The organism is Candidimonas nitroreducens, from assembly GCF_002209565.1.
In the GTDB taxonomy this organism is placed as follows: Bacteria; Pseudomonadota; Gammaproteobacteria; order Burkholderiales; family Burkholderiaceae_B; genus Candidimonas; species Candidimonas nitroreducens.
The window spans coordinates 1-56,120 of record NZ_NJIH01000016.1; the positions used below are offsets into that span (position 1 = coordinate 1).

Annotated in this window: 54 protein-coding genes (1 of these 54 running past the window's edge); 20 read left to right on the plus strand and 34 right to left on the minus strand. The window is 63.2% G+C overall.

Features of this window, described 5'->3' with window-relative positions:
- Positions 1-234: 234 nt before the first annotated feature.
- From groL to CEY11_RS22715, 4 genes are all read right to left on the minus strand, one after another.
- Positions 235-1,875, minus strand: coding sequence for a chaperonin GroEL (groL, locus tag CEY11_RS22695; RefSeq protein WP_088605715.1), 1,641 nt, complete (start codon positions 1,873-1,875; stop codon positions 235-237).
- 29 nt (positions 1,876-1,904) lie between these two features.
- Positions 1,905-2,192, minus strand: a complete 288-nt coding sequence (locus tag CEY11_RS22700) for a co-chaperone GroES (RefSeq protein ID WP_088605716.1) — start codon at positions 2,190-2,192, stop codon at positions 1,905-1,907.
- Between the two features lie 575 nt (positions 2,193-2,767).
- Positions 2,768-4,009: an MFS transporter gene (locus CEY11_RS22710; protein WP_088605718.1), complete on the minus strand. Its 1,242-nt coding sequence runs from the start codon at positions 4,007-4,009 to the stop codon at positions 2,768-2,770.
- Positions 4,010-4,258: 249 nt separating this feature from the next.
- A complete protein-coding gene (locus CEY11_RS22715) occupies positions 4,259-4,729 on the minus strand; it encodes a RidA family protein (protein WP_088605719.1) in 471 nt (156 codons plus the stop codon).
- 167 nt (positions 4,730-4,896) lie between these two features.
- On the opposite strand from CEY11_RS22715, the gene CEY11_RS22720 reads away from it, so the two are divergent.
- On the plus strand, positions 4,897-5,214 hold the full coding sequence (locus tag CEY11_RS22720) for a YciI family protein (protein WP_088605720.1): 318 nt from the start codon (positions 4,897-4,899) through the stop codon (positions 5,212-5,214).
- A gap of 88 nt (positions 5,215-5,302) precedes the next feature.
- Here the strand turns inward: CEY11_RS22720 and CEY11_RS22725 are convergent, their stop codons facing one another.
- On the minus strand, positions 5,303-6,265 hold the full coding sequence (locus tag CEY11_RS22725; RefSeq protein WP_088605721.1) for a LysR substrate-binding domain-containing protein: 963 nt from the start codon (positions 6,263-6,265) through the stop codon (positions 5,303-5,305).
- A gap of 133 nt (positions 6,266-6,398) precedes the next feature.
- Here CEY11_RS22725 and CEY11_RS22730 point away from each other — a divergent pair, with 133 nt between their 5' ends.
- Positions 6,399-7,469 carry a mandelate racemase/muconate lactonizing enzyme family protein gene (locus tag CEY11_RS22730; RefSeq protein ID WP_088605722.1) on the plus strand — a complete coding sequence of 357 codons (1,071 nt, stop codon included), beginning with the start codon at positions 6,399-6,401 and terminating at the stop codon, positions 7,467-7,469.
- 56 nt (positions 7,470-7,525) lie between these two features.
- Entirely contained in the window at positions 7,526-8,527 is a 1,002-nt protein-coding gene (locus CEY11_RS22735; RefSeq protein ID WP_088605723.1) for a Bug family tripartite tricarboxylate transporter substrate binding protein, read from the plus strand.
- A gap of 75 nt (positions 8,528-8,602) precedes the next feature.
- On the opposite strand, the gene CEY11_RS22740 is transcribed toward CEY11_RS22735, so the two are convergent.
- Together CEY11_RS22740 and CEY11_RS22745 are read right to left on the minus strand one after the other, a co-directional pair.
- Complete coding sequence (locus CEY11_RS22740; RefSeq protein ID WP_088605724.1) at positions 8,603-9,373, minus strand: sulfite exporter TauE/SafE family protein; 771 nt, start codon at positions 9,371-9,373, stop codon at positions 8,603-8,605.
- 3 nt (positions 9,374-9,376) lie between these two features.
- Positions 9,377-10,093 (minus strand): MBL fold metallo-hydrolase, encoded by a 717-nt coding sequence (locus CEY11_RS22745; RefSeq protein WP_088605725.1) that lies wholly within the window; start codon positions 10,091-10,093, stop codon positions 9,377-9,379.
- 125 nt (positions 10,094-10,218) lie between these two features.
- On the opposite strand from CEY11_RS22745, the gene CEY11_RS22750 reads away from it, so the two are divergent.
- The 3 genes from CEY11_RS22750 (at position 10,219) to CEY11_RS22760 (ending at position 12,864) form a co-directional block, all read left to right on the plus strand.
- Positions 10,219-11,469, plus strand: coding sequence for an NAD(P)/FAD-dependent oxidoreductase (locus CEY11_RS22750; RefSeq protein WP_088605726.1), 1,251 nt, complete (start codon positions 10,219-10,221; stop codon positions 11,467-11,469).
- Positions 11,470-11,586: 117 nt separating this feature from the next.
- The gene (locus tag CEY11_RS22755) at positions 11,587-12,228 is read left to right on the plus strand and encodes a DUF1641 domain-containing protein (RefSeq protein ID WP_143323035.1); all 642 of its coding nucleotides are present in this window, start codon (positions 11,587-11,589) and stop codon (positions 12,226-12,228) included.
- A gap of 171 nt (positions 12,229-12,399) precedes the next feature.
- Positions 12,400-12,864, plus strand: a complete 465-nt coding sequence (locus tag CEY11_RS22760; RefSeq protein ID WP_088605803.1) for a GNAT family N-acetyltransferase — start codon at positions 12,400-12,402, stop codon at positions 12,862-12,864.
- 83 nt (positions 12,865-12,947) lie between these two features.
- Here CEY11_RS22760 and CEY11_RS22765 read toward each other — a convergent pair whose 3' ends face one another.
- Entirely contained in the window at positions 12,948-13,859 is a 912-nt protein-coding gene (locus tag CEY11_RS22765; RefSeq protein ID WP_088605728.1) for a LysR family transcriptional regulator, read from the minus strand.
- Positions 13,860-13,943: 84 nt separating this feature from the next.
- Between CEY11_RS22765 and CEY11_RS22770 the strand changes: the two genes are divergently transcribed.
- On the plus strand, positions 13,944-15,080 hold the full coding sequence (locus tag CEY11_RS22770) for a mandelate racemase/muconate lactonizing enzyme family protein (RefSeq protein WP_088605729.1): 1,137 nt from the start codon (positions 13,944-13,946) through the stop codon (positions 15,078-15,080).
- Complete coding sequence (locus CEY11_RS22775) at positions 15,053-16,165, plus strand: Bug family tripartite tricarboxylate transporter substrate binding protein (RefSeq protein WP_233155033.1); 1,113 nt, start codon at positions 15,053-15,055, stop codon at positions 16,163-16,165. Before CEY11_RS22770 ends, CEY11_RS22775 begins: the two co-directional genes overlap by 28 nt.
- A 7-nt stretch (positions 16,166-16,172) precedes the next feature.
- Here the strand turns inward: CEY11_RS22775 and CEY11_RS22780 are convergent, their stop codons facing one another.
- The 7 genes from CEY11_RS22780 to acnA all read right to left on the minus strand — a co-directional run bounded on the left by CEY11_RS22780 (position 16,173) and on the right by acnA (position 27,135).
- Positions 16,173-19,322: a multidrug efflux RND transporter permease subunit gene (locus CEY11_RS22780; RefSeq protein ID WP_088605731.1), complete on the minus strand. Its 3,150-nt coding sequence runs from the start codon at positions 19,320-19,322 to the stop codon at positions 16,173-16,175.
- A 12-nt stretch (positions 19,323-19,334) separates the two neighbouring features.
- The gene (locus tag CEY11_RS22785) at positions 19,335-20,525 is read right to left on the minus strand and encodes an efflux RND transporter periplasmic adaptor subunit (protein WP_088605732.1); all 1,191 of its coding nucleotides are present in this window, start codon (positions 20,523-20,525) and stop codon (positions 19,335-19,337) included.
- Positions 20,526-20,616: 91 nt separating this feature from the next.
- Positions 20,617-21,132 (minus strand): MarR family winged helix-turn-helix transcriptional regulator, encoded by a 516-nt coding sequence (locus CEY11_RS22790; protein ID WP_088605733.1) that lies wholly within the window; start codon positions 21,130-21,132, stop codon positions 20,617-20,619.
- A gap of 93 nt (positions 21,133-21,225) precedes the next feature.
- Entirely contained in the window at positions 21,226-22,155 is a 930-nt protein-coding gene (locus tag CEY11_RS22795; RefSeq protein WP_088605734.1) for a GntR family transcriptional regulator, read from the minus strand.
- Between the two features lie 60 nt (positions 22,156-22,215).
- Positions 22,216-23,289: a lactonase family protein gene (locus CEY11_RS22800; RefSeq protein WP_088605735.1), complete on the minus strand. Its 1,074-nt coding sequence runs from the start codon at positions 23,287-23,289 to the stop codon at positions 22,216-22,218.
- A gap of 13 nt (positions 23,290-23,302) precedes the next feature.
- Positions 23,303-24,487 carry a 2-methylaconitate cis-trans isomerase PrpF gene (gene prpF, locus CEY11_RS22805; protein ID WP_088605736.1) on the minus strand — a complete coding sequence of 395 codons (1,185 nt, stop codon included), beginning with the start codon at positions 24,485-24,487 and terminating at the stop codon, positions 23,303-23,305.
- 23 nt (positions 24,488-24,510) lie between these two features.
- Complete coding sequence (acnA, locus tag CEY11_RS22810; RefSeq protein WP_088605737.1) at positions 24,511-27,135, minus strand: aconitate hydratase AcnA; 2,625 nt, start codon at positions 27,133-27,135, stop codon at positions 24,511-24,513.
- A 123-nt stretch (positions 27,136-27,258) separates the two neighbouring features.
- Between acnA and CEY11_RS22815 the strand changes: the two genes are divergently transcribed.
- Complete coding sequence (locus CEY11_RS22815; RefSeq protein WP_088605738.1) at positions 27,259-28,257, plus strand: Bug family tripartite tricarboxylate transporter substrate binding protein; 999 nt, start codon at positions 27,259-27,261, stop codon at positions 28,255-28,257.
- 98 nt (positions 28,258-28,355) lie between these two features.
- Here the strand turns inward: CEY11_RS22815 and CEY11_RS22820 are convergent, their stop codons facing one another.
- From CEY11_RS22820 to CEY11_RS22860, 9 genes are all read right to left on the minus strand, one after another.
- On the minus strand, positions 28,356-29,402 hold the full coding sequence (locus CEY11_RS22820) for an NADH:flavin oxidoreductase (RefSeq protein ID WP_088605739.1): 1,047 nt from the start codon (positions 29,400-29,402) through the stop codon (positions 28,356-28,358).
- 4 nt (positions 29,403-29,406) lie between these two features.
- Complete coding sequence (locus CEY11_RS22825; RefSeq protein WP_088605740.1) at positions 29,407-30,240, minus strand: IclR family transcriptional regulator domain-containing protein; 834 nt, start codon at positions 30,238-30,240, stop codon at positions 29,407-29,409.
- Between the two features lie 55 nt (positions 30,241-30,295).
- On the minus strand, positions 30,296-32,458 hold the full coding sequence (locus CEY11_RS22830) for an acetate--CoA ligase family protein (RefSeq protein ID WP_088605741.1): 2,163 nt from the start codon (positions 32,456-32,458) through the stop codon (positions 30,296-30,298).
- Positions 32,459-32,473: 15 nt separating this feature from the next.
- Complete coding sequence (locus CEY11_RS22835; protein WP_233155035.1) at positions 32,474-33,436, minus strand: Bug family tripartite tricarboxylate transporter substrate binding protein; 963 nt, start codon at positions 33,434-33,436, stop codon at positions 32,474-32,476.
- A gap of 106 nt (positions 33,437-33,542) precedes the next feature.
- Positions 33,543-33,944 (minus strand): RidA family protein, encoded by a 402-nt coding sequence (locus CEY11_RS22840; protein ID WP_088605743.1) that lies wholly within the window; start codon positions 33,942-33,944, stop codon positions 33,543-33,545.
- Positions 33,928-34,425 carry a MaoC family dehydratase gene (locus tag CEY11_RS22845; protein ID WP_088605744.1) on the minus strand — a complete coding sequence of 166 codons (498 nt, stop codon included), beginning with the start codon at positions 34,423-34,425 and terminating at the stop codon, positions 33,928-33,930. The genes CEY11_RS22840 and CEY11_RS22845 overlap by 17 nt, the downstream gene beginning before the upstream one ends.
- Before the next feature lie 19 nt (positions 34,426-34,444).
- Positions 34,445-34,780, minus strand: coding sequence for a MaoC family dehydratase (locus tag CEY11_RS22850; protein WP_088605745.1), 336 nt, complete (start codon positions 34,778-34,780; stop codon positions 34,445-34,447).
- 3 nt (positions 34,781-34,783) lie between these two features.
- Positions 34,784-35,233, minus strand: coding sequence for a hypothetical protein (locus CEY11_RS22855; RefSeq protein ID WP_088605804.1), 450 nt, complete (start codon positions 35,231-35,233; stop codon positions 34,784-34,786).
- Positions 35,234-35,513: 280 nt separating this feature from the next.
- A complete protein-coding gene (locus CEY11_RS22860; RefSeq protein WP_088605746.1) occupies positions 35,514-36,431 on the minus strand; it encodes an alpha/beta hydrolase family protein in 918 nt (305 codons plus the stop codon).
- Positions 36,432-36,777: 346 nt separating this feature from the next.
- Here CEY11_RS22860 and CEY11_RS22865 point away from each other — a divergent pair, with 346 nt between their 5' ends.
- On the plus strand, positions 36,778-37,329 hold the full coding sequence (locus CEY11_RS22865) for a GNAT family N-acetyltransferase (protein WP_088605747.1): 552 nt from the start codon (positions 36,778-36,780) through the stop codon (positions 37,327-37,329).
- Positions 37,330-37,462: 133 nt separating this feature from the next.
- Here CEY11_RS22865 and CEY11_RS22870 read toward each other — a convergent pair whose 3' ends face one another.
- The 3 genes from CEY11_RS22870 to CEY11_RS22880 form a co-directional block, all read right to left on the minus strand.
- Positions 37,463-38,368, minus strand: a complete 906-nt coding sequence (locus CEY11_RS22870; protein ID WP_088605748.1) for a bifunctional helix-turn-helix transcriptional regulator/GNAT family N-acetyltransferase — start codon at positions 38,366-38,368, stop codon at positions 37,463-37,465.
- Positions 38,369-38,469: 101 nt separating this feature from the next.
- Positions 38,470-39,447: a tripartite tricarboxylate transporter substrate-binding protein gene (locus tag CEY11_RS22875; protein WP_088605749.1), complete on the minus strand. Its 978-nt coding sequence runs from the start codon at positions 39,445-39,447 to the stop codon at positions 38,470-38,472.
- A 79-nt stretch (positions 39,448-39,526) separates the two neighbouring features.
- Positions 39,527-41,080 carry a sulfatase-like hydrolase/transferase gene (locus tag CEY11_RS22880; protein ID WP_233155036.1) on the minus strand — a complete coding sequence of 518 codons (1,554 nt, stop codon included), beginning with the start codon at positions 41,078-41,080 and terminating at the stop codon, positions 39,527-39,529.
- 279 nt (positions 41,081-41,359) lie between these two features.
- Between CEY11_RS22880 and CEY11_RS22885 the strand changes: the two genes are divergently transcribed.
- On the plus strand, positions 41,360-41,866 hold the full coding sequence (locus CEY11_RS22885; RefSeq protein ID WP_158215423.1) for a MarR family winged helix-turn-helix transcriptional regulator: 507 nt from the start codon (positions 41,360-41,362) through the stop codon (positions 41,864-41,866).
- A gap of 103 nt (positions 41,867-41,969) precedes the next feature.
- Positions 41,970-43,154 carry an NAD(P)/FAD-dependent oxidoreductase gene (locus tag CEY11_RS22890; RefSeq protein WP_088605752.1) on the plus strand — a complete coding sequence of 395 codons (1,185 nt, stop codon included), beginning with the start codon at positions 41,970-41,972 and terminating at the stop codon, positions 43,152-43,154.
- 92 nt (positions 43,155-43,246) lie between these two features.
- Here the strand turns inward: CEY11_RS22890 and CEY11_RS22895 are convergent, their stop codons facing one another.
- The gene (locus CEY11_RS22895; protein WP_088605753.1) at positions 43,247-43,882 is read right to left on the minus strand and encodes a carbonic anhydrase; all 636 of its coding nucleotides are present in this window, start codon (positions 43,880-43,882) and stop codon (positions 43,247-43,249) included.
- Positions 43,883-44,194: 312 nt separating this feature from the next.
- On the opposite strand from CEY11_RS22895, the gene CEY11_RS22900 reads away from it, so the two are divergent.
- Entirely contained in the window at positions 44,195-45,280 is a 1,086-nt protein-coding gene (locus CEY11_RS22900; protein WP_088605805.1) for a hypothetical protein, read from the plus strand.
- 45 nt (positions 45,281-45,325) lie between these two features.
- Here CEY11_RS22900 and phnE (CEY11_RS22905) read toward each other — a convergent pair whose 3' ends face one another.
- Genes phnE (CEY11_RS22905) through phnD form a run of 4 tightly spaced genes read right to left on the minus strand, consistent with a single transcriptional unit; the run spans position 45,326 to position 48,802 of the window.
- The gene (gene phnE, locus CEY11_RS22905) at positions 45,326-46,147 is read right to left on the minus strand and encodes a phosphonate ABC transporter, permease protein PhnE (RefSeq protein WP_088605754.1); all 822 of its coding nucleotides are present in this window, start codon (positions 46,145-46,147) and stop codon (positions 45,326-45,328) included.
- Positions 46,148-46,170: 23 nt separating this feature from the next.
- Positions 46,171-46,974, minus strand: a complete 804-nt coding sequence (phnE, locus tag CEY11_RS22910; protein ID WP_088605755.1) for a phosphonate ABC transporter, permease protein PhnE — start codon at positions 46,972-46,974, stop codon at positions 46,171-46,173.
- Positions 46,971-47,765, minus strand: a complete 795-nt coding sequence (phnC, locus tag CEY11_RS22915) for a phosphonate ABC transporter ATP-binding protein (RefSeq protein ID WP_088605756.1) — start codon at positions 47,763-47,765, stop codon at positions 46,971-46,973. The genes phnE (CEY11_RS22910) and phnC overlap by 4 nt, the downstream gene beginning before the upstream one ends.
- 23 nt (positions 47,766-47,788) lie before the next feature.
- A complete protein-coding gene (gene phnD / locus CEY11_RS22920; protein WP_088605757.1) occupies positions 47,789-48,802 on the minus strand; it encodes a phosphate/phosphite/phosphonate ABC transporter substrate-binding protein in 1,014 nt (337 codons plus the stop codon).
- 541 nt (positions 48,803-49,343) lie between these two features.
- On the opposite strand from phnD, the gene CEY11_RS22925 reads away from it, so the two are divergent.
- The 4 genes from CEY11_RS22925 (at position 49,344) to CEY11_RS22940 (ending at position 52,458) form a co-directional block, all read left to right on the plus strand.
- Positions 49,344-51,041: an AMP-binding protein gene (locus tag CEY11_RS22925; RefSeq protein WP_088605758.1), complete on the plus strand. Its 1,698-nt coding sequence runs from the start codon at positions 49,344-49,346 to the stop codon at positions 51,039-51,041.
- The gene (locus CEY11_RS22930) at positions 51,038-51,250 is read left to right on the plus strand and encodes a hypothetical protein (RefSeq protein ID WP_088605759.1); all 213 of its coding nucleotides are present in this window, start codon (positions 51,038-51,040) and stop codon (positions 51,248-51,250) included. The genes CEY11_RS22925 and CEY11_RS22930 overlap by 4 nt, the downstream gene beginning before the upstream one ends.
- A gap of 132 nt (positions 51,251-51,382) precedes the next feature.
- On the plus strand, positions 51,383-51,754 hold the full coding sequence (locus CEY11_RS22935) for a hypothetical protein (protein ID WP_198958973.1): 372 nt from the start codon (positions 51,383-51,385) through the stop codon (positions 51,752-51,754).
- Between the two features lie 89 nt (positions 51,755-51,843).
- Entirely contained in the window at positions 51,844-52,458 is a 615-nt protein-coding gene (locus CEY11_RS22940) for a Spy/CpxP family protein refolding chaperone (protein WP_088605760.1), read from the plus strand.
- A gap of 108 nt (positions 52,459-52,566) precedes the next feature.
- On the opposite strand, the gene CEY11_RS22945 is transcribed toward CEY11_RS22940, so the two are convergent.
- A complete protein-coding gene (locus CEY11_RS22945; RefSeq protein ID WP_088605761.1) occupies positions 52,567-53,058 on the minus strand; it encodes a GFA family protein in 492 nt (163 codons plus the stop codon).
- A 222-nt stretch (positions 53,059-53,280) separates the two neighbouring features.
- On the opposite strand from CEY11_RS22945, the gene CEY11_RS22950 reads away from it, so the two are divergent.
- Together CEY11_RS22950 and CEY11_RS22955 are read left to right on the plus strand one after the other, a co-directional pair.
- Positions 53,281-53,646, plus strand: coding sequence for a hypothetical protein (locus CEY11_RS22950; protein ID WP_088605762.1), 366 nt, complete (start codon positions 53,281-53,283; stop codon positions 53,644-53,646).
- Between the two features lie 118 nt (positions 53,647-53,764).
- Entirely contained in the window at positions 53,765-54,469 is a 705-nt protein-coding gene (locus CEY11_RS22955) for a glutathione binding-like protein (protein WP_088605763.1), read from the plus strand.
- A 49-nt stretch (positions 54,470-54,518) separates the two neighbouring features.
- Here CEY11_RS22955 and CEY11_RS22960 read toward each other — a convergent pair whose 3' ends face one another.
- Positions 54,519-55,415, minus strand: a complete 897-nt coding sequence (locus CEY11_RS22960; RefSeq protein WP_088605764.1) for a LysR family transcriptional regulator — start codon at positions 55,413-55,415, stop codon at positions 54,519-54,521.
- A gap of 119 nt (positions 55,416-55,534) precedes the next feature.
- On the opposite strand from CEY11_RS22960, the gene CEY11_RS22965 reads away from it, so the two are divergent.
- Positions 55,535-56,120, plus strand: the 5' portion of a protein-coding gene (locus tag CEY11_RS22965; RefSeq protein WP_088605765.1) for a TauD/TfdA family dioxygenase. 539 nt of this gene lie beyond the right edge of the window; 586 of the gene's 1,125 nt are visible here — the first part of the coding sequence; its start codon is at positions 55,535-55,537; its stop codon lies off the right edge, out of view.

Consider the following 56,120-nt stretch of genomic DNA (forward strand, 5'->3'; position numbering starts at 1 on the left):
GGCACAGTCCGCAGGGACTGTGCCATGTCCGGGCTCGCCCACCTCGCGGCCTGCATGCCGCTCGGATTCGCCAGGCATGGCACAGTCCGCAGGGACTGTGCCATGTCCGGGCTCATCCCCCAAGGGGGCGCTTTTTGCCTTGGGGCGGCCCGGCGGCAAAAAAAATCCCGGCACGAAGCCGGGATTTTCCTGGATGGGCAGTGCACCGGCCCGAGGGCCGGCGCGGCGGGCTGCTTAGAAGCCGCCCATGCCACCCATGCCGCCCATGTCCGGCATGGCCGGAGCAGCGGGCTTGTCTTCGACGATTTCAGCCACGGCGGCTTCGGTCGTCAGCAGCAGGCTGGCTACGGAAGCAGCGTTCTGCAGCGCGGTGCGGGTCACCTTGGTGGGATCCAGCACGCCTTGCTCGACCAGGTCGCCGTACTCGCCGGTGGCCGCGTTGAAGCCGTAGTTGCCCTTGCCGTTGGCCACGGCATTGACCACCACGCTGGGCTCATCGCCGGCATTGGCCACGATGGTGCGCAGGGGAGCTTCGACCGCACGCAGAACCAGCTTGATGCCAGCGTCCTGGTCGGCGTTGTCGCCCTTGACCTTGGCAACCGCGGCCTTGGCGCGGATCAGCGCAACGCCGCCGCCGGGGACAATACCTTCTTCCACGGCAGCGCGGGTGGCGTGCAGCGCATCTTCCACACGAGCCTTCTTTTCCTTCATTTCGACTTCGGTCGCGGCACCGACGCGGATCACCGCAACGCCGCCGGCCAGCTTGGCCACGCGTTCTTGCAGCTTTTCACGGTCGTAGTCGGAAGTGGCTTCCTCGATCTGCACACGCACTTGCTTGACGCGGGCTTCGATCGACTTGCTGTCGCCAGCGCCGTCGATGATCGTGGTGTTTTCCTTGGCGATTTCAACGCGCTTGGCCTGGCCCAGATCTTCCAGCGTAGCCTTTTCCAGCGACATGCCGGTTTCTTCCGAGATGACATTGCCGCCGGTCAGGATGGCGATGTCTTCCAGCATGGCCTTGCGGCGGTCGCCGAAGCCAGGAGCCTTGACGGCGGTGGTCTTCAGGATGCCGCGGATGTTGTTCACCACCAGGGTCGCCAGGGCTTCGCCCTCGACGTCTTCGGCGATGATCAGCAGCGGACGGCTGGACTTGGCAACTTGCTCGAGCACGGGCAGCAGGTCGCGGATGTTGCTGATCTTCTTGTCGTAGATCAGGACATACGGATCTTCCAGGGCCGAGACTTGCTTGTCGGGGTTGTTGATGAAGTAGGGCGACAGGTAGCCGCGGTCGAACTGCATGCCTTCCACGACGTCCAGTTCATTGTCCAGCGACTTGCCGTCTTCGACGGTGATGACGCCTTCCTTGCCGACTTTGTCCATCGCGTTGGCGATGATTTCGCCGATCGAGCTGTCGCTGTTGGCCGAGATCGAGCCGACCTGGGCGATTTCCTTGCTGGTGGTGCAGGGCTTGGACAGCTTCTTCAGCTCTTCCACGGCGGCGGCAACAGCCTTGTCGATACCGCGCTTCAGATCCATGGGGTTGATGCCGGCGGCCACGTACTTCAGGCCTTCTTCAACCACGGCCTGGGCCAGCACGGTGGCGGTCGTGGTGCCGTCGCCGGCGTTGTCCGAGGTCTTGGAAGCCACTTCCTTGACCAGCTGGGCGCCGATGTTCTCGAACTTGTCCTTCAGTTCGATTTCCTTGGCGACCGAGACACCGTCCTTGGTGACGGTGGGGGCGCCGAACGAACGCTCCAGAACCACATTGCGGCCTTTGGGGCCCAGAGTGGTCTTGACGGCGTTAGCCAGAATGTTCACGCCGCGCACGATGCGCACGCGCGCGTCGTCGCCGAAAAATACTTGCTTAGCAGCCATTTGTCAGATTCCTTGCTTGATTCGTGTAATTACTGGATCACGGCGAGAATTTCTTCTTCGCGGATGACGAGCAGTTCTTCACCGTCCACCTTCACGGCCTGGCCGGCGTACTTGCCGAACAGAACCTTGTCGCCAGCTTTCACATCGACCGGCAGCACTTTGCCGTCTTCAGTCTTCTTGCCGGGGCCGACAGAAATGACTTCACCCTGGTCGGGCTTTTCGGCGGCGCTGTCGGGGATCACGATGCCCGACGCGGTGGTGCGCTCGTTGTCCAAACGCTTGACGATCACGCGATCGTGCAAAGGACGCAGTGCCATGGAGGAACTCCTGTTGTATAGATAGTTGGAAACCAGATTGGAACGAGGGGTACGTGACTGTTAGCACTCATCCCCTTCGAGTGCTAATTATAAGGATGGAGGCGATTTCTTCAAGTGGGGCGGAAGGATTTGTTACATTTTGGGTGGGGCTCGAAGCCTCTTTGAAGGAAAGCCCCCAATTCCTGCATTCAGGCCGGAATGTGCGAGAACACAGCTATGAGCGCCAAAGTCCTGAAACGTACTTCTGCCCGTGCTGATGCCAGGCCAGCACGGTCGTCCGCTATGTCGTGGAAACGACTAGTGGCGCCGATGCGCAGAAGTCAGTAAAAGTAAAAGGCAAGCGGGTGCAAGGCAAGGCGATTGGTGCGAAGCGTATTGGGGAACCGCTACCCGCGTCGTCTCGCGGTACGTTCACTGTCTTGAAGACAGCCATATGCCTTGCGCAGAAGCGTATCCAGTAGAACCCAATCCCCAATATATGTTCGATGCGGTGTATGAGGGATTGGAGTTGTTTGCCGCGATCCGTACCGACGAAGGCATGCAGTTCGTCGACAATAAAGAACGCCAAGCGATGCTCAGCTGTCGGCAGAAGCCACCGCCTTGCGATTTTTGCCCGCGTCGCGCGGCAGGAAAACGAGCACCAGCAGCGAGCATGCGCCCAGGCAGTAGAAGGCGTAATCGTAGCGGCCGCTGACCGCGATGAAGGCTGCGAAAGCCGTGGGCGCCAGTATGTTGGTCACGTTGACCAATATGCTGGCGCCCGCGGCCGTGTCCGAGATCAATTTTGGCGGCGACCGCCGTGCGACTTCGGCTATCTGCACGCCGTTCCAGCTTGCCGCCGAACTGCCCGCCACAAACGCCAGAACAATGACGGCCCACAGCGGCCAATGGGGATTGGTCAAACCCAGAAGCGCCGTCGTCGCGGCCGAGAGAATCGCTGCGATGGACAGGGCCGCGGTGGCCGACCGCAAATGGTCGGACAGCCACCCCAATACGATGCGGCCTATCACTCCGCCGGCTTGCATTACCGCGAACACCATGCCGGCCAGACCGAGGGAATAGCCCAGTTCGTCGACCAGATAGATCACCGTGAAGGTGAACCAGCAGCTTTGGGATATGCCGAACAGGCTGCCTACGATGGATATGCGCAGCAGGCCAGGCTGGAGCATCAGCGATGCCAGCGGCTCGCTGAGCGTGCGCAGCGACTGCCATGTCGGCAAGAGATGGGTGCGCCCCTTGCTCGCCGGCCTCTCGTCGAGGTTGGCGCTGAGCCGCCAGGTAAGCAGGGTGGGCAGCAGCACGAGGAGTGCGCAAGCCAGAAGGGCGGCACGCCACCCGGCCGCGGCCACCGCCAGAGGCACGAAGAGCCCCGCTATCACGCCGCCCAGAGGCACTCCCGCCTGCTTGATGGAGAACATCAGGTTGCGCATGCCGGGCGGGGAGAAGCGCTGCAGGATTTCGCTGCCGGCCGGGTTTGCGGCGCCGTTGCACAAGCCCATCGTGAAGCACACCGCCAAGGCGATGCCGACGCTCGGATAAAGAAAGAACACCATGCAGATCGTGCCCAGCACCAAAGTCAGCTGCAAGGTGCGCATCCCGCCTATCCGTTTGAGCGTCGAGGAACCCACGACCAGCATGGCCAGGCCACCCAATGAGCTGCTCGCGGCCAGGTAGCCGATGGAGCTGCCGCTCCAGCCGAACTCTGCGGACATCGCTGGCGCGATGATGGGGATGAGCCGGTTCAAAAATGATGAAATGGTCTGTAGGGTAAAGATTGCCGTTACTGGCATAAGCCACACAGGTAGCGTGCGTATCATCGAGTTTCTTGGGTGGTTTTTTTGTTGAGGATGGGCGGCGGCAGCGCGAGCCCGGCCACGCCAGCCAGCAGGGCCGAGTCACTTCCTCTTTTATGATAGCCCGCAACAGGGTGTCAACGCCGGCTTGGGCCTGAAAGAGCGGGTTTCCGCAAGTGTTTGATTTTATTGTTGTGTGCCGCGGATGCGCCCGAGCCCTTGGGCCCGCCTGGCTCGGGAGCCGCCGGCCGGATGGTGTTACGGCTGCGCGTTTTATCTGACCTCGAACATGGCCTCGATCTCCACCACCACGCCGTGCGGCATGCTGGCTACGCCCACCGCCGTGCGGGTGTGGGCGCCGGCTGCTCCAAACACTTCCACCATCAGGTCGGATGCCCCGTTGACGACCTCCGCCACACGGGTGAAATCGGGGGTGGCGGCGACGAAGCCGCGCAGGTTCACTACGGACACGATGTCGTCCAGCCCCCCCGGCAGTGCGGCGCGGGCCTGGGCCAGCACGTTCAGGGCGCTGGCGCGGGCGGCGGCCTGCGCTTCGGCCAGATCCATGGTGTCGCCCACTCGGCCCACGTGGCGCAGCTCGCCGCCCGAGCTGGGCAATTGGCCGGATACGAATAACAGATTGCCCAGCTTGCGCGCCATGCTTATGCGCGCGGCCCGGGGTGCCGGGGCCGGCGGCAGGGTGATGCCCAGCGCCGACAAGCGGGTCTCGATGGAATCGGACATAGCGAACTCCCAATGGGGATGGAAAATTGCATTCTCGCGTGCAAGCCATCGGCGCGGGGTGATTTTTTGGGCCGTGGGCATAACTGTTTGGTTGGAATTACGAGCCAAACGGGAATAGGGGCGTGGCGGGGTGGAACGTATCATGGCTGTTTTGGAAAGGAGCCGTCATGCTATACATCATTTATCAGGAAGATCGCGACGAGGGAGCGGCGGAGATCCGCAAGCAGATCAAGCCGGCGCACCTGGCCTACCTCGCGAGCTTCGAGTCCAAGCTGGTGCTGGGCGGAGCCTTGTTGGCCGAGGATGGCGTCAAGCGCACCGGCAGCGTGCTGATTCTAAACATGGGCAGCCTCGCCGAGGCCGAGGCGTTTTCTCGCGACGAGCCGTTTCGCAAGGCGGGCCTGTTTAAAAGCGTAAAAATCTCGCACATGCGGCGCGGCCAATGGAATCCCGCGGCGGCGCCGGCCACGGCCGAGGGCAACTGATCGGTTCACCGCGCGGCGATGCTGGGTAGTCTGGGCCACGCAGGCCCGGTGTAGCGATACCGTAGCCGCAGCGGTGTGCGGGGCGGCTTTATCGGATGATCGGCTGGTGGTATAGCTCGCCGGCCGCCTGCTTGAGGCTTTCCACCATGCGCAGCCCGGCCGCCGACAGCTTGTTGCGCGCATGGGTGATGACTCCCACTGGTAAGGCGGGGTAGCCGATGTCCACGGGCAGTTTGATCAGCGTGCCCTGCTCGACGTCGGCCTGTACGATCTGCCAAGGCAGCGCGGCGACCATATCGCGCTGTAGGAGCAGGGCGCGTATCAACGGGAACGACAAGGTTTCGACGACGCGGTGGGGCAGATCCAGCCCTTCGCGCGAGAAGAACAGATGGATGGGAGTGCGGGCGACGCTGCTTGCATGGGGCATGATCCATTCCTGCGCGGCCAGATCCGCGGGACTGGGGGCGGGTTTGCTTACCAGTGGATTCTGCCGTCCGGCCACCAGCACGATAGGCTCGAAATACAGTGGAATCTGGCGGATCTGTTCGTTGCCGTCCTGCTCGGACATGCGGCCGACGACAATGTCGATTTCCCCTGCCTGCAAGCCGCTCAGCAGCCGCTCTTTGTTGCCGTCGACCACCGAAACCCGCGTGGCGTCGCCGCTGGCGATGAACAGCGACAGGGCCTTGGGCAACAGGGCCGGCAGCGCCACCATGTAGCTGCCCATCGCGAGCCTGCCGAGACAGCCGTGGCGCAGTGCGGTCAGCTCCTCGGCGGCACGCTTCAGGTCGGCATGCAGCGACCGCGCGTAGCGCAGCACGTGGCTGCCGAACATCGTGGGCACGACGCCCTTGACGGTGCGCTCGAGCAGCCGTTCCCCCAGCAAGGTTTCCAGTTCATGGATGGTCTTGGAGACGGCCGGCTGCGACATGTGCAAGGTCTCCGCTGCGCGGGACAACGCGCCGCATTCGGTCACGGTCTTGAACATGAGCAGATGGCGCAGCTTGACCTGCGTAGTCAGCACACGCTCTATTGATCGGTCGGCTTCCATGGGACGTGCTCCGGCAGTAGAAGATGCGCCACCAGTCTATAACCATTTGGTTTGGCCTGTCGCCCGAATGCGAATGGTTGCGCTGCGGGCGCGACTATAGAATGGTCGCGTCCTAATCCAGCCGGAGCTTCTCTTGAAGATTACTGCCTTCGCAATCGAGCACGTGAGCCTGCCCGACGAGGATCCCAATTGGAAGTTCGCGGGCCAGGCCTATCCGACCAACGATGCCTGCCTTCTGACTTTGACGGCCGAAGACGGCACGCAGGGCTGGGGTTATGCCGCGGCCTTTCCCCATTTGGCGGCGACTGCGTTGGGCGTGGAAGGGGCGCTGCAGCGCATCTGCCCCGCGCTGGTGGGGCAGGACGCCATGGGGATTGAGGCCAATCTGAAGCGTGTGCATGCCGCATTGGTAGGCAATAACCCGGCCAAGTCCGCCATCGATTGCGCCTTGCACGACCTGAAGGCGCGCCTGCTGGGCGTGCCGCTGTACGAGCTGTTGGGCGGCAAGGTCACCGACAGAATCGCGATCTGCCGCATGCTGGGGCTGAAGACCCCGCCCGAGATGGCCGAGCGTGCGCAGCGTCTGGTGGATCAGGGCTATCGCCACTTGAAGCTCAAGGTGGGAGGCAGCGTGCATGAAGACATCGAGCGCCTGCGTGCGGTGCGGCGGCAAGTGGGAGACGGCGTGCGGCTGGTGGCCGATCCCAATCAGTCGTATCACGCCAAGGATGCCATTGTCTTTGCGCAGCGGGCGGTCGAGTTTGATGTGGACATCATCGAGCAGCCGGTAAAAGCCGATGATCTGGGCGGGCTGCAGGATGTCACGCGTGCTTCCAGCATTGCCATAGAGGCCGACGAGAGCGCCTACGATGCCGGGTCGACCTATCGCTTGGCGGCCTCTCGTTCGATCAACGCCGTGAGCCTGAAAGTGCCCAAGATGGGCGGGCTGCGTGCGGTGCAGACGGCGGCCCGGGTGTGCGAGGTGGCGCATCTGGGATGCCGGATGGGCGCCAACGTCGGAAGCCAGCTGCTGGCCGCTCATGCCCTGCATTTGGCCGTGGCGCTGCCCAATATTACTTATGCCTGCGAACTGGCCGAATTCCAGAAGCTGCTGAACGATCCGTTCGAAGGGCTGACGGTCAAGGACGGCTATCTTTATGTCCCGGACGGGCCGGGCGTGGGCGTCGTGCGCCGCGCGGCCTGAGCGTAGCCGGCATTTCTAGCCGGCATTCACTGTGTAGCTGCTTCCAAGGAGCGTTTATGAAGCCCCGCATTTTCTACCGCTTTGCCGCCCTGCGCCTGCTGCCGTTTGCCTTCTGTGCGGCCCTGGGCGCGAGTGTGGCCACGGGTGCCGCCGCCCAGTCACAACCCTCGCAAATCCGGATGATCGTGCCGTTTTCGCCAGGCGGGCCGGCCGATCTCATCGCAAGAAAGCTGGCCCAGCGTCTGGGCCCGCAATTGCACGCGACGGTGTTCGTCGACAACCGGCCCGGCGCGAATGGCGAGATTGGCCTGGATGCCGTGGCCAGGGCCAAGCCCGACGGCGCGACGCTGTTGTTTGCCACCTCGGGAATGCTGACCATCAGTCCGGTGCTCTACAAGCATTTGCGTTACGACCCATTGAAAGACCTGACCCCGATCGGACGCGTGGTGGCCAACGGTACCGCGCTGTTGGTGGGCAAGCAGCTGCCGGCCAATAATATGCGCGAGTTCGTCGCCTATGCGGATCGATCCAAGAGCCCCGTGGCCATCGGTTCGGCCGGCGTTGGCAACATCACGCATTTGTATATGGAATTGATGAAGGAAGCGACGCACGGGAATTTCGTGCACGTGCCGTACAAGGGGGTCGCGCCGGCGCTCAGTGATGTGATGGGCGGCCAGATCGCCGGCGTGTTTGTCGACCTGCCTGCGGCGCTGCCCATGCTCAAAGGCGGCAAGGTCAAGGCGTTGGGGCTGGTCGGAACGAAACGCAATCCTTTGGCGCCCAATATTCCGACCATCGCCGAGCAAGGCTACAAGGGCGTCGACGGGGTGAGCTGGTTCGGCGTGCTGGGCCCGGCCCACATGCCGGCTAAAACCGTGCAGGCCGTCCACGCGGCCATGTCCCGCGCGTTGTCCGATCCCGATATGGCGCGCAGTCTGAACCAGATCGGCTCGCAGCCCGCTTTGGACAGCCCGGCCCAGATGGCGGAATTGATTCGGGCGGATCAGTCGCGCTGGGCGAAAGTGATCACCAAGAATCACATACACGTGGACGAATAGCCGGCTTCAGCCTGAAGCAATGGGGGTTTCAGGCACGATCCCCCCGGCGGCGCTGGCAAAGCGGGCGGCACCGTATTACAGATGCACGGTCTTGGCCAGCATGTATATCCCGATGGTGATCAGCAGGGTGGAAAAAATCCAGTTGAGCACGCCATGCTTCACCGCCAGGCGCTGCGCCAGCATGGCGCCTATCCAGCCGCCGGCGATGCCGCCCAGCAGGAACTCGCCGGCAAGCGCCCAGTTGATGAGGCCCGAACGCGCATAGTTCAGCGCGGTGGCCAGGCCGAAGCTGCCGACGCCCAGCAGCGAAGTGCCGATGGCGTCGATGATTTCCATGCGCGCCGCCAGCATCAGCCCCGGTACGACCATGAAGCCGCCGCCGACTCCGAAAAAACCGGCCACGGCGCCGGCGCCGTAGCCGACGCCGCCCAGGCGTCCATCGAGATATTTGATGGCCTGGCCGCCGGGCCGGTGTGAGGATGCCTTGCGCCCGCGCAGCATCAGCAGCGCCACCACGATCACCAGTACCGCGAACAGCGCCTGCAGCGCCTGGCCGTTGACCACCTTGCCGATTTCGGAACCCACGAACGCCCCGATGATGCCGGCTATCGTGAAAATGATGCCCGCGCGCCAGCGCACGTGGCCTTCTCTGGCGTGGGGTATCAGGTTGATGTAGGCATTGAGCGAAACCGCCAGCGCGCTGGTGCCGATTGCCATGTGCATGTCGTGCAGGCCCACGACGTACAGCAGCAGCGGTATTGCCAGTGTAGAGCCGCCGCCGCCCGTCAGCGCAAGCGAAAACCCCACCAGGCTGCCGCAGAAAACCGTCAGTAATTGGGTAATCATCGCTCAGCCTCGTTTGCCCTGCGGCGCATCGAGCCCGCAACCCAGATTGGCCGGGATGGCCACGTCCATCATCTTCGGGTTCGGCAGCTTGAGATTGTTCATGATCTCGATGTATTGCTCGCGCGTCTTGCCGGCCAGGCGCGGGTTGTAGCGGCGCTCCTCGCCGATGCTGGAGGATGTCCAGCCCTTGTAGTCGTGCGCCGGATACAGGGCAGTCTCGTCGGGCAGGGCAAACAGTGTCTGGGTGATGGAGTCCCAGGACTTGCCGGGATCGCCGTTCTGGAAGTCGGTGCGGCCGGTGCCGCGGATCATCAGCACGTCGCCGCTGAATACGGCCCGGGGGGCTTCCGGCGCAAGCACGAAGCTGAACGATTCGTTGGTGTGCCCGGGCGTGTACAGCGCCCGCAGCCTGATGCCGTCCGTATCGAGGATCTCGCCGTCGCTGACGCGGTACGAGACGCAATCCGCCTGGGTGTACTCGCCCATGATGGATATGCAGCGGGTCTGGTCGCGCAAATCGCCCAGCGCAGTAATATGGTCTGCATGTGTATGCGTGTCGATGGCCTTCACGAGGCGCAGCCCCAGTTGCCCGATGGCGGTCAGGTACTGTTCGACCTGTTCCTTTACCGGGTCGATGAGCACGGCCTCGCGGCCCGGCGCGCTGGCGAGCAGGTAGGTATAAGTGCTTGAAACACCGTCGAAAAATTGGCGAAACAGCATGGCATGCCTCAGAAGGTCGTTCTCTACATATATTTTTTGGCTATAAGCTTATAATAAAATTTGCTATAGAAAGTAGCAAGTGATAAATTCTTTGTGGACAATACATTCAGGATACGGAGGCGAATATGGCGGCGAATGCAGGTCAACGAAAGCACCAGATCGTGATCGTGGGCGGCGGTGCGGGCGGGCTATCGGTGGCAAGCGCCGCGCTGAACCAGCGGCCCGGGCTCGACATTGCCGTCATCGAACCCAGTGAATCGCACTATTACCAGCCGGCCTGGACGCTGGTCGGCGGGGGTGCCTACGACATCGATGCAACGCAAAGGGCCGAGGCCGATTGCATGCCCCGCCAGGCCCACTGGATAAAACAGCGTGTCGCCACCTTCGAGCCTGATCACAACCAGGTGACCCTGGAAGACGGCAGCACCGTCGGCTATGACTATCTGGTGACAGCGGCCGGCATACAGCTCGATTGGGGCAAAATCGAAGGCCTGGAAGCAACGCTGGGCAAGAACGGCGTCACCAGCAACTACAGCTTCGAGCTGGCGCCCTATACCTGGGAGTGCATCCGCAATTTCCGGGGCGGGAAGGCTTTGTTCACTTATCCGGCCACCCCCATCAAGTGCGCGGGCGCGCCGCAGAAAATCCTCTATCTGGCGGCCGATCATTTCCGCCGCAATGGCATCAAGGCCGACGTGCATTTCTGCACCGCCGGCAACGCCATGTTCGGCGTGCCGTTTTATTCCGAGGCGCTGGATCAGGTAATGGCCTATTACGGCGCGGCGCCGGACTACAAGCACAATCTGGTCGCGGTCGACGGCCCGCATAAAAAGGCCATTTTCGAGGTGGGGGACGACAAGAAGCGGGTCGCGGTCGACTTCGACATGATCCATGTCGTGCCGCCCCAGTCGCCGCCCGATTTCATCAAGACCAGCCCGCTGGCCAACGAGGCAGGGTGGGTCGCGGTAAACGCCGGCACGCTGCGTCACGACAAGTACGCCAATGTCTTCGGCCTGGGCGATTGCACTTCGACGCCCAACAGCAAAACGGCGGCCGCGGTGCGCGCCCAGTCGCGGGTGCTGGTTCCCAACTTGCTCGCCGTCATCGACGGCGAAGAGCCGGCACAGGTTTACGACGGCTATGCATCCTGCCCGCTCACGACTTCGAAAGGCAAGATGATGCTGGCCGAGTTCGTCTATGGCGGCAAAATCACCCCCAGCTTTCCGGCGGATCCGCGCGTGCCGCGGCGCACTTACTGGTGGATGAAGACGACCCTGCTGCCCAAGATGTACTGGGACATGGTGCAGGGCCGTCCCGGCCCCGACTGGCATGCCGAGCGCGAATTCCCCAAAGCGCTGCCGGCGATCCAGCCCTGATGCGCCAGACCTGCCGCGCCATGCCTGCCCGTGCATGGCTGCGGCTGCCTGCACTCGCCGCACTTGCATATTTGCGCGCGCGGCGCACCCAATCGCAACCGGCAGCGGAGACTTATCATGGCCACACCTTCCGTCAACCCCGCAACCCCCAGCGCCCACGATGAGTTGAATACCCTGCTGCAGACCTTGCACGAGCAGGGCTTGCTGCGCCTGGCCAATGACTTGGCCGCGTCGCACTCGCAGTGGATGCCCGCGCTCGGCGATATCGTCAGCGAGTCCGCCGAAATCCAAGGCTTGCGTCGCGCCGTGCCGGCGCTTGTAGAAACCGCGGCCCTGCTGCAGGCCCTGCATCAGCAGGGGCTGCTGCGCCTGGCCCGCGACGCCGTGACCACACAGGCCCAGTGGGCACCCATGCTGAGCGAAATCGCCGGCGACTACCTGAACGACGAAGAACTCAAGAAAGCGCTGCACAACCTGTTGCTTGTCTTGACTACCCTGTGGTCGCGCATCGAGCCCGAGCAGCTCCGCAGCCTGGCGCTGGCGCTGGGCGACGGCCTGCAATATCTGGTCGGGCATCCGCCCGGGAACGGTGCCGCCGCGGCTCCGGGGCTGGTCGGCCTCTATCGCATGAGCAAGGACGAATCCTTGTGGCGCGGGTTGATGCCCGTCATCGAAGCGCTGAAAGTGTTCACGACAAAACTGGCAGCGGAAGCCGGCCGCCCCGCGGCGGCCTCCGGTAAAGAGCCGCAGCAATCCTGAGCCCTGCCGGCAGGCCGCTGCCGCGCGCCTGCATCCTAGAAGAGGGAGGGTTTGGGGGCATGTGACCTCGAAGGCGGACGCGCCGCGCAATCGGCTTTCATGAGGGTGCTTGCCGATGGGTCGGATATGGCATACGGGGCCGGGATTCAGCCTGTTACGTTAAGAGGGTCTGTGGAAATTCGTAGATTCGAGCCTGGTGACGAGGTTGCGCTGTTTCGCGTGTTCTTCACGGCCATCCATGAGCTTGCCGCGCGCGATTATTCGCGCGAGCAGGTCGATGCCTGGGCGCCGGCCGACTTCGATATGGGCTTGTGGGCCAGTCGAATGCAGGCAATCCAGCCCTTCGTTGCGGTGCTTGGCAATGAGGTCATAGGCTATGCGGACGTTCAAGCTAATGGCTACATCGACCATTTCTTTGTGTCCGGCTCTCATCCGCGACAAGGCGTCGGGACACGACTGATGACTCGTATTCACGAAGAAGCCGGATCCCTGGGTTTGACGGAACTCACGTCGAACGTAAGCAAGACTGCCGAGCCTTTTTTCACGCTTCATGGATTCCAGGTCGTTGAGCGAGGCTTTCCAGTCCGCCGCGGCATAACGCTTCAGAATGCGCTGATGCGCAAGAGGTTTGGCTGAGAGGACAGCCCTTCTGGTCAGATGGGCGGCGCAAATGCCATGCTGAGTTTGCAGCCGGTATGTGTTCTGCTTTGGCCTCTTGCTTAAAGTAGCGTGTTGGGCAAATTGGCGGCTGCTTGCGTCAATGCGTCTTTCACGAATCTGGCGCCTCCACTCATTCCTCTAGCCAAGGGCCACACTAAGCTTAGCGATAAGGTCTGCTCCGTCCATAGCGGGATCGGCACGAGGCCAAGCCGCCGTGCGTATTCGCCGGTCGCGGCCTCGAGCACGGCTGGGCCGCAACCGGCATGGGTCAGTGCACACGCGACCGAAAACTGCATCACTTCAATCGCCGGCTTCCAGATGTTGCCCGCTGCTTCTACTGCCTGGGAGGTTAATGCGCCCACCGGAAGATGGCGGCTATGTCCGATATATGGGGTGGCGACGAGGTCGTCGACGCTGACTGAAGCCCGCCGGGCCCACGCATGATCCGGTCTTACGACGCAGACCAAGCCAAGCTCTGCAATCTTTTCAAAGCCCAAATGCTCGTGTGCGCCTGAGCCCAGCACGACTCCGAGGTCGATGCGCTGCTGGATGGCCATTTCTATGACATCTGCCGCTGTGCCCACACGGACGACGACTGCGAGATCCGGATCCGCCAATTGCAGTTCTCGCAGCGCGGATGGCAGGAGGCTCGCCCCCGTGGCTGATACCGTGCCGAGGATAAGCCGTTGTCCGTGCCGATGCCCTACGCTTTGTGCCAATTTATCGACCGCATCCAGCGCCGCTAGTGCATGCGTGACCTCTGGCAAGAGGGCTCGTCCTGCCACAGTCAGCTCCAGGCGTCGCCACCGACGCGAAAACAGCGGTGTGTTTAAGCGAGCCTCCAGTTCTTTGAGCATGGCACTTGCCCCAGGTTGCGACAACCCCGTAGAAGCGGCCGCCTGGGTAACGGATCCGGTGCGACAGATCGCGGCAAAGAGTTCCATTTCCCGTGGCCGCATAATGTTTTTCATATGATATAGCGCCAAATATTTATTTGACCGTATGATACGCGCCGGCCACACTATGCGTCACCTGCTCGTACTTACGGTGTCATCTTGAAAGTCACGCAAATCCACGGCTACCACCTCGCGTACTCGCCTCGGATCCCTCTCGGCAATGCCCGCACTTTTATCAGGAAGCGAGAGTTCCTTGCGCTTGAAATTCGAACCGATGCCGGTTTCGTGGGGTGGGGCGAAGTGTTCTCCTCGCCTTGGGCTGCGGCGGCAATAATTCGCCGGGATTTTGCGGGATTGATCCAGGGACGGTCTCCCCTGGATCACGGCGCCATCCATGCCGACCTGATTGCGCGCTTGGGTTATGACAAGCGAGGCCCGTCGATGATGGCGATCTCGGCTCTTGATCTGGCTCTGCACGATCTTGCCGCCCGTGCGCTCGGCGTGAGCATCGCCCAGCTTTTGGGCGGCGTAGTACGCCACGAAGTGCCTTGTTACGCCAGCGGGCCATTTATCCGTGAAGGTGCTGAGCCCTACGGGGCTTATCTGCAGGAAATCGAAACTTTGCTCGCGCGCGGCTTCAAAGCGATCAAGCCTCGGGCCGGTGTAACGCCGCGGGCCGACGCCGAGATGGCGCTCGCAGTCCGCGAATTAATAGGCAGCGATGCGGATTTCATGATTGACATCAACCAGGGCTACACCCCCTCGGCCGCTCGTCTTGCTGCCAAGCTCATGGAGCCGGCGCGACCGTTGTGGATTGAAGAGCCCGTGCCTCCTGAAAGCCTGGCGGGCTATCAGGCAACCGCTGGCGCAACCGCTTGCTCGATCTCAGGAGGCGAAGCCATAGGAAGTCTCGCTGGATTCGATGCTCTTCTTCGTACTGGCGCTGTGGCCATATTGCAGCCCGACCTCGGCGTTTGTGGAGGCTACACCGGGTATCGCAAGGTAGCAGCCTTGGCCGAAGCGCGTGACGTTCCGGTCATGCCTCACATGTTCGGCACTGCAATCAATTTCTACGCTTCTCTGCAAATGGCGGCAGCGCAACCCGTTCGAAAGAGCGGGGCTTGGGCTGATTACCCTTTTGTGGAGTACGACGTCACCGGAAACCCCTTGATCGATCTCTGCGGCGTGCCTGTGGGGGCGAATGGAATGGCGGCGCTGCCCGACGGCCCGGGCTTGGGCGTTGAACTGCTGCCTAAGCAGCTCGAGCCATGGGTCGTGGAGAACTGGGAAGTATAGAGAGCTTCGAAATACCGGAGCAGGCCGCATGCCCCTCGCAATCTGGGAAAAATCACCGCTACGGAGACACCATGCAGACATTTGACACCAACGCTTTGCCGAATCCGAAACGACGCAGATTTGCCGCCGGCGTGGCTCTGTTCGCCGTTTCGGCCGGCCACCTTTCCGTTTCCCGTGCCGATGCGCCATGGCCGGACAGGCCCATCAAGCTCGTGGTTCCGTTTCCGCCCGGGGGCACGACGGATATCACCGCGCGTGTACTTGCCCGCGCGCTGGCGGAACAATTAAAGCAGTCCGTCATCGTCGAAAATCGGGCCGGAGCAAGCGGCAATATCGGATCGGCTTTCGTCGCACATGCCCGGCCCGACGGCTACACGCTTGTCATGTCCGGGGTCGGCACGCATGCCGCCAACGTTGCGCTGTACCATCCCATGCCCTATGACCCGGTGCAAGACTTCACACACATAACAAGCGTTACATCGAGTCCGAACGCGATTGCCGTCAACCCGAGTTTCCCTGCCAAGACTCTGGCACAGCTGGTCGATCTCATCAAGCGAAACCCGAATAAATACAACTACGCCAGTCCCGGCACCGGTTCGTCGGGCAACCTGGCTGTCGAACTGCTCAAGCAGCAGGCCGGCCTGCAGATACAACACATTCCCTATAAGGGAGCCGCCCAGGCGGCTATAGATGTCATCGGCGGCCAGATCCCTGTGCTTGTGATGGTTGCCGACACGCTCAAGCCTCAAGTGCAAGCAGGAAAACTGCGGATACTGGCCACGACGGGGGCAAAGCGCAGCTTATTGTTCCCCGACATTCCCACCGTTGCCGAGTCCGGCTATCCGGGCTTCGAAGCCGTCTCGTGGACAGGCCTGTCGGCACCAGCCGGGCTTCCGGCAGCCATCCGCGATCGGCTGTTCGAAGCAACAAAGGCAGTATTGCTGCGCCCCGACGTGATCGAACCGTTGGAGCGAACGGGCAACTCGATCGACATCAGGTCGCCGCAGGAGTTTACGGCATTCATCGAGTCGGAAATCAAGAAGTGGGAAAAAGTTGCTGCGCAAGCCCACCTACGGGTTAGTTAAGAGTGCATCACGTTTGTGTGGGTGGTTTTTCCGCTGCCGCCTTGGCCTTGTCCAGCTTGTCGCCCGCTATTCGCCGCACGATCACGTAGAACACCGGAATCAGCAACAGCCCGAAAATTGTGGCGAACAGCATGCCGCCGATTACGCCGGTGCCGATGGCATGGCGCGCGTTGGCGCCTGCGCCGGTGGAGATGAAGAGCGGAAACACGCCAAGAATGAAGGCGAACGAGGTCATCAGAATGGGGCGGAAGCGCAGCCGCGCCGCGGTCAGAACCGCCTCGCGCAGGGTCTTGCCTTCCGCCTGGGCCGCGACGGCGTACTCGATGATCAGGATGGCGTTCTTGGCCGCCAGGCCGATGACGGTCACCAGGCCGATCTTGAAGTACACGTCGTTGGCAAGGCCGCGCCCCATGGTGAACAGGACGGTGCCCAGCAGCGTCAGCGGCACGATCAGCAGCACCGCGACGGGCACCGACCAGCTTTCATACAGGGCGGCCAGCGCCAGGAACACCACCAGTATGGACAAGGCCATCAGCATGGGAGCGCCGCTGCTGGAGGCCACTTCCTGGAACGACTCGCCGGCCCAGTCGAAGCCGAAGCCATGCGGCAGATCGCGTGCCACGATTTTCTGCATGGAGTCCATGGCCTGGCCCGAGGTGTAGCCGGGGGCCGCATCGCCCACGACCTCGATGGCCGGATTGCCGTTGAAGCGCGTCAGCGACGGCGAGACCAGATCCCACTGGCTCTTGAGGACGCTGGAAATCGGGATCATGGCCGGCGTGCCGTCCGCATTTTTCTGCGTGCTGCTGGGCGTGTAGAAGTCGCTGAAGGCCGCGCGGCTCATGCGGTAGGGCGCGGCTGCCTGCAGCATCACGGACTTGACGCGCCCCTCGGCGAACATCTGGCCGATCTGGGTGGGGGCCAGCATCAGGCTGGCCGCATTGGCCACGTCGGTTGCCGAAAGCCCCATCGAGGCCGCCTGCACGCGGTCGATCTTGAAATCCAGCTGCGGCGCGGGCGGCAGCTGATTGGCCCGCACATTGACCAATACCTTGTCTTGCTTGGCCTTGTCCTGTGTCGTGGCGAGCGCCTGGTCGAGCGCGGTGCGGCCCAGGCCACCTACGTCTTCCAGGAACATGTCGAAGCCGCCGAACTGCCCCAGGCCGTGCACCGTGGGCAGGTTGACGACCACAATGGACGCGTCGCGGATCTTCTGGTGCAGCAGGGCATTGAGCTTGGGGATCAACTGATGCGCCGAGAGCTCGCGATTGTCCCAGTCGGTCAGCTGTATGAACGCCATGCCGTTGTTTTCGCCGGAACCCACCGGGCTGAAGCCGACGATCTGCATCACGTGCTCGATCTCGGGCTCCTTGTGCAGCGTGTTCCACACCTGATCCATTACTGCTTCGCTGCGCTGCTTGGTGGCGCCCGGGGGCAACTGCACCATGGCCAGCAGGTAGCCCTGGTCTTCCTGCGGCAGGAAGCTGCCCGGCAGCTTCACATACAGGAAACCGGACATCACCACCACTAGCGCGAACACCATCATCCAGCGCGGCGCGTGGCGTACGGCATGGCTTATGTGCCCGATGTAGGTGTTGTGCGTCCAGCCGAAGAAATCGTTGAATTTGCGGAACAGGATATTCTTTTTGCGCTCGTGTTCCGGCTTGAGGTACTTTGCGCAAAGCGCCGGTGTGAAGGTCAGGGCCAGGAAGGCCGAGAAGAACATCGACACCGCGATGGTCAGGGCGAACTGGCGGTAGATGATGCCGGTGGAGCCCGACTGCAGCGCCGAAGGCACGAACACCGCCAGCAGCACGGCGGTGATGGCAACCACGGCGCCGGAGATCTCTTTCATGCCCTGGCGCGCGGCTTCCTTGGGCGACAGGCCCTGCTCGGTCATGATGCGTTCGATGTTTTCCAGCACCACGATGGCATCGTCCACCACGATGCCTATGGCCATCACCATGCCGAACAGGCTGAGCTGGTTGATGGTGAACCCGAGCGCGTCCATGCCGATGAACGCCCCCAGCAGGGCCACCGGAATGACGATGGCCGGGATGATGGTGGCGCGGAAGTTCTGCAGGAACACCAGCATCACCAGGAACACCAGTATCAGCGCCTCGACCAGCGTGGTCAGCACGTCGTGGATCGAAATATTGATGAAGGTCGTGGTGTCGTAGGGAACCGACCAGGTCACCCCTTCGGGAAAGCCCACACTCAGCTTGGCCATCTCGGCGCGCACCGCCTTGGCGACGGCCAGGCCGTTGGCTCCGGGCAGGGTCTGGATCGCGAAGGCGCCCACCGGCTTGCCGTCGTACAGGGTGTCGAAGCCGTAGCTTTGCGGCCCGAAGTCGGCGGTCGCGATATCCCCGAGCTTGACCACGGTGCCATCGCTGTTGGCGCGCAGGATGATGCCGAGAAACTGTTCCGGCGTTGCAAAAAGGCCTTCGCCGGCCACGTTGGCGGTGAAGCCCCAGCCCTTTACCGCCGGATCCGCGCCCAGCGAGCCGGCCGCCACCTGGATGTTTTGCGCGTCCAGCGCATTGATCACGTCGGTGGCCGAGATGCCGTAGCCATGCATTTTCGTCGGATTGAGCCAGATCCGCATGGCGTATTCGGCGCCGAATTGGCGCGTGGTGCCCACGCCGGATATGCGCGAAATCGGGTTCAACACCTGCGAGGCGACGATGTCGTTCAGGCGATCCCGGCCTATGGCGGGGTTGCTCGATCTCAGTGCGATGGCCATCAGCGTGTCGGGGTTGGCCTTGGCGACCACGATCCCCTGGGTAAGCACGGCTGGGGGCAAGAGGCGTTCGGCCCGCGCGACCTGGTTCTGCGTCTGCACCGCGGCAACGTCGGGGTCGGTGCCGGGCTTGAAAGTCAGGGTGATCGCCACCCGGCCATTGGAGGCCGTGGACGAGCTGAAGTACAGCAGATTGTCGATACCGGTAAGCTGCTGCTCGATCACCTCGGTCACCGAGCCTTCGGCCGTGCTGGCGCTGGCTCCGGGGTATTTGGCGACGATCGAGACTTGCGGCGGCGCGATGTTCGGGTACGACTGTACGCCGAGGTTGTCGATGGCAAGCACCCCGCCCAGCGTGATCAGGATCGCGATCACCCACGCAAAAATGGGCCGGTCGATAAAGAAATTCGACATGGCGAAATCCTGTTACTTGGCGTCGGAGGCCGTGGCGGATGAGGCGGATGCGCCCGTGGTCTCGGCGGTCGATTCCGGCGGCTGCCAGGGTTCTGTCTTGGCCGGCGCGCCTATCTGTACCGCCTGCAAGCCCGAAACGATTACCTGCTCGCCCGCCTTCAGGCCCGACGTCACCACCCAGTCGACTCCTTGCGTACCATCGGTGCCCACGTTGCGGTGCGTAACCTTGCCGTCCTTGCCGACTATCAGCACGTAATTGCCCGTAATGTCGCGCTGCACGGCGGCTTGGGGAACCAGGAACGCATTGTGGCGTGTGCCCAGTGCCATTTTCAGGTTGACGTAAGTGCCCGGCAGCAGCCTGAACTTCGGATTCGGCAACAGTGCGCGCAGACTGATGGAGCCCGTGGCCGGGTCGACCGTGGGTGCGGAAAAGTCTACCGTGCCAGGCTCGGGGTAGGGGGTACCGTCCGGCAGTGTGACTTCGACCGTGGTCTTGTTGGGTTGGGCGAGCTGGATATCGCCGCGTGCGGCGGCCGTCTGCAACTCGTTGAGGTCGTTCACGCCGATGGTGAAGTTGACGTACAGCGGATCCAGCTGGCTGACCGTCGTCAGCAGGGTTGCCGAGCCCTGGCCCACCAGCGCGCCTTCGGTGACCTGCTGCTGGCCGGCGCGGCCGTCTATGGGCGAGGTGACGTAGGCATAGCCCAGATTGATGCTTGCCGTTTGCACGGCGGCCTCGTCGGCCTTCACCGTCGCTTCGTTTTGCGCCACCAGGAATTTCTGGTCGGTATAGACCTGTTCGGCGATCGACTTTTGCCGGTACAGCTTCTGGTAGCGGACGAAGTCCGCCCGCGCCTGGCCCAGAATCGCCTGGTCTTTCGCCAGCTGCGCCTTGGCGCTGGCCAGCGCCGCCTTCAGCGGAGCCGGATCGATCTCGAACAGCAGCTGGCCCTTCTTGACCTCGCTGCCCTCGACGTAGGCGCGCTTGAGCAGCACGCCCGCGACCCGAGCATTCACGTCGGCGCTGCGGTACGCGGACAGGCGGCCCACCAGATTCTTGAAGAGCGGGGCATTTTCCGGCTGCGCGGCTACCACGCCGACCAGCGGCGGCGCCGACGGCGGAGCCTGATTCTCGCCTTTACCGCAGGCCGTCAACAGCAGCGCCAGGCACCAGGGCGCAGTGCGCAGAACAAAGTTTTTCATGGGGGGCGATGACATCGTTTGTGCCCGGCCGCCTGGAACCCGTGCCAGAGTGACTGGCGGCATTCGGCGGCCGGAGGTGTTGTGTCTGTTATCAGGAACCAATCACGGTATCCATCGATTCGGCAAGTCGCTGCAACAGGCGTCGCAGCTCGCGCTTGTCTGTGGCGCTGAAGCAGGAAAACGCCTTGCGCAGCGGCGGAAAGAATGTGGGCAAAAGCTTGAGAACGAATTGACGGCCATCATGCGTGATTCTTAATTCGACCCGGCGCCGGTCTTCAGTACTATGAGTGCGCAGCGCCAGGCGGCGTTTGACCAGCAGGTTGGCGATGCGGGTGATGTTGGCCGGAGTCTGCGCCAGGTAGGCCGACAGCTCGTTCGGAAAAACGGGGCCGTCGGCATTGACGAACAGATACATCAAAGCACGAAAGTCGCTTTGATGCATGCCGTACGGGCCCAGCGTCTCGTCCGACAAGTCGGTAAGCCCGCCCGCGACCAGATTCAGCCAACCGGCCAGCGCCGCGTCGTGCAACGGGAAATCCGCTACGCTGCGAGAGGCGAGGCTCAGGCTGGCCTCCATCTTCTGCAAGTGTAGCGCCAGGTTGCCCATTACTTAGCTGGTATATAGTTAATTAATAAAATTTTAGTATATTAAGTACTTTGGATGCCGGTCAAGCCTGGGCCGCACATCCAATACTTCCGGTCAGCCCGGCAACGACGCGCTGTCCGCAAATATATCTTCAGAAAATACCTTGGAGCGTCTGGCCTGTTCCAGATGCTTGCGCATCAAGCCGGCGGCTTCGATCAGGTCTTGCCGCTCGATGGCATCGAGTATTTGCAGGTGCTCGCCGGCTTGGCCGCGCCGCGCCGAACGCTGTACCGCGGCCTGGCGGTATTCGACCAGGCGGCGCAGCTGGTTGAGCCGGCGCACCGACTGCGCGATGAATCGGTTGCCCGACCAGGCGGCCAATCCCTCATGGAAGCGGCTGTTGGCTTCGAACAGCTCGATGGCCGACATGCTGCGGAACCCGCCGTCTGCAATGAACTGCTGCTCGCGCTTGAGCTCGGCCAGCGCGTCTCGCTCGGCATGAAACCACGGGCTGAGTATGCCCATGGGCTCGATGGACTGGCGAAACAGGTAGCTTTCTTCGTAGCCCTTGGACGAATCGATCAGGGGCAGGAATGACCATCCACTGCCCACGCGCTGTTCGATCCAGCCTTCTTCGGAAATACGCGCCAGCGTTTTGCGCAGCGTGCTGCGCACCACGCCGAAGCGGCGCATCAGTTCGGCTTCGGTAACGTCTTCGGGCAGATCGCCGGCTTGCCGGGCTTCTGCGATGTGCAGATAAAGCGGATCGTCGGGCTCCTCGAAAAGCTCGGGCACCGCCTTTGCCAATTCACTGGCATTGCGGGCCAGTACATAGCGGTGGTTGGCCTCCTGGCGCACCACGCCCCGGCTGGCGAGGTAGCGCAAGGCAACCTGCACCGGGGTTCTGGATGTGCCGACTTCTTTCGCCAGCGTCACTTCGGGCATGGCCGAGCCGGCCGGCCGATTCTCCCGCCTTACGAGCGAGAGAATTTCACGTGCGACACGCGCCTGGACTGCGGTAAGGGGGAAGGTGTTCTTGGCCATGATCCGACAGATTTTATGGCACCCTCGCCGTGTCTGCTTTTCCTGCGCCGGGCCTTGCCGTCAGCAAGCCGCGAAGACCATGCAGACCGGGCTGCCGCAGGCCGCCGCCACGCCGCGCCCGCTCAGCAGGCCGGTCGTTTTATCCACGGCAAAAAGGGCAATACTGTCGCTGTCTTCGTTCAGGGCATAGAGCCACGCGCCATCGGGCGACAGCGTGAAATGGCGCGGCTTGGCACCCTGGCTGGAAATGCTTTGTGCATATGCCAGGAACCCCGTGTCCCGGTCGATGCGAAAGACCGTGATGCTGTCGTGGCCGCGGTTGGAGGCGTAGAGCGTATGCCCGTCGGCGGATACGGTTATTCCGGCCGCGCGGTTGTTGCCGGTATATGTGTCGGGCAGGGAAGACAGTACCTGCAGGGGCGTCATGGCTCCTGATTCCGGGTTGATGCGATGCGTGACAATGGTCGAGTCCAGTTCGTTGATTACATAAGCATAGGGCGCGGTTGGATGCAAGGCCACGTGGCGCGGCCCCGAGGCTTCGCGGGCCTGGGCCCATGTCAGGGATGACCGATCCAGGCCGCTGTGTGTGGCTTGCAAAGAGAAAACACGATCCAGGCCCTTGTCGGGCACGATCAAAAAACGGCCGTCAGGCGTAAAGGACGTCGCGTGCGGTTTTGCGTGCGGCTGCTCGGTGCGATGCGGGCCCGGGTCGCCCGGCAGGCCGATCTGTTCCGACGCCGGGTCGAGCGTGCCGTCGCCGCGCAGCGGAAACACGATGATGGTTCCGCCGTTATTGCCGAGGTGGTCGGCGACCGCCAGAAAGCGTTCCTGCGGGCTCAGGGCCAGATGTACCAGGTTGCGTCCGGCACACTCCCGATACTGCAGCTGGCGTAAGGCCCCGCTGCCTGCCTCGATCGACAGCACGCTCACGGCATTGCCGTCGCCATGCACGGTGTAGAGGCGATCGCCGCGGCGGTTGACGGCAAGATAGGACGGGTTGGTCAGGCTGCTCTTTACATGAGCCAGCTTCAGGGCGCCCGTTGCGGCATCGTAGGCGTAGGCGCTAATGCCCGCACCCCGGGCGTTTCGTTCGCGCGTGGTGCGCGAGCCGACGTAGGCATAGGCGTATGTCATGGGATGGCGCGGCCTATTCGATCGGTACGAAGACCTGGCCGTCCATCAGCCGCCGTGCGCTGCGGCTCATGATGGCCTTGGTGACCTTCCATCCGCCATCTCTTTCGATTGCCTCGGCGCCCACGGACAGCCTGCCGGACGGATGGCCGAAGACGAGACGGGGGTGGGATCCGCCGCCGAGCGTGCGGCTGACCACTGTGTCGGGGATGGCGGCGGCCACGGCGATGGCCACCGCGCCTGTGCCTGTCATGGCGTGATGCAGCTTGCCCATGGACATGATGCGGGCCAGCATGTTTATATCGCCGGCCTGCACAGCCTTGCCGCTGGCCGCCGTGTAGGGCGATGGCGGCGCCACGAATGCCAGCTTCGGAGTATGCGGGCGAGTCGCCGTAGCCTCTTCGGCCGTGGCTGCCAGGCCCATTGCTACGGTGCCGTGGGCGCGGATGGCTTCCAGGCGCCGCAGCAGCGCCGTGTCGCCGTTGATGTCGTCCTGCAATTCGGCGCCCGACAGGCCCAGCGCCTGCGCCCGCACGAAAATTGCCGGGTTGCCGGCATTGATGAGCGTCGCCTCGAAGCTGCCCACGCCCGGCACATTCAGCATGTCGACGCGGTTGCCGGTGGGGAACATGGCCCCTGCCGCACCGTCGTCTTTGCCGGCGCCGGGATCCAGGAATTCCAGTTTGATTTCCGCGGCAGGGAAAGCCACGCCGTCGAGCTCGAATTCGCCCAGCTCGTCGACCTGGCCGTCGCGCATGGGTACGTAGGCGATGATGCGCTGCTTGATGTTGGCCTGCCATATGCGGATCACGGCGATGCCATCGCGCGGCGCGTCGACTAGCCCGCGATGGATGGCGTATGGGCCGACCGCCGAGCTCAGGTTGCCGCAGTTGCCGCTCCAGTCGACCACGGGGTCTTCTATGGCAACGGCGCCGAACAAATAATCGACGTCGCAATCGGGCCGCGTGCTCTTGCCGACAAGAACGACCTTGCTGGTGCTGGACGTTGCGGCCCCCATGCCGTCGATCTGCTTGCCATAGGGATCCGGGCTGCCCATGACACGCGACATGAAACGGTCGCGCGCCGCTATGTCGGTGCGCGCAGCGGCGGGCAGGTCGTCGGGGGTGAAGAACACGCCTTTGCTGGTGCCGCCGCGCATGTACATGGCGCGCACCGCGACTTGTTGGTTTGTTTGGGTCATGATTGCGATCCGGTTTGGTGAATTTATTGTCTGGCGGCAGAGGCGCTGCCGGCGCGCAGGAACTCATTGCGCATCCGGGGCAGCAGTCCTCCGGCGCAAAAGACCTGGCGTTCTTCTTCCGTGTCGATACGGCACGCCACCGCGGCTACGACCGCACTGCCGTCCTGGCGGCGGATGCGCAGCTGCAGGCGCGAACCCGGTTCCGGTGCGCCGTTCCAGTCGACGATGTCGAACAGCTCGCTGCCGTCGATGCCCAAGGTGGCGCGTGTAACGCCGGGCTCGAACTCCAGGGGCAGGACACCCATGCCGACCAGGTTGCTGCGGTGGATGCGCTCGAAGTTTTCACAGACCACCGCCTGCACCCCCAGCAGCCGTACCCCCTTGGCCGCCCAGTCGCGCGACGAGCCGGAGCCATAGTTGCGCCCGGCCACGATGATAAGCGGCTGGGCCCGCTGCAGATAGACCTCGGCCGCCTCATACAGGCGCATGACCTTGCCGTCGGGTTCCAGGCGGGCCAGAGAACCCTCGGCGCCGGCCATTTCGTTCTTCAGCCTGTGGTTGGCGAAGGTGGCGCGCACGGCCACGACATGATCGCCGCGCCGCGTGCCGTAAGAATTGAATTCGGCTGGGGGCACGCCGCGCGAAACCAGGAATTCCCCTGCCGCGCTGTCGGGCAGAATCGCGCCCGACGGCGATATGTGATCGGTGGTGACGTTGTCGCCCAACACTGCCAGGGCGCGCAGTCCCTGGAAATGCCCCGGCTGGGTATAGCGGGCCTCCCAGTACGGAGGGCGACGGATGTAGGTGCTCTCTGCCTGCCAGCCGTAGCGTATTTCGTCGGCGCGTGCGTGCATGCCGGCTTGGCCAAGGCGCTGGAACATCGGGTCATATACGCTGGTGAATTGCTCGGCCTTGACCGAGTCCGCCAATGCCTGGTCGATCTCTGCGTCGGTGGGCCACAGGTCGGCGAGCATGACTGCGCGCCCCGCGCTGTCGTGTGCCAGTGGAGCGTGCATCACATCCATGCGGATCGAACCGGCAATGGCATAGGCCACTACCAGCGCGGGCGAGGCCAGGTAGGCTTCCTTGACGCGCGGGTGTACGCGTCCGTCGAAATTGCGGTTGCCGGACAGCACGGCGGCCGTGTGCACCTTTTGCTCTAGTACCTCGCGCTCGATCTCGGGCGCCAGTGGGCCGGACATGCCGTTGCAGGAAGTGCAGCCGAACCCGATGATGCCGAAACCCAGTTGCGCCAGGGGTTCGAGCAGGCCGCCCTCGCGCAGGTACTTCTCTACCGCCTGCGATCCGGGGGCCAGAGAGGTCTTGACCCAGGGTTTGCGCGTCAAGCCACGCGCCACCGCTTTACGCGCCAGCAGGCCCGCGGCGATCAGGCTGCGTGGATTCGACGTGTTGGTGCAGCTGGTGATGGCGGCGATGACGATGGCGCCATCGGGCAGCGGGCCGTTGTCGGGCACATGGAAGCCTGCGCGGGCAACGCCCGATTCCGTCAGCCCCGCCAGCGGCACTCGCCGGTGCGGGTTGCTGGGGCCGGCCAGCGATAGCTGTACTTCCGACAGATCGAAGGCCAGCACGCGGTCGAATTGCGCGGCGGCGAAGTCGTCCACCCAAAGGCCTTGCGCATGGGCATAGGTGCGGATCAGTGCCCGCTGTTTTGCCGACCGCCCGGTCAGGGCGAGGTAATCGAGCGTGCGTTCATCGATGGCGAACATGGCCGCGGTGGCGCCGAACTCGGGCGCCATGTTGGCGATGGTGGCCCGGTCGGCCAGCGCCAGGGCGGCGACGCCCGGGCCGTGGAATTCCAGTATTGCGCCCACCACCTTTTGTGCGCGCAGGAACTCGGTAAGCGACAACACGACGTCGGTGGCGAGCACGCCCGGGCCGACTCGCCCTTCCAGGTAAACCTGGACTATCTGCGGCAGGCGCATCCAGCTCGGCCGGCCCAGCATGACCGACTCCGCTTCCAGCCCGCCCACCCCCCAGCCAAGCACGCCCAGCGCATCGATCATGGTGGTGTGGCTGTCGGTGCCGACCAGCGTATCGGGAAAGGCGACGCCGTCGTCGAGCTGAACGACGGGCGACATGCGCTCGATGTTGATTTGATGAAGGATGCCGCTGCCGGGCATGAGCACGTCGAGATTGCTGAAGGCATTTTTGCACCAGGCCAGGAATGCGAAGCGTTCGGCGTTTTTCTTCTGTTCCATCGCCATATTGCGCGCCATGGCATCGCGCTGGAATCCGGGCACTTCCACGTTCAGGGAATGATCGACCACCAGCTGCGTCGGAACTACCGGGTTGACCACGCCCGGATCGCCGCCGGCCTCGGCCACGGCGTCCCGCATGCCGGCCAGGTCGACCAGGGCCGGGGTGCCCAGCAGATCCTGCAGCACGACGCGGGCCGGATAGAACGGGAAGTCCGCCTCGTGGGAGCGACTCGCCAGCGCTTGCAGCATGGCCTCGAAGCCGGCAAGGCCCTGGCTCTTGCGCAGTAGGTTTTCGGCAAACACCCGCGCGCTGTAGGGCATGCGCGCGAAGGCGCCGGGCGCCAGGGCCTCGATGGCACTGCTTACATTGAAGTAGTGCAAATCGGTGCCTTCCAGAGCCTGGGGGGGGATGGTGAAAGAGCTCATAAAAAAACTCCTGTGAAATATTGACCTGGCTTTAAATGAATTATATGATTCATTAAAACAATTATCAAGAAAGTAGATTCTAGGTTTATTTCTTCATATATGAATTAAGGAGCAATTAAAATCATGACGATTTATTTGTCGCGCAGAGAAGTGCTGAAAATGGCTGGCGGCGCTGCGGCGACGCTGGCGCTGGGTTCCACCGCCGCGCGCGCGCAGCCCGCCTCCGGCTATCCCAGCAAGCCCATCACCTGGGTGGTGCCGCAGCCCGTCGGTGGCGACGCGGATGCGGTTTGCCGTTTATTGCAGCCGCGCATGGGGCAGGAATTCGGGCAGTCGCTGATCATCGACAACAAGGGCGGGGCGGCCGGCAACATCGGCGTGTCCTATGGCGCCAAGGCCAAGCCCGATGGCTACACGATTACCTTCGTGAACCAGGGCATCCTGGCCTTCAACCCCTATATCTACCGAAATATCGGCTTCAATCCGGCCAGCCTGGCGCCTGTTACCTGGATGACTTCCACCGACCTGGTCATCTGCGTCAACCCGAATCATCTGAAGGTCGACAGCATGGCGGCCTTCCTGGATCTGGCCCGCAAGTCGCCCGGCAAATACACCTTCGGCTCGGCGGGCGTAGGCAGCGCCAATCACATCGCGGGTCAATTGCTGGAATCCATGGCCAAGGTCTCGCTGGCCCATATTCCTTATCGTGGCGGCGGCCCGGCCCTGGTCGACGCGCTGGGCGGGCAGATCGACAGCGTGGTGGCATTCCCGCTCGGAGCCCTGCCCCTGATCAAGAGCGGCAAGCTCAAGGCCCTGGCGGTTACCGGCGTCAAGCGCAGCGCGGCGCTACCCGATGTCCCTACCGTGGCGGAAAGCGTGCCGGGCTACGACTTTTCATCGTGGTTCGGCCTGGTCGTGCCCAAAGGCACGCCGGCCGGGATCATCGACCGCATCAACCGAACCACGATCGACGCGCTGCAAGTGCCCGCCACGGTGCAGCGCTTGCGCGAGGGCATGACCGAGCCCGTGGGCAAGGGGCCGCAAGAGTTCGCCGCATTCATCGCGCAGGAACAGTCGCGCTGGAGCCGCCTGATCAAGAAGTACAACATCCAGGTCAGTTGACGCGGCCATGGGCGAGGTATCGGTGTAGCATCTGGCCGGAAACCGGCTGCGCCGCACTGAGACCGAAAATATGGCCAGCAGCACAATACCGGTTCCGGTCACGGCGTCCAGAGCAAGGGCCGCCGTTCCATCCCGGGGAAATACGCGTGCAACTCCTGCTTGCCTAGCGAGCGGTCTATCCAGTCGGGATTGGCCAGGAAGGGGCGGGCGAGCGCCGCTACGGTACATCCGGTGTCGGCCAGTGCGCGCTCACAGTCGGCCAGCGTAGCCAGGCCGCCGCCGGCAATGAGGGGGCCGGGCGCGCTTCGCTTGGCGGTTTGGGCCAAGGTCTCTCCCCAGGCTTCGGGTCGCAATGTCCTGCGCGTACTGATATGGAGAATGTCGGCTCCGGCCTGGCGCAGTGTTTTGAAGATCGTCTCGAGTTCGGGCGCGCCGGCTTGTGGACGGTAGGCATAGTCATCCATGGAGTACATGGAATAATTGAAGCTGATGGGGATGCGGCCGCAGGACGCGCGGGCTGCGGCCAGAACTCGGCCGGCAAGCCGGAGCCGGTTTGTCAGCGATCCGCCCCAGCAGTCTGTCCGGCCGTTCTGGTCATTCAAGAATTCATGGATGAGGTATCCGCGGGCTCCGTGCAGTTCGATACCGTCGAAGCCGGCCGCGGCGGCTCGGGCCGCCGCGGCAGAGAATCCGGCGATGATATGTTCTATATCTTGGTGGGTGGCTGCGCGTGGGCTGGGGTTGGGGCTGCCGGTTTGCCAGGTCGTGCCTGCCGCGGCTCTGCCAGTGGCCCCGATGACCGACGAGTTCAAGCCCGGTTCCGCGAGGCGTCCTGCGTGCTGCAGCTGCGCGAAGATTTTGGATCCCTCGGCATGTACCGCATCTGTCACGCGCCGCCAGGCGTCGATATGGTGATCCGTTGCAAGGCCCGGTTGATTGAAGTAGGCGCGGCTCGCGATCTCGTCGATATAAAGCGCTTCGGTGATGACCAGCCCGGCTTTGTGCCGGGCGTAGCGGGCATAGTACGAGGCGGTTTCCTCGGCGGGGCACCCGTCTTGTGTTCCCTGCATCCGGGACATCGGGGCCACGGCGATGCGGTTGTGCAAAGGGATGCCGGCCAGCTGTATGGATTCAAGTGTGCGCATCGGATTATTTCCCCGTTGGCGCAAGCGTGTCTTGTGCCAGCTTGCGCACCACTTTGGGTGCTTTTTCAACGGAAAGCGCGCTGCTTAATTGCGCGGCCGCGCGCTTCAATCTGGCCAGATAGCGCACATGCCAGCTGGCATTGTCTGTCACGGTAGTGTTCATCCTGCTCAAGTTCAGGGCGGCTATCAGGCGGCCCTGTTGGAAGATTGGAACGGACAGGCCGCAGGTGTGCTCTTCGACCTCGCCCGAAGTGCGTGCGTATCCTTGGCGGCGAACGTCTCCGATGATCTTGCGCAGCGCCGCCGGGTCGGTATTGGTCAGATGCGTCAGGGGTTGGAGGTCGGCTTGCGACAGGTAGTTGTCGAGTTGCTCGGTCGTGAAGCCGGATAGCAGGACTCTTCCCGCCGAGTGGCAATACAGCGGAATCCTCGACCCTATCGAAACGTCCTGGACTAGCGTCCGATGCACGGGTATTCGAACCACGTAGACTAGTTGATCGCCGTCGAGCGCGGCGATGCTGCAGGTTTCGCCCAGGTCTGCCACCAGGCCCTCCATGACGGGTTCGGCAAAACTCCAAAGCGGCATAGAGGACAGATATGCGTAGCCCAAGGCGAGAACGCGTGGGGTCAGCGCGAAGTGGCGGTTGCCGAAGCGCGCCGCAAAACCCAGGTCGACCAAAGTCAGCAGCACGCGTCGCGCCGTGGCTCGCGTCAACCCCGTGCGGGCCGCGGCCTCGGATAAAGTAAGCGCCCGGGCCTCGTTGTTGAAGGCTTGAATGACGGCCAGGCCCTTGGCGAGGCCGTTGATGAAATAATCGTCGTGCTTGCTATCGTCCATCCTGAATGCTCGAAGGCCGATGCCTAGTGGAGTGGGCCGCCGGCTGTGGAAATATTCATGAGGCTGCTTCGTCAGCCTCGAAGTCCAGCCCGGTGTTGAGTTCGATCAGGGCGTCGGCGGCGACAAGCCCACCATGAGGCATTGCGATAAGGGGATTGATGTCGACGGAAATTATGCGGCCATTTTGTTCCTGCACCCACTTCCCGACGGAGACCGCGAGCCTTGCCAGTGTTTCGACGGGCAGCGGCGGCTCACCACGGGTTTCCTTGTACAGGGGGGCGAGACGAAGTTCATCGAGCCGGTGTCTTACATGAGCCAGGTCAAATGGTTGTACCAGGGTTACTGCGTCGGGCATGGCTTCAACAAACTTTCCGCCGTCGCCTATCAGCAGCACACTGCCGAACTTTTCGTCCCACCGGGCTCCGATCATGAGCTCCCGCCGGCCGCGGAGCATGGACGCTACGATGATGCCGTCCAGGCTCTTTCCCAGCTTGGCTGTGGCGGAGTGCATCTCTTCGGCTGCCGAGCAGGCTGCGTCGACGTCGCTGATGCCCAGCCTGACCAGCCCATATTCCGATTTGTGGGGAATTTGCGCCGAACATGCCTTGATGACGACTGGAAGGTCGAGTGTGCGCACAGCCTGGCGCACGTCTTCCCGGTTTTTGCATAGCCTCCAAGGGGCGGTTGGAATCCCGATCGCTTCCAACTGCTCGAGGCTGTCTGCTTCCGACAGCAGCCTCCCGGTATTTTTGACGGGGCTGCTTACGGTGCTGAATATACCAGTCGTGGCATCCAGCCTGTCGGCTTCCCGCTGCAATGCGCATACGGCGGCAAGCTGCCCCAAAGCGGCCATGGCGTCTTCGTCGTGCTCGTAGGAAACAATGCCGTGTTTTTCGAAAGTGCGGCGTGTGTGTTCAAGAGGGCAGGCGAGTACTACGGGCTTTCCCGAAGTATGCTGGAAGACGGCGGTGTCCTTGGCAAATTGTTCGGTGTCATAACCCTGTCCGGACATTGGCAGGCTGATGAAGAGCGCGTCGCAGCATGTGCCGCCCAGGTGAGGCAGGACGTCGCCGAAAAATTGGTTGTTGGTCAGGAGCGCCGCTGTCAGGTCTATAGGGTTCTGGCCGCTGGCGAACGTAGGGAGCAGGCGTTCGATGGATTCCTTGACCGAGGCGGGGAAGGCCGGCACCTGCAGGCCGTGGCGTTCGGCGGAGTCCGCTCCCATGACACAGGCTGCGCCCGAATTGCTCAGGATCGCAATGCGGGGGCCCTTGGTTCTTTGGGGTTTCAGCAGCAAGCGCGCCCCTTGGACTAGACTGCGCATGTCGGCAACGCGAAGTATGCCGTTTTGCCTGAACCAGGCATCCAGCGCTTTGTCTTCGGTGGCGACTGCGCCGGTATGCGACAAGGCTGCGGCGCGCCCGCGATCTGAAACGCCGGCTTTCAAGGCGAGGACGGGAATCGCGCGCGCGCGCGCAGCGCGTGCCGCGGCGGCCAGAGTCGACGGATCGACCAGATTCTCCAGATACAGCAGTATCAGGCGCACCTCGGGATCTGCTGCCGCGGCGCACGCAAAATCCGCCACTGTGAGGTCGGCCTCGTTTCCCGTGGCGAATGAATAGCGTATGCCGACGCCTTCTGCGCGCAGCAACGCATACGGAACCATGCTCATGGCCCCACTTTGGCTGGCGATCGCGACTGGGCCGTCTTGCGGGGAAATTTCTCCGAGCACGGTCGCAAAAGTGGCCAGCGCCTTGCTGTCGAAGCTGGCCAACCCCTGGCTGTTCGGGCCGACGAGCCGCATGCCGGACGAGCGCGCCGTTTCTGCCATCTTGCGTTGAACGGCCAGGCCCGCCGCACCGGTTTCGCCGAAACCCGACGATATGACTATGCATACCTTGACACCTTGCCGGGCGCAGGTCATGACAGCTTCCAGGGCCGCGGCGCCTGGAACGCACACGATTGCCATCTCGGGGACTTCCGGAAGCGCGCCTATCTCGGGCCACGATTCAAGCCCTTGGACGAGAGACCGGGCGCTGTTCACCGGATACAGCTTGCCGGCGTAGCCGTGCTGCAGCATGTATTTGATGGGGCGGCCGCCTATCTTGTCCGGGTTGTCGGAAGCTCCGACTACCGCGATGGAGCGCGGCGACAGGGCTGCACTGATCCAATCGTCCTGGTCTTGCGTGTTTGCGATCGGAAGCGTCGCGGCATGCATATATCGGTTTCCTGGTTAATTGGCGGTTGCGCCCGAGATCTGCACAACCTTTTTCCACTTGGGCGACTCGCTGGCGATGAATGCGCTGAAGTCGGCGGCAGAATTGGGCGTGTACGTGACGCCCTGAGCCTCGAGCATTTGCTTGGTCTTGGCGTCTTTCATTACCTCGACCATGGTTTCATTGAGTTTGCGTATCACATCGGGCGGGGTGCCTGCGGGAGCGGCGACTCCAAACCACGCGGTAGCCGCGAATCCGGGAAGCCCAGCCTCGGCAACCGTGGGGACGTCGGGCAGCAGGGTGGAGCGTTGTTTGGTGGATACGGCCAATGCCCGGAGCTTTCCGGACTTGACCTGCGGCAATGCCGTGGGAAGATTGTCGAACATGATCTGCACCTGGCCGCCGAGCATGCCTGCCAGCGCGGCGCTGCTGCCGCGGTAGGGCACGTGCTGGGCCTGGATGCCGGCTTCCTGCTTGAAGAGTTCGGACATCAGGTGCCCGCTCGTCCCCGTCCCCATGGAAGCGAAGTTCAATTTGTTGGGGTGCGCTTTTGCGTAGCTGATCAGCTCTTGCTCTGTTTTTACCGGCATGCCAGGGGTAACCAATAAAACATTCGGCACTTCTCCGGCAAGCATGACAGGAGCGAACGCGGTGGCGGGATCGTAGGGCAGATTGTGGTAGAGCCATTTATTGATGGCGTATACCCCGGAAGATGCAAGCAGCAGTGTGTAGCCGTCAGGGGCGGAATTTGCAACGTAGGCCGCTCCAAGATTGCCGCCCGCGCCAGGCCGGTTGATGACGATCACGGATTTCCCCAGGCGCGGTGTCATTCCGGCGGCGAGCGCGCGAGCCAATATGTCGTTCGTGCCACCGGCACCATAGGGAACAATGATGGTTATCGGCCTGCTCGGGTATGAATCGGCCAAGGCAGGCCTCATGCTGAATATCGCAATGGCCGCGGCTAAAAGTGCTTTCCACATGTCTCTCTCCTTTGAAAAAATAGAAATGCATATTGCGCAGCGCTGCATACGGCCTTCTTGCAAAAGGGCGCCTGGCAGCGGCTTCGCGTCTACGGTTTCGGGCCGCTTACCTGGGCTTCCCTATGTAGGCGACCGCTCGTATTTCGATCAGCGCGGCGGGCCGAACCAGTTCCGCAACCTTGACCCCGGTTGCGGCGGGGTAGGGCCCATCGCCGAACACTTCGCGTCGGACGTCCGCTGTCTTCTCGTAGTTATCGAAGGTCGTGACGTAGTCCACGGTCTCGACGATGCTGCCCATGTCGGTTCCGGCGGCCTCGAGCACCTTTGAGATCTTCGAGTAAATGAATCGCGCCTGTGCGGCGATATCGCCTTCGCCGACTATTTTCCGGTTGTCGTCCACGGCGGTCATGCCTGACAGAAAGATGTAGTCACCGGCACGGATGGCGGGGGAAAACGTCGGATTGCCCCGGGTGCCCGAAAGCTTTATGGCTTCAATGTTCTGGTGCATGGCTTTGGTCGATGTGATCTTTTAGTAGGAATTGAAGGCGGAACGTTGATTTCGGTTGATTCCCAGGATCGGAATCGGCTTGAATTGCGTGGAGTTCGACGTCGAAGCTGACTAGAGACACGCCGGCGGTGCGAGGCTCGACGGCCGCCACGGTGTATGTCAGCTTGAGCCGGTCGCCTGCTATGACGGGACGCAGGAATCTGGCCTGGGCGCTGGTCATTGCCACCATGCTGTCATGCAGCTGCTCGGATAGATCGGTGGCGCCGAGCGCGCTGAGCGCGAGCAGTAGAAGGCCGTGGGCAACCGGGCCGCGGAACCCTTTGTCGTGTGCATAGCTCGCGTCGTAGTGAATAGGGTGGCGGTCGCCGGTCAGAGCGGAGAAGTTCAGGAAAGCCGCCATATCGAGCGTGATTTCACGTTCCGCCACCTGCGCCCCGATTTCCAGGTCGGTTGCATACAGCTGCTGTTTTGAGGCTGGCATGGTATTGCTGCGGGCCGCGTCAGTCGACGAGTTCTATGCTGCCGACCATGACCGTTCTGTCGCTCGACGTAGCGTTCAGGCTGCCGTCGTCCGCAACAGAGGCCACAAAGGTATCGCCAGGATAGACCGGCCCTATCCATTTGGTGTGTAATTTGCCGCGCGTCAGCCATTCGGGGCCGAAGCGCATGGCGCCCAGATCCGCCGCAAAGGCGGTCATGTGTGGGCCATGCAGAAGTGTGCCGTTGAAGCCGCGTTCCACGGCGTAGTCGTGATCGTAGTGGATGATATCGTTGTCGCCGTTGATACGGCCATAGCCGTCGATCATGGCCTGGGTAATTTCAAGCGTGCGCTTCATGGCTTATTCCGGAACGTGAAAAGTATTGAGTATTTCGGCGATGGGCTGGCCCCGGTCGTCCGAGAAAACGCCGTGCCAGCGTATGTACTTGCGGCCACGCTTCTCGAATTTGTCGAGAATGGTGCCGGTCGCGTTCACGCGGGTGGTTTCGTCAGCCCAAATGGCGCGATGCCATTTCATTTCCAGTTCCGCCATGACGATGCCCTGGATCGGCGGGTATGTTTGATACACGGGAACTGTCATGTAAGGAAGAATGACGTTCGGCGCGGCGGCCTGGCGCCCGTCGACGACATATAGAGACGGGTCGGCTTGCGAAGCGCTGAAGTACTCGCCCACGATCTCGGGTGTTATGTCGAAAGAGACGGGGCCGAGCTGCGCGCCCTCTTTAAAAACGGAGTAAGGGGTGCCGGGAAGAGAGCCTTCGCGAGGCTTGATTTCGCTTGGTCTGGTCATGATGGCCCACATGTGGTTGGGGGTTGAACATGACGCAGATCCTAAGCAAAGCTGGTCGGGACACCAAGCTTCGCCTGAAATGTGCGTAAGCCGCACAAAATGAGGTGCCTGGTGGTGAAAGGCCGCTTTTGATTATGGATTGGCGCTGTCGAGGCTATGCCCGGCGCTTTGTTGCGGCGTCGCAAGCCTGTGTTTGGCCGTCGGCGCGAAACTGGATATTGATATGGGCGGTGATGCGCGGCGCGCAGGGGGGCAGTGTGTAGCCGATCGGGCCATCGTCTCAGCCGGCTGCGAAGTGCTGGACGACCGCGCGTGGCGCTGGGCCGCCGTCCAGCCACGCCAGCGTTTCGCGCCACAGCGTGTCACGGAAGCGATCGTGGAAGAAAGCGAAATGGCCGATACTCGGCAGGTGCAGCTCTTCGGGGCGCACCAGCACATAAGAGCGCTCGCAGCCGGTGTAATACGCCAGCAAGCGCCGTACGGCGGCCGGGGTTGCGTAGGGGTCGTCGGTAATGCTGTAGGCCAGCATGGGGCAGCGCAGGGTGGGGAAGTAGCGGGCGGGATCCGTATCTGGCGCGAGTGCGTGGGCATTTGCGCTGCCGCCGGGCTCTGCGCCCAGGGTCGCCTTGCGAAACGCCCATTCATAGGCCACCCCGGCGGGCAAGTCTTCCAGCCAGCCCAGGCGGCGCCCCGGAAAGTATCCCATCAGGCGCGTCACCAGCGGCATGAAGATATGCCATTTGAGGAACATCGGGTAGCGCGCCCGCGGAGCGTAGTCTTTCCAGTACGCGAACTGCGCGCCTACGGTCAGCATGCGGTCGATGCGCGCGCTGGATGCGCTGAAGCCCGGCACCACCCCGCCTATGCTGTGGCCTACGACCGCGATGCGGGCGGCGGGAAATTCCCGTGCCGCCCAGTTCAGCACGCCCGCGAAATCCTTGTTGCCCCAGTCGAATTTGCTGGCTTGCAGCTTGCGCAGCGATTCCGGGCGTGAAGCCCCGATGCCGCGATAATCGTACGTGATTGCGGTGTACCCGTGTGCCGCCAGGAAGCGTGCATACCTCGAGTAATACGCGGCCTTGACCCCCGTGGCGCAGTTGATGATGGCCACGTTCGAGGAATTTCCGCTTTTGTCGGGGCGGTGTACCGTCGCGCCCAGCGGGTAGCCGTCCGTTGCGGGGATGATGGTGCCAGTCATGGGAAAGGGCGCCGGGTGGGCTGTGGTCTATGTTGAAGCAAGGTGAGGATGTTTATCGTTCAGCTCAAGGTAACTAGGCAAGGCAACTCGGTAGCTACGTAAATATAGCGGGTTTGCGGCGCGTGTATTGACCATGACGCGGTGGCCATGGCGCGGCAACGCAGGAAAGTCGCTCGGGCTGCGGATCCGGCCCCTATGTGCGAGGGCACCGGTGCGTGCGCTCGATCCAGCGCTACACTTCAGCTGCCCGGGCTCCGTGCCGGCGCATGGCATCCCGGCAGCTTGCGATGGGCCGGCGGCGCGCAGGCGCAGGCACCCCCCGATTTTGCGACCCACAGGAGCTTCCATGACTTCCCCAGCAGCAGCGCAAGATGGCGTGAGCCTGGTCGACTGCGACGAGGCGCGACACGCCTCGGCGATTCTGGCGATCTTGAACGAGGCCATCGTCAATTCGACGGCCTTGTATGACTACGCACCCAGGCCGCCGCAGGCCATGGCAGGCTGGTTTGCCGCGAAGCGCGCCAGCGGTTTTCCGGTCGTGGGGGCGATCGATGCTGCGGGCGATTTGCTGGGTTTTGCCAGCTGGGGCACGTTTCGCGCGTTCCCGGCCTACAAGTACACGGTGGAGCACAGCGTGTATGTGCACCCCGAGCAGCGCGGCCGCGGATTGGGCAAGCTCCTGATGCAAGAATTGATCCGCCGTGCCGGGCAGGCGCAGCTGCATGTGTTGGTGGGTTGCATAGACGCCACGAATACCGCCAGCATCCGGCTGCACACCGGGCTGGGATTCAAACATGCCGGCACCATAGCGCAGGCCGGATTCAAGTTCGGGCGCTGGCTGGATGCCGCGTTCTACCAGCTCAATCTGCAGACGCCGCTGCAGCCGCAGGACGGCTGAGCAGGCGGTCAGGGCTTATCCCATTGCGCCAGGTGCGGAAGCACTCCCGAGGGATCCCATACATAAGTAAGCAATGCACCATAGGGCTTTCGTTGCGGCGCAGCCACGCGCCGAAGGCAAGCCGTATCGTGCCCTATTTCGACAGCCCCCGCAGGCCGCGCTTTTCGAACCAGTGATGGGCGTAGGGGTTGTCGTTGTATGCTGCGATTTCGACGTAGCCTTTGCCGATGTACAGCGCGCGCGCCTCGGTGAGATTGCGGTTGGTGTCCAGCCGCAGGATATCCAGGCCGGCGTCGGCGGCGTGTTTTTCCAGGGCTTCGAGCAGGCGCCGGGCGATGCCTAGCCCGCGCGCCGCGGGGGCCACCCACATGCGCTTGATCTCGCCGAAGCCCGCCTCCATGATCTTGAGCGCGCCGCAGCCGACCGGCGTGCCGTCCAGCCTGGCGATGAGAAATAGGCCGGCCGGCGGGACGAGCGTCTCGGGATCGGCGCTGGGGCCCAGGGTCGGGTCGAAGCTTTGTTCGAAGCGCTGCGACAGCTCGTCGAAGTACGCCTGCAGACAGGCCCGAGCTTCGGCGCCGGCGGGGTCGGCCGTTTCGAGCGTCACGGCGGATGCCCGCAAGAGGCGTTCCACTTCCGCCATCGCCGTCAGCAGACGTGTGCGTTGCGTATCGCCCAGCGGGGCCAGCAGCCCCGCCGCCTGGGTTTTCGAGCGCCGGTCGAGCAGGCTCCATTCTTTTTTGCCTGCCGCCGTCAGGCCGACGCGGCGCACGCGCCCGTCGCTGCGGTCGGGCCGGGTCGCCGCCAGGCCTTGTCTTTCCAGCTTGCGCAGCAGTCGGCTGAAGTAGCCGGAATCCAGGCCGAACCGTGCGCGCAGCTCGCGTACCGTCGCACCTCGCGCGCCGATCTCGAACAGCAGGCGCGCTTCCGCGAGCGGGCGCCCGCTGCCCAGGTAGTCGCGGTCGAGCACGCCTATCCGCTGCGTGACCGTGCGGTTGAAACGGCGTACCTGCTGCAGCTGCTCATGGTTCGTTTTCATTATCTGACTTTAGTCAGATAGATTTACGTTGTCAATTCCGTGCTGCATATATGGGGTATGGCGGCGGGCTCGTGCCCGACTTGCCGCGCATGGCTCTGTCTTCAGTTGGTCGCCACGAAGCCGGATGCCTTTACCCGCTTTTGCCATGTGGCGCGCTCGCTGGCGAGCTTCTTCGCGAAGTCTTCCGGCTGCTTGGCAGGAACTCCGTAGCCGAGGTTGCGCATCGTGGCGGCATACTTGGGGTTCGAAACAACTTTCTCGACTGCCGCACGCCATTGGGTCACGAGCTTGGCGGGAGTGCCGGACTTTATGAACAAGCCGACCCAGCCGCGCTCGTCCAGGTCGGGCAGGCCGACCTCGATTGCGGTAGGCACGCCGGGGAGCATGGGGTTGCGCTCTTTGGAGGTGATCAGCAGCGTGTGCAGTTTGCCTTGCTTTTGATAGGGAATGAGCAATTGTTCGGTGGTGACGAGCGTTGCGATCTGGCCTCCTATTACATCTATTACCGAGTTTGCCCCGCCCTTGTATGCAATGGGGGTGTAGGAAATGTGCAATTGTTTGCCTAGTTCGACTCCGATGAATTGCTGTGGCGTGCCTACACCGGGAAAACCGAAGTTGCTTTTATCGGGGTGTGCGTTTGCCCAGTCCTTGTAGCCGGCCATCGTGGTCTCTTTCGTCGCCGGGCCTGTGGCAATTCCGAACCCGAATTCCGCAAGGCTGCCCAGCGCGACCAGATCCGTGAGGGGATCGTACTTGATGGCCTTGGTCACTAGCGGAGCCAGCGTGATCTGGCTCGATGGAATGACTTCGACGATCTGGCCAGAGGCGGGGGCAGCCAGCATGGAGTCGATGGCGATCATGCCGCCAGCGCCGGGACGGTTCTCGACAACAACCGTGGTGCCGCTGGACTGGCGCAATTGATCCGCGAAGGCCCGTGCCACGATGTCTACGGCTCCTCCCGCCGGGAACCCCACCAGAACCCTTATGGTATCTCTGGCCGCCGCCTGCGCCGTGACGGTGCCGGCGGCGGCCAGCAGCAGGCAGCCCAGCAGCCGCGTGATGGCGGGTATCGAGTGCATGTTCAGTCTCCTTGATATGTTTTAAAAAAGTGGTGCCGGCGCATATACATCCCGAAGAAGGCGCCGTTCGGATGCCGCCTCAGGCCGAGCCGATAGGCTGCGGCAGGGGGTCGCGTATGTCTTGCGGGCGTGAGCGGATCATGTCGGTCAACTCTTCCCGGATCCCGCGGCAGGCGGGGTCGTCGTAGCGGTTTTCCATTTCGTGCGGATCCTGATCCAGCAGATATAGTTCGCCCGCGCCCGAGCCCAGCTCCAGTGTGAGCTTGGCGCTGCCGGTGCGCGCTACCCGCAGATCCAGCGCCACGCCGCAGCGGTTGGGCCCAAGCTGCCATTCGCCGTATGCGTGGCTGCGGCGGCCCGTCCCATCGAGCAGGGGGCGCAGGCTGGCACTGTGTGAGGCCGCGGCAATAGGCGTGCCGCTGTAGTCGCCGATGGTCGCGGCAAGATCTAGCGTGGACACCGGATCTTGCACGACTTTGCCGGCGGGAATGCCCGGGCCGCGCATCAGCAGGCCCACCCGCAGCAGCCCTTCGTAGAACATCGGCCCTTTGAGCACCAGGCCATGATCGCCGAGCCATTCGCCGTGGTCGGATGTGAATATGACTATGGTGTCCCGCGACAGATCCAGTTCGTCCAGCACGCTCAGGATGCGGCCTACGTTGTGGTCGATCAGCGAGATCATGCCGTAGTAGTTGGCGATCAGGTGGCGCAATTGCTGATCCGACTGGGGGGCGATTCGGGAATATTCCTGGCGCACGCGTTTCATTTCACCGGAGATCGCCGGCGAAGACTCGCTTGCCGCGCGGTGCCACCAGGGGCGCTTGTCGAAATCCAGCGTGCGGTGCGCGGGCAGTCGGATGCTTTCCGGAGGATGCAGCAGGCTCCATGGCAGCGGGGCGTCGAAAGGGTGATGCGGGTCGGGAAAGGAAACCCAGGCGCAGAAGGGCTTGGCGCCGCCGCGTTTGTGGTCTCGCAGGAACTCCACCGTGCGGTCGCCGATCCAGCTGGAGTTGTGCCATGCGGGGGGCAGTACCGAATGGTGGGTCTGCGCCGCTCCGCCGTCGTCGCCGCCACGCCTTTTGTACAGCTCGTCTTTCAGGTCGCCCAGGCCGTCGGCGTGATACCACCGTTCGTAGCTGCGGCCGCGCGGCGGCCGCTCGGGCAGCCAGTAGTTGTGCCCCATCAGTGTCATCTCGACGCGGTCGAAGCCCATATACGGGCCGTTCCAGTTGTCGCCATATAGCGCGGAGCCGGCGACATTCTCGGGCCGGGTGGTGGGCTCGTGGGTGAAGTAGGTCGAAAAATGCGCCTTGCCTATGAATGCCGTCGAGTATCCGGCGCGGCCCAGAGTGCCGGCGAAGCCGCGATCTGCGATGTCTTCGTCCAGATCGATGCCGTTGTCATGTACGCCATGGGTCAGCGGCAGTAGACCAGTGAGTAGGGAGGCGCGCGCCGGCTGGCAGACGACATTGGGCGTGATGCACGCCGAGAACCGCGTTCCCTGGCCGGCGAGCAGGTCGAGATGGGGCGTGCGCACCGTAGAACCTTCGAAGCCATATGCGTCGCCGCGATGCTGGTCGCTGGTGATCAGCAGAATATTAGGCCTGTGTGTGGGAGTGACTGTATCGACCACGGGTTCCTCGATGTGTAAACCATATCGGCCCTGTCTGGCGTCGGGGCCGGCCTGGGCGGACGGTGTGATCCATTTCGCGCCCGGGAGAGTCGGCGTACCGCAGGCATGATGTGGATCCTGGGTTTTCATTGTACGCCATTTTGTTTACTAGTAAACAAAATAGTATTGAATATTTGTTCACTAGTAAACGGAATATATGATTGGCAGATCGAGCCGCGACGGCAGCATATCGCCGCGCCCGCGTCGCACACGCGTGTGCCGAACGCCTATAATCCGTGCATGCACAAGACCTCTGCGCGTGCCGCTCCGGCAGGTGATCCACTACTCGATTTCGAAGACGCCGACCTCATGCCGGTCGAACGGTTCGTCACGTTCAAGGTCAATCAGCTCTCGACCGCCTTCGAGCGCCAGTGGACCCGCATCATGCGTGAAAAGGCCGGGGTCAGCCTCAGCCAGTGGCGTGTCCTGGTCATGCTGCAGGCCGGCCCGGCGACGTTTTCGCGGCTGGTCGAGGCCACGGGCATGAACAAGGCCCTGATGAGCCGCTCGATCTCTGAGCTGGAAGCCAAGCGCATGCTGACCGTCAGCGCGACCCCCGATGACGCCCGCAGCATCACGCTGACTTTGGCCGCCAAGGGCAGGAAACTGCTGCAGGAAGTGCAGCCCTTGGCGCTGGCGCGGCAGAGGCATCTGCTTTCGGCGCTGTCCGCGAGCGAGCGGCGCACGTTCTATGCGGCGCTGGACAAGCTGGCCCGCGCGGCTGCCGAGTGCGAGGGATGGCGCTAGCGCGTGTAGCGCCGCACGTAATGCGCGCTTGCGTGCGGCTGGCGGGGTAGCTCGGCAGATATAATCCTAGCCGGTATCGACGCTCAACCTTCCGGCGCAGACGATGAATACTAAGACCTCGATCAGGAAATACGACGTAGCGATCATCGGCGGCGGCATTATCGGATCTTCCGTCGCCTACTTTCTGCTGCAGGAAGCGCCGCATCTGGCGGTATGCGTGGTGGAGCCGGACTCGACCTATGAGTTTGCCTCCGCCTTGCGCTCGTCGGGCGGCTGCCGCGTGCAGTTCACGGGCGAGGAAAACATTGCGATGTCTTTGTTCAGCCTCGATTTCATCCGCCATTTCGATCAGCGCATGTCGACCGCCAAGCAGCCCGCCTACGCCGATTGGGTGGAGGGCGGCTATCTCTTCATCGTGCCGCCGGAAAACGCGGCCCAGCTGGAAAAGACAGCATCCCTGCAGCAGGCGCAGGGATGCACGCTGGATCTGCTGTCGCCAGCGGAACTCAAGAGCCGGTTCCCCGCCATGTATGTCGATGACCTCGGGGCGGGCGTCCACACGCCGCATGACGGCTGGTGCGACCCGAATGGCTTGCTGTGGGGCTTCCGGCGCAAGGCGGTGGAGCTCGGCGCCGTTTATATCGCGGCGCGGGTGGTGGGTGCGCAGTGCGACGCCGCCAAGGTGCTTGCGATCCAGCTGGATACGGGCGAAAGCGTGTCCGCCGAAGCCTACGTCAATGCGGCTGGCGCCTGGTCGGGAGACCTCGCCGGCTTGTTCGGCATGCGCCTGCCGATTTCACCCTTGCGCCGGTTCGAACACTATTTCACTCCCGGCAGCCATGTCGGGCATCTGCCTTATGTCAAGGATATGTCGCGCCTGGCTTTTCGCTCGGAGGGCCAGGGTTATTCGGGCGGCCTGGTCGACGGCAGCGCGGTGCGCGGCTACAACTTCGAGGTCGACCACGATTATTTCGAGAATGTCGTCTGGCCGGCCGTGGCGCATCGCTTTCCCGCCTTCGAGGCGGCGAAATGCCACCGTACCTGGTCGGGGTTGTACGAAGTGAATGAACTCGACGGCAATCCGGTGATAGGCGCCTGGAATTCAGGCCTGCCCAATCTATATACGGTGGCGGGCTTTTCGGGGCATGGCATGATGCATGCCCCCGCCGCGGGGCGCGGCATGGCCGAACTCATCGTGCATGGCCGCTACCAGACCATAGACCTGGCGCGGCTGGGCTACGAGCGCGTCGAGCGCAACCAGCCCTATCCCGAACTCGGTATTCTTTGACGGCCGCGGCCCGAACCCTGCCTTGCCTGGTGTGGACAGGCCCCGGGCGGGCAGGGCCTGTGTCGTAGCGCGGCAATCAAGCTTCGGAGCAATCAGGCTTCGGTGTAGGGCTTGAAGTCGCCGCCGCTCTCGGGGCGCAGGAACAATACGCCGGTGGCGATGCCGAAGTAGGCGCCATGCAGCTGCAGCAGGCCTTTTTCGACCCGTTGACGCACGGCGGGGAAGGTCATCAGGTTCTTCAGGCTGTGTTCCACCACCGCCCATTCCAGCTGGCGTATCCAGCCGGCGCGGTCGCCCTGCGGCGGCCCCAGGCGTTCGGCCACGGGGGCGATCTGCGACATCCACTTGCCGATGAAGTCGCGCTTGGTGAGCGGCGCCGCCTTGTTGGCAAAGGCCGCCACGCCGCCACAGCTGGCGTGCCCCATTACCACGATATGCTTGACTTCCAGCGCATTGACGCCGAACTCGATGGCCGCGCTGGTGCCGTGATAAGACTCTTCGACATCCGATTCGCAAGGCGGAACCAGGTTGGCGATATTGCGCACCACGAACATCTCGCCCGGGCCCGCGTCGAAGATGGTTTCGGGCGCCACGCGCGAGTCGCCGCAGCCTATGAGCATGACCTCCGGGTGCTGCCCTTTGGCCAGTTCTTCGTATCGTTCCCGCTCGTGCGCCAGCCTGCCGTTAAGAAAGGATTTATAGCCGTCGATTAATCTTTGCGGGAACATGAAATCTGCCTGAAGTGGTTTGTAACGACAATGATTTTAGTCCACGTCTCGCACCGGTCGTATTTTGTAGGTTTCGACGTTGCTGCATCAGGTGGCGGCGGTGTTGCCCGCGCAGACGTGCATGGATGCATGCTGCGCATCGATTTTTGGGGCTATGAATGTCGGCCTCGAGCGTCCGCGGCCGGCTGGCGCTACTATGGCGGGACGCCGGCCGCCCTCTACCGCGGACAGGCCTCGGGCGGGCGCCTGGCGCATTCCTGGCAGGCGCATGAATGCCGAGCCATTTCTTTTCCGATTCCGGGAGAATCTTCCATGTCTATGCGTCTGTGGGCCGGTGCGCTGGGGGCCGCCGCGATGGCGGCGTGTGTCGTGGCGGGCGGCGCGCGTGCCGCCGACAAGCCGGCCGTCAAGGGCCAGAGGGCGGCGGTCAAGCATGTTGCCGACCAGCGCTTATTGGTCGCGACGCCGCAGGGCAGGGGCATGCTGGCAATTTATGCGGATCGTTCGCTGGCCGCGCCGGCACCCGGGGTGAAGCGCGTGCTGCTGGTCGTTCATGGCACCCTGCGCAATGCCGACACTTATTTCTCCGACGGCAGGAAGGCGCAGCAGGCGGCCGGCACGGCGGGCGCCGGCACCTTGGTGGCCGCGCCCCAGTTCCTGACCCGTACCGATGTCCAGGCCTTTGGCCTGGCCGCCGACACGCTCATATGGACGCGCAACGGCTGGAAGGACGGGGCGCCGGCCGTCGCGCCCGCGCCCATCAGCTCGTTTGCCGCTCTGGATGCCTTGCTGGAACATTTTGCCGATCGCAAGCTGTATCCGGCCTTGGTCGAGGTGGTGCTGGCCGGCCATTCGGCGGGCGCCCAGGTGGTGCAGCGCTACGCGGTGGCGGGCCGGGGGGAAGCGGCGCTGCGGCGTGCCGGAATACATGTGCGCTATGTGGTGGCCAATCCTTCCAGCTATTTGTATTTCAGCGATGCAAGGCCGTCGGCGGACGGCTCGTTCCGGCCCGCGGACGCGGCCGCCTGTCCCAAGGCCGTCAAGTGGAAGTATGGCCTGGAGGATGCGCCGCCCTATGTGCAGCGGGAAGGCAGCGCGGGGCTGGAAGCCCGCTATGCGCGGCGCGACGTGGTGTACCTGCTGGGCATGGCCGATACCAATCCGTACACGCATTTCATAGACCGGTCTTGCGCGGGCATGGCGCAAGGGCCGTATCGGCTGGCCCGCGGGCTGGCGTATTTCAGCTATATGCAGCAGCGCCATCCGTCGGGCCTGGAACAGACTCTGGTGGAAGTGCCCGGCGTCGGCCATAATGGCCAGGGCATGTTCACTTCGGCCTGCGGCCTGGCGGTACTGTTCGGCACACCCGTTCCCGCCACCTGCCCCCGCAAGCCCTGAAGCAGCATGCGCCGCGAGACGGCGCCTTGCAAGGGCCGGGGCTTTTCAGATCATTTTCTTGCGGATGATGTTGACGGCGATTTCGGCGAACACCACCACGGCGAAGATCATCAGCAGTATCAGGGCGACGCGATCCCACTGGAAGAAGTCCATGGAGTTCTGCAGCGCCACGCCGATGCCGCCGGCGCCGACCAGGCCCAGCACCGCGGATTCGCGCACGTTGATGTCCCAGCGCAGCAGCGCAATGGACCAGAAGGCGGGCTTGACCTGCGGCCAGTAGCCCTTGAGCAGCACACTGGTACGGGGTGCGCCTACGGCCTGCAGCGCCTCGATGGGCCCGGGCTGGCATTCTTCCAGCGACTGCGCCAGCAGCTTGCCGACGAAGCCTATCGAGCGGAAGGCGATCGCGAAGGTGCCGGCCAGCGGGCCGGGGCCGAAGAAGGCCACGAACAGCAGCGCCCACACCAGCGAGTTGACCGAGCGCGAAGTCACCAGTATGACGTGCGCCAGCCAGTTCAGCGCCGGCACCGGGGTGACGTTGCGCGCGCCCAGCAGACCCACGGGCAGCGCCATTACCAGGGTGATCAAGGTGCCCAGCGACGCGATATTGATGGTCTCGAGCATGGCGCGGCCCGCCCCGCGCTGGAATTCCGCGAAATCTATGGGCCACATGCGCGTGAGCATGTCCGCCATCTGTTGCGGGGCGTCGGTCAGGAATTCCGGGATGATGTCGACCGTGCGCAGGGCGGCGACGGTGGCCAGCACGATGAACAGGAATACGCCGAAGCGCGCCAGGCGCTGCGCCGGCGTGAAGCGCGCCCATTCGCGGCGCACGGCGCCGCCCGCCACGGTCGGTTCGGCCAGCATGGCCCGTGGTGTTTGCCCGGGCCTCATAGGAAGGCCCTCCGCAAGACTTGCGAGAAGACCTCTGCCAGCATGACCAGCGCGATGATGGACAGCAGCAGCGCCAGCACGAAGGGGTAGTCGAAGCGCTGGAAGGCGGTGAACAGCGTGCCGCCTATGCCGCCGGCGCCGACGATCCCGACCATGGTCGAGTTGCGCACGTTGGAGTCGAGCTGGTAGAGCGCGAAGCCGATGAAGCGTGCATTGACCTGCGGCAGCACGCCGTAGATCATGGTGTTGAAGAAGCCGGCGCCGGTGGCGCGCACCGCTTCTACCTGTTTGAGCGAGATTTCTTCGATGGCTTCGGCAAACAGCTTGGAGATGAAGCCGATGGAAGCGACGATGAGCGCCAGGATGCCGGGCGCTGCGCCGAAGCCTATGGCCTTGACGAACAGAATGGCGACGATCACCGGATGAAAGGAGCGGCACAGCGCGATGAAGCCGCGCGCCAATGTGCTGACCCAAGCGGGCATCAGGTTGCGTGCGGCCAGGAAGCCGAAGGGCAAGGACAGGATCACGCCGAACACCGTGGAAATAATGGCGATCTGCACGCTTTCGGCAATGCCTTGCAGCAGCAGTGCGCGGCGATGAAAATCGGGCGGCACCATTTCGGACAGCAGGCGCCAGCCTTCGTGCAGGCCGACGACGAAGCGGTGCCAGGTAATGCCCATCTGCGCGCAGGCGTAAACAACATAGGCCAGCAGCAGCAGTGCGATCAGGCGCACCGTCCAGTTCGCCGGGAAGGGGTTGCGGCCCGGCCCGGCAGGCGCTTTCAGCGCAGGCGCGCTCATAGCCAGTCTTCTCCTCCGTAAATGAATTTGAGATGGCTTTCGACGAGGTCGCCGGGCTTGCCGTCGAAGACGATGGCGCCGTCCTTCATGCCGATAATGCGCTGCGCATAGCGGCGCGCCAGTTCTACATTATGGATGTTCACGATGACGGGCAGATTCATCTCGGCGCCGAGCTCGGAGATGAGTTCCATGATCTCTACCGATGTGCGCGGATCCAGCGACGAGGTGGGTTCGTCGGCCAGCAGCAGTTCGGGGCGCTGGGCCAGGGCGCGCGCGATGCCCACGCGCTGCCGCTGTCCCCCCGACAGGGCGTCGGCGCGCTTGCTGTAGTGGTCGGCCAGCCCGACGCGTTCGATCAGGCCGAAGGCGCGTTCGACATCTTCACGCGGAAACTTGCGCAGCCATGCCCGCCACACCGGTACATAGCCCAGCCGGCCGCTGAGCACGTTTTCCATGACCGACAGTCTTTCGACCAGGTTGTATTCCTGGAAGATCATGCCGATGCGCCGGCGCGTGCGCCGCAGCGCCTGGCCCTTCAGTGTGGTGATGTCTTCGCCGTGGAACAGCACCCGGCCGCTGGTGGGCTCGACCAGACGGTTGATGCAGCGTATCAGGGTGCTCTTGCCCGTGCCCGACGGGCCGATGACCGCGGTCACGCCTCGCGCGGCCACGCTGAGGTCTATGCCGCGCAGCACCGGGTTGGATCGGGTGTATTCCTTGGTGAGCTTCTGTAGAACCAGCGCGGCGCCGCCATGCTGCGCGGCACCGTTCGATGCTTCAGTGATCGGCATGAGTTGCGTCCGTAGGCTCGTGCTCAGGGCTTTTTCTTCTTGGCCGCGGCTGCCGCTTCCTTCTTGGCCTCGGCATCGAAGGTGGCGCGGTCGTACGGGGCGCCGGTGGCATCGGCGATCTTGCGGATCACCGCCCAGTCCTTTTTGTATGTGGCCGGCCAGAAGCGATCGACACCGCCGGAGAATTCTTTCTGCATCTCGGGCGGGAAGCGGAACGACAGGAAGCATTCCACGATCTTTTTCGCCAATGTCGGCTTCAGGTCGTGCGCATAGGCGAAGCCCGAGGTGGGGAACGGATCGCTCTTGTACAGGATGCGGAAGTCAGACAGCTTGATGTCGCCGCGCGCCGCCATGCGTTCGAAGACGTCGGAGGCCACGGTTGCGGCGTCGTAGTCGCCGGCCTTGACCCCCAGCACGGAGCGGTCGTGGCCGCCCGAATACACGACCTTGTAGTTTTTATCGGCGGTAAGGCCGACCTCGGGCAGCAGGGCGCGCGGCGCCAGGTTGCCGGAATTGGACGAGGCCGCCGTATGGGCGATCTTCGCGCCCACCAGGTCGGACGGTTTCTTGTACTTGGAGTCGGCTCGCACGATCAGGATCATGCGGTAGCTTTCGTAGGACTTGGGGTCGCCCTTGATGGCGAAGGGAATCGCCCCGGCCAGGTTGACCGCGAAAGCGGTGGGGCCGGTGGAAAAGCCCGCCACGTGCAGGCGCCCGGAGCGCATGGCCTCGACCTCGGCCGAATTGGACAGCACCGGGTAGTAGACCACGTGCTTGCCGGTGCACTTGGACAGGTAGGCCACGAAAGGCTTGAAAGCGTTGGCGTAGACCGCCGGGTCTTCGACCGGCGTATAGGCGAAGACGATCGTGGACGGGTCTTTCCAGTCTTTGGGATTGGTGGGCGGGGCTGCCACCATCTTGTCGCCATCGACGCAATATTGCGAGTCGAGTTCGCCGTGCGGGCAATTGGCCGCCATCGACGGCAGGGCCGCCAGGCCCAGCACGATGGCGCACAGGGCCAGTATGAGTTTACGCATTTGTTTCCCTCCTCTTGGGCGTGTCGGCCGCTGTCGTATACGAGCCGTACCTGCCGCAAGCGCGGGCGGGAAACGGGTCGGCACGAGGCCGGCTGTGCCCGGGTCTGCGGCCCAAGGGTCGGGGAAGGGGGCGCCGAATTCCGCTGCGCGACTGCGGACGAACCAGGAACGGCGTATCGCCAGTCGGCACTCTTGAAATTCTGATGAAAACGATTTTACTCAGGCCTTGCAAAGTGCCTATTCATGATTACCCCGAGATCGCGCGTAGCCTTGTAACCCCGCATGTCCATTGGCTTTCAGCTAGCTGAACGTCGCCAGGTACGGGCCTGGCCGCGCGCGGTTTGCCCATGCTTTGCAGCGGGCCGTATGGGGCACGCTTTCCCGCTTTCCGTATCTATAATGGGCTGGCGAGATTGCATATCCAGAGTCTGTTCCGCCAGAATGGGGCAGTTCTCTGGGCATGAGCAGGCCCTAACTTGTACGACCCCCTGGCGGGGCGCCGTCGCAGCGCATCCCGGCTGGCAATAATACGGAGACACGCATGACATCGCAGGCCTTTGCACAAGCGCGGGAGTTCCTCTTGAAGCACCGCGCCGATTACGACACCGCTTACCGCGACTTCAAGTGGCCGGAACTGGACGAGTTCAACTGGGCGCTGGACTGGTTCGACGACTACGCGCTAAACAATGACGATACGGCGCTTTGGATCGTCGAGGAAAGCGGCCAGGAACTGAAGCTGTCGTTTGCGGAGATGTCGCGGCGCTCGAATCAAGTCGCCAATTATCTGCGCAGCCTGGGCGTGCGGCGCGGCGACCGGATCCTGCTGATGCTGGCCAACCAGGTGGCCTTGTGGGAGACCGTGCTGGCGGCCATGAAGCTCGGGGCGGTGACCATACCGGCCACCTTGCTGCTGACGGCTGAAGACATCGCCGACCGCATGCAGCGCGGCGGCGTAGGCTATGTGGTGACCAATGCCGACCAGGCGGCCAAGTTCGCGGCATCCACACAGATAAAGCGCATCGCGGTAAGCGGTGGCGGCCCGGTGCCGCCGGACTGGTTCCGCTACGAAGACGGGGCGGCGGCCAGCCCCGTGTTCGAGCCCGACGGCCCCACGCACGCGACCGACCCTTTGTTGCTGTACTTCACCTCGGGCACCACCAGCCGGCCCAAGCTGGTGCAGCACAATCATCAAAGCTATCCGGTGGGCCACTTGTCCACCATGTACTGGATCGGGCTGCAGCCCGGCGACATCCACTGGAACATCAGTTCTCCGGGCTGGGCCAAGCATGCCTGGAGCTCGGTGTTCGCGCCCTGGAACGCGGGGGCGGCGATCTTCGTCTACAACAGCGCACGCTTCAATGCCCGCGCCACTTTGCAGACATTGGTCGACTACGGCGTGACGACGCTGTGCGCGCCGCCCACTGTGTGGCGCATGCTGATCCAGGAAGACCTGGCCTCGTACCGCGTCAAGATGCGCGAGGTGATAGGCGCGGGCGAGCCGCTCAACCCTGAGGTCATCGAGCGTGTGAAGAAGGCCTGGGGCCTGACGCTGCGCGATGGCTACGGGCAAACTGAAACCACCGCGCAGGTCGGCAATTCGCCCGGGCAGCGGCTCAAGGCGGGTTCCATGGGCAGGCCGCTGCCGGGCTACGAATTGGCGCTGCTCGACGGCGACGGCACGCCGGCCAGCGAAGGCGAACTCGCCATTGCGCTGCACCCGCGCCCCACGGGCCTGATGGACGGCTATGTCGACGACCGCAGCGACGCCATCAAGCCCGTGGGCGACGCTTACTATCGCACCGGCGACGTCGCCGAGGTCGACGCCGACGGCTATTACACCTATATCGGCCGGGCCGACGACGTGTTCAAGGCGTCCGACTACCGCATCAGTCCGTTCGAGCTGGAAAGCATCCTGATAGAGCACCCGGCGGTGGGCGAGGCGGCGGTGGTGCCCAGTCCCGATCCGCTGCGGCTGGCGGTGCCCAAGGCGTTTGTCGCCTTGCGCGCTGGCCATGAACCCAGCCGCGAGGTCGCCGGCGATATCCTGCGCTTCGCCGCGCAGCGGCTGGCGCCTTACAAGCGCATCCGGCGCATCGAGTTCTACGAATTGCCCAAGACGATTTCGGGCAAGATCCGCCGTGTGGAACTGCGCAAGGCCGAACAGGCGCGCGCCGGCGCCGGCCGGCGCGACAACGAGTATTGGGAAGAAGACTTCAACGGGGATACAGCGGCCACGTGAAGCCGAAGCCGCCGCAGCTCACGCCCTATATGCCGCAATTCGCGGCATATTTTTTTGTTGCCGGCCGTTCCAAGGCACAAAACCTCTTGGTGAAGCCGAGCGGCATGCAAGTCTGCGACGTGAAGAGCAAGCCGCAGGCGCAGCGCAGGGGCATTTTTTTTGTCGCGTATCGTGGCACTGGTTTCAGCGCCGGGGGTTTCCGGACATAGTTGTAAGCAATGATGTGGGCCCTGATTTGCCGCGAAAACACGTGGGTATACTGAATTCGAGTGTTCGGCACGGCTGCTTCAGTAGCGGTGGCACGGGCACTACTTCATCAAGAAACGCAAGGAGGTAACTCCATGGCTCGCACCTTTCGGATTATCGTAAAAAGCCTCGGCGGCCTTGCTGCCGCCGCCGCAGTATTCGCAATGTCGGCGCCGGCCCAGGCCCAGTATCATGGCTCGCATGGGCATCCGCCGCCGCACGCTCACGCCAGGCCCATGCCGCATAGTTATCATCGGCCGCCACCCCCTGCTTATCACGGCGGGTACCGTGGCGGATACCACGGTCACTATCATGGCGGCGGCAATGACGGCGATGGCTTGCTGTTCGGCATGGCGCTGGGCGCCATTGCCGGCGCGGTAATCGCCGGGTCGGCGGTACAGGCGCCGCCTCCGGTGGTCTACAGCTCGCCGCCCCCGCCGGCGCCGCCGGTGTATTCGGGCTACTGACACACCCGCCAGTCCACCCGCGGCAGGGGCCGCCGGCCGCGGCGGCCCCTGCCACTCTCTCTTTCCCTCACCCGATCGAGCACACAGACATGAACCGCAATCTACATCAGGCCTTCGCGCCCGTACTGCTGACTCTCGGCTTGTTTTCCACTGCCGCCATGGCGCAGGGTACTGCGCCGGCGGCGGCTCCCGCGGCGCCGGCCGCCGGGCAGGCCGCGCCGTCCCAGGCCGCCCCTGCCCATGCCCATGCCAAGGCCGCTGCGCGCCACGCCAAGAAACACCAGGATCGCATCGAAGAGCGCATCACCCGGCTGCATACGCAGTTGAAGATCACCAGCGAGCAGGCCAAGCAATGGGAGGTCTTCGCGCAGACCATGCGAGACAACGCGCAGCGTATAGACCAGGCCATCCAGGATCGCGCCAAGAAGCTCCCGACGATGAACGCCGACGAGGTCATGAAGTCGTACGCGGCGTTGGGGCAGGAGCATGCCGAAGATCTGCAGAAATTGTCTGCGGCCTTCAGCGGCTTGTACGGGGTCTTGTCCGATGCGCAAAAGCAGACGGCGGATGTGCTGTTCCGCAATCAGCATTCCGGCAAGGCGGCAAAGCATCACTCGCATCACAAGTCACATCACAAGCCGCAGCACCGGGCTGCACCCGCCACACCGGCCGAACCGGCCACGGCTGCGCCGGCAGCCAAGTAAGGCCGTCGCGGCGCCGCGTTGCGGCATCGTGCCGGCGCGCCGTGATGCCTGTCTTTATTTTGTTTCGAGACGGCCGCGGCGGCGGGCCGGCAACTCGCCGGCCCGTGCTCAATTCGCCATCAGGCCCAGGCGCTCATGCCATTGGGCTATGGATTCTTCCGGGTATATCGAGAAGAGCAGATCGCGCGGCCCTGCCTCGACCTCCACCCACGGCGCCTTGAATTCCAGCATCAAATGGGTGTGTTCGGGCGGCGTTGGCAGCGGCGTGTCGATGGCGCTGGCAAACGGATGTATCAGTTCGGGCCATTCGGGGCTGTAAAGCCACAAGGCGCTGCCGCAGCGCTTGCAGAAATGCCGTTCGGCGGTGCTGGTGTGCGCACGGGCCTGCCCCGGGTTTTTGATCTTGGCGTGGTAGATCGAGATGTGATCCTTGCCCGTTACTTTCATGCTGCGGGCGTCGCCGCCCAGGTTGATCGCGTAGCCGCCGCCACCCTGCGTCTTGCGGCAGATCGAGCAATAGCAGCGCTGGTAGGGGTAGGGCGTGGAACTTTCGAGGCTGAAGCGCACGGCGCCGCAGTGGCAGGAACCTTGCAATTGCATGATGGACGTCTCCTAGTTTCCTGTTTGCTGGATCCAAGGACATGAGCCGCGCCGGCGCGTCGCACGGGCCGGGCGCTGCGATCCCGCGGCGTGCAGTCCGTGGGGGCAACCGAATCAGTGTATAGCAAGGGTGCCTTGAGCAGGGGTCGGGCGCTGGCCTGCCGGGCTTGCCCGTGGCTCGGCGGCAATGTAAATTGGCTGCGCCGATTCAGCGAGGGGCCCATGAGCAGCGTCCGCAAGCGTTATGCATCCGCCAGCCGGCCCGGCCTCGCCCGGCGCTTCTATGTGGCCGGGTACGTGGTGCTGGCCTGCGGGCTGCTGGCCGCCGCCCTCGTCTACACATACGCCCCCGCCGACGCATCCTATCAACTACCCTACAGCCGTCAGGACGACGCTCAGGTCGAACGCCTCGGCGGCCGGGCCGCCGTCTGGGTACTGCATTTCAACCGCTGGTTCCTGGGCTTGTGGCATGGCCGCCAGCTGGCCTGGACGCTGGCGGGGCTTTCCCTCGCGATTGCGCTGCTGTGCCTGCTGGCTGGACGCAGCCTGTCGGCGACCATGCCGTTCGGAACCCGGCCGCGGAAGTGATGCATGGAATGCGGCTGCGGCGCGTCGCGCCGAGGCGCGGACGCGGGCCGCTTTTCGAGTGCCTGGGGGTTTTCGGGTATTCTTTCGAGTCGGTGTTCCCGCCCCCTGGAGATATTCAATGACCGATCTGTCCGCCTTCCCCATCACCCAGAAATGGCCGGCCGCGCATCCCGACCGCCTGCAGCTCTATTCCCTGCCTACGCCCAACGGTGTGAAGGTGTCCATCATGCTCGAAGAGATCGGGCTGCCCTACGAGGTTCATCTGGTGCGCTTCGACCAGAAGGATCAGATGTCGCCCGAGTTCCTGTCGCTCAGCCCGAACAACAAGATCCCGGCCATCCTGGATCCCAACGGCCCGGATGGCCGCCCGCTGGGCCTGTTCGAGTCCGGCGCCATCCTGGTCTACCTGGCCGGCAAGACCGGCAAGCTGCTGCCGCGCGACGTGGCGGGGCGCTACGAAACCCTGCAATGGCTGATGTTCCAGATGGGCGGCATAGGCCCGATGTTCGGCCAGCTGGGCTTCTTCAACAAGTTCGCCGGCAAGGACTACGAGGACAAGCGCCCGCGCGACCGCTACGTGGCCGAAGCGCGCCGCCTGCTGGGCGTGCTGGACGGCCGCCTTGCCGGCCGCAAGTGGATCATGGGCGATGAATACACCATTGCCGACATTGCTACCTTCCCCTGGGTGCGCAACCTTATCGGCTTCTACGAAGCCGGCGAGCTGGTGGGCTTTCAGGATTTCGCTCAAGTGCGAAGAGTGCTCGATACCTTCGTGGCCCGGCCGGCGGTAGTGCGGGGCCTGGAGATTCCCAAAAGAGCGTGATCTATCGAATCGATAGGGCGCCGCGCCGCTGCCGATTTTCATCTGGGTGCTATACGATGCCGCCGAGCTGGTTCCAGGTGGCATCGAACGCCGTGCAGAACATCTCGGCCAGCTTCGACAAGGGGCGGTTGCGGTGCTGCGTCAGGTACACCGCCAATTTTGCCCGGCTGGTGTAGGGGCGCACTACAAGATCGGAAAATGCCCCGGCGGCGACAGCCGTGGTGTCGACGATGGCTACGCCGGCCCCGGCCAGGCAGAACCAGCAGGCCGTCTGGCCCGAGCGCACTTCCACATTTGTGTGGATCAGGTCGGCGTATTTGCCGTAAAGATCCTGGTTGCTTATCCCGTAGGTAATCGCCTGGGGAAACGATATGACGTTGTGTTCGAGCAGATCCACGGGCCGCACGCGACGCCTGGCGGCAAGCGGGTGGCCCGCGGGCATCACGCAGACCAGCTCGCACGGATAGCGTTTCAGGATCGCGAGGTTGGGATGGCTTTGCGGGCTGAGCGACAGGCCGATATCGGATACGCCGTCAACCAGAGACCTTACCAATAAGTGGGGGATCAGCAGGTCGATCTTGATCGATGCGTCGGGCACCATCTTCGTTAGCGCCGTTGCGGCCTTGGGTACTACGGTCGCGCCCAGGCTGGGCGAAATGGCTACGTGCAGCGATCCCGAGGTAGGCGCCGCAAGCTCTTGAGTGAGATCTTTGAAGCGCTCCACGCGCTGCCACAGTTGGTCGACCTCTTCATAAAGGCGCAATGCGCTGGGCGTAGGAACCAATCGCCCCTTGACTCTTTCGAACAGTGCCAGCCCGGCGGCCCGTTCGGCGGCGCCGAGCAGCTTGCTGACGGCGGGAGATGAGACATGCATGAGGCTGGCGGCGTCTTTGATGGAGCCGGTCTGCATGACGTTCCGAAAGACTTCTATCTGCCTCAGGTTCATCGCTGTCTCCCAAATTGGTTAACTTAAGGTTAATCTAATAGCTGAATAAATCAATTTATTTATGCGGAAAGGCCTGCCAGAATTTCACCACGTACACCAGCCGTTGGGGAGTTTCTGGTATGCAAGCAGCAAGTTCGGCGCAGTTGGCGCTACCTGTCGATCACCCGTCCGTATGGACAGCAGGCGATTTTGCCGATGATGATTCCTGGCTGTGTTATCTGAGCGATGAGCAGGCGGGCCAGTTGCTGGCGTTAGTGGCTGGCGGCGAGCCCAGCGAGGTCATGGCCAGTTCCCGGGCTGCAATGGCGTCGTTGCTGCCCTCGTTCGTTCCTGTGGTCGAGCAACTGAAGCGCGATCTCCGTTTGCGTGGCTTTGTCTTGCTGCGTGGCGTCCCGGTTCAGGACATGAGCCAGGAACAGGCCGGCATGGCCTTCTGGGCAATCGGCCTCCTGATGGGGGTCGGGCTGACCCAGAATGCCCGCTCGGATCTGATATGCCCAGTCACCGATATGGGCGTGCGTTTCGGCTATTCCGAAGCAACCACGCAGCACAATGCGCGTGGCTACCAGAGCCGTGCCGATTTGAATTATCACTGCGATCCTACCGACGTCGTGGCGTTGTTGTGCCTGCGCAAGGCCAAGTCGGGGGGGCAGAGCTCCATTGTCAGTACGCCGGCGATCTACAACGAAATGCTGCGCGCACACC

Coding starts and splice junctions, on each gene's coding strand:
- CEY11_RS22855 (WP_088605804.1), bottom strand. CDS start 35,233: ATGACCAGACCAAGCGAAATCAAGCCTCGCGAAGGCTCTCTTCCCGGC.
- CEY11_RS22795 (WP_088605734.1), bottom strand. CDS start 22,155: ATGGCCAAGAACACCTTCCCCCTTACCGCAGTCCAGGCGCGTGTCGCA.
- CEY11_RS22775 (WP_233155033.1), top strand. CDS start 15,053: ATGGGTCGTGGAGAACTGGGAAGTATAGAGAGCTTCGAAATACCGGAG.
- groL (WP_088605715.1), bottom strand. CDS start 1,875: ATGGCTGCTAAGCAAGTATTTTTCGGCGACGACGCGCGCGTGCGCATC.
- CEY11_RS22735 (WP_088605723.1), top strand. CDS start 7,526: ATGAAGCCCCGCATTTTCTACCGCTTTGCCGCCCTGCGCCTGCTGCCG.
- CEY11_RS22800 (WP_088605735.1), bottom strand. CDS start 23,289: ATGACATACGCCTATGCCTACGTCGGCTCGCGCACCACGCGCGAACGA.
- CEY11_RS22840 (WP_088605743.1), bottom strand. CDS start 33,944: ATGCACCAGAACATTGAAGCCATAAAGCTTTCGGGCACCCGGGGCAAT.
- CEY11_RS22845 (WP_088605744.1), bottom strand. CDS start 34,425: ATGCCAGCCTCAAAACAGCAGCTGTATGCAACCGACCTGGAAATCGGG.
- CEY11_RS22745 (WP_088605725.1), bottom strand. CDS start 10,093: ATGCTGTTTCGCCAATTTTTCGACGGTGTTTCAAGCACTTATACCTAC.
- CEY11_RS22720 (WP_088605720.1), top strand. CDS start 4,897: ATGCTATACATCATTTATCAGGAAGATCGCGACGAGGGAGCGGCGGAG.
- CEY11_RS22950 (WP_088605762.1), top strand. CDS start 53,281: ATGAGCAGCGTCCGCAAGCGTTATGCATCCGCCAGCCGGCCCGGCCTC.
- CEY11_RS22850 (WP_088605745.1), bottom strand. CDS start 34,780: ATGAAGCGCACGCTTGAAATTACCCAGGCCATGATCGACGGCTATGGC.
- CEY11_RS22900 (WP_088605805.1), top strand. CDS start 44,195: ATGTCTATGCGTCTGTGGGCCGGTGCGCTGGGGGCCGCCGCGATGGCG.
- CEY11_RS22890 (WP_088605752.1), top strand. CDS start 41,970: ATGAATACTAAGACCTCGATCAGGAAATACGACGTAGCGATCATCGGC.
- CEY11_RS22925 (WP_088605758.1), top strand. CDS start 49,344: ATGACATCGCAGGCCTTTGCACAAGCGCGGGAGTTCCTCTTGAAGCAC.
- phnD (WP_088605757.1), bottom strand. CDS start 48,802: ATGCGTAAACTCATACTGGCCCTGTGCGCCATCGTGCTGGGCCTGGCG.
- CEY11_RS22865 (WP_088605747.1), top strand. CDS start 36,778: ATGACTTCCCCAGCAGCAGCGCAAGATGGCGTGAGCCTGGTCGACTGC.
- CEY11_RS22710 (WP_088605718.1), bottom strand. CDS start 4,009: ATGATACGCACGCTACCTGTGTGGCTTATGCCAGTAACGGCAATCTTT.
- CEY11_RS22835 (WP_233155035.1), bottom strand. CDS start 33,436: ATGTGGAAAGCACTTTTAGCCGCGGCCATTGCGATATTCAGCATGAGG.
- phnC (WP_088605756.1), bottom strand. CDS start 47,765: ATGCCGATCACTGAAGCATCGAACGGTGCCGCGCAGCATGGCGGCGCC.
- CEY11_RS22830 (WP_088605741.1), bottom strand. CDS start 32,458: ATGCATGCCGCGACGCTTCCGATCGCAAACACGCAAGACCAGGACGAT.
- CEY11_RS22715 (WP_088605719.1), bottom strand. CDS start 4,729: ATGTCCGATTCCATCGAGACCCGCTTGTCGGCGCTGGGCATCACCCTG.
- CEY11_RS22885 (WP_158215423.1), top strand. CDS start 41,360: ATGCACAAGACCTCTGCGCGTGCCGCTCCGGCAGGTGATCCACTACTC.
- CEY11_RS22815 (WP_088605738.1), top strand. CDS start 27,259: ATGACGATTTATTTGTCGCGCAGAGAAGTGCTGAAAATGGCTGGCGGC.
- CEY11_RS22780 (WP_088605731.1), bottom strand. CDS start 19,322: ATGTCGAATTTCTTTATCGACCGGCCCATTTTTGCGTGGGTGATCGCG.
- CEY11_RS22765 (WP_088605728.1), bottom strand. CDS start 13,859: ATGAAAAACATTATGCGGCCACGGGAAATGGAACTCTTTGCCGCGATC.
- CEY11_RS22740 (WP_088605724.1), bottom strand. CDS start 9,373: ATGATTACCCAATTACTGACGGTTTTCTGCGGCAGCCTGGTGGGGTTT.
- CEY11_RS22755 (WP_143323035.1), top strand. CDS start 11,587: ATGGCCACACCTTCCGTCAACCCCGCAACCCCCAGCGCCCACGATGAG.
- CEY11_RS22790 (WP_088605733.1), bottom strand. CDS start 21,132: ATGGGCAACCTGGCGCTACACTTGCAGAAGATGGAGGCCAGCCTGAGC.
- CEY11_RS22935 (WP_198958973.1), top strand. CDS start 51,383: ATGGCTCGCACCTTTCGGATTATCGTAAAAAGCCTCGGCGGCCTTGCT.
- phnE (WP_088605754.1), bottom strand. CDS start 46,147: ATGCTGGCCGAACCGACCGTGGCGGGCGGCGCCGTGCGCCGCGAATGG.
- CEY11_RS22820 (WP_088605739.1), bottom strand. CDS start 29,402: ATGCGCACACTTGAATCCATACAGCTGGCCGGCATCCCTTTGCACAAC.
- acnA (WP_088605737.1), bottom strand. CDS start 27,135: ATGAGCTCTTTCACCATCCCCCCCCAGGCTCTGGAAGGCACCGATTTG.
- CEY11_RS22895 (WP_088605753.1), bottom strand. CDS start 43,882: ATGTTCCCGCAAAGATTAATCGACGGCTATAAATCCTTTCTTAACGGC.
- CEY11_RS22940 (WP_088605760.1), top strand. CDS start 51,844: ATGAACCGCAATCTACATCAGGCCTTCGCGCCCGTACTGCTGACTCTC.
- prpF (WP_088605736.1), bottom strand. CDS start 24,487: ATGACCCAAACAAACCAACAAGTCGCGGTGCGCGCCATGTACATGCGC.
- phnE (WP_088605755.1), bottom strand. CDS start 46,974: ATGAGCGCGCCTGCGCTGAAAGCGCCTGCCGGGCCGGGCCGCAACCCC.
- CEY11_RS22875 (WP_088605749.1), bottom strand. CDS start 39,447: ATGCACTCGATACCCGCCATCACGCGGCTGCTGGGCTGCCTGCTGCTG.
- CEY11_RS22870 (WP_088605748.1), bottom strand. CDS start 38,368: ATGAAAACGAACCATGAGCAGCTGCAGCAGGTACGCCGTTTCAACCGC.
- CEY11_RS22785 (WP_088605732.1), bottom strand. CDS start 20,525: ATGAAAAACTTTGTTCTGCGCACTGCGCCCTGGTGCCTGGCGCTGCTG.
- CEY11_RS22860 (WP_088605746.1), bottom strand. CDS start 36,431: ATGACTGGCACCATCATCCCCGCAACGGACGGCTACCCGCTGGGCGCG.
- CEY11_RS22750 (WP_088605726.1), top strand. CDS start 10,219: ATGGCGGCGAATGCAGGTCAACGAAAGCACCAGATCGTGATCGTGGGC.
- CEY11_RS22725 (WP_088605721.1), bottom strand. CDS start 6,265: ATGGAAGCCGACCGATCAATAGAGCGTGTGCTGACTACGCAGGTCAAG.
- CEY11_RS22825 (WP_088605740.1), bottom strand. CDS start 30,240: ATGGACGATAGCAAGCACGACGATTATTTCATCAACGGCCTCGCCAAG.
- CEY11_RS22955 (WP_088605763.1), top strand. CDS start 53,765: ATGACCGATCTGTCCGCCTTCCCCATCACCCAGAAATGGCCGGCCGCG.
- CEY11_RS22960 (WP_088605764.1), bottom strand. CDS start 55,415: ATGAACCTGAGGCAGATAGAAGTCTTTCGGAACGTCATGCAGACCGGC.
- CEY11_RS22945 (WP_088605761.1), bottom strand. CDS start 53,058: ATGCAATTGCAAGGTTCCTGCCACTGCGGCGCCGTGCGCTTCAGCCTC.
- CEY11_RS22700 (WP_088605716.1), bottom strand. CDS start 2,192: ATGGCACTGCGTCCTTTGCACGATCGCGTGATCGTCAAGCGTTTGGAC.